At 74.1% G+C, this 57671-nt stretch carries 40 protein-coding genes and 1 pseudogene (2 of these 41 cut by a window edge); 28 read left to right on the top strand and 13 right to left on the bottom strand.

The genetic code is table 11. The features are described from left to right. Positions 1 to 458: the start of an MFS transporter gene (locus KKZ08_RS30645; protein WP_223777509.1), read on the bottom strand. It extends 829 nt beyond the left edge of the window; only the first 458 of its 1287 coding nucleotides appear in the window; its start codon is at positions 456 to 458; the stop codon falls past the left edge of the window. Between the two features lie 81 nt (positions 459 to 539). On the opposite strand from KKZ08_RS30645, the gene treY reads away from it, so the two are divergent. Both treY and KKZ08_RS30635 read left to right on the top strand, forming a co-directional pair. After that, positions 540 to 3011 (top strand): malto-oligosyltrehalose synthase, encoded by a 2472-nt coding sequence (treY, locus tag KKZ08_RS30640; RefSeq protein WP_223777508.1) that lies wholly within the window; start codon positions 540 to 542, stop codon positions 3009 to 3011. A gap of 139 nt (positions 3012 to 3150) precedes the next feature. Then, positions 3151 to 4419, top strand: a complete 1269-nt coding sequence (locus KKZ08_RS30635) for a M14 family zinc carboxypeptidase (RefSeq protein WP_223777507.1) — start codon at positions 3151 to 3153, stop codon at positions 4417 to 4419. A 12-nt stretch (positions 4420 to 4431) separates the two neighbouring features. Here the strand turns inward: KKZ08_RS30635 and KKZ08_RS30630 are convergent, their stop codons facing one another. Continuing rightward, positions 4432 to 4983, bottom strand: coding sequence for a DUF1707 and FHA domain-containing protein (locus tag KKZ08_RS30630; RefSeq protein WP_223777506.1), 552 nt, complete (start codon positions 4981 to 4983; stop codon positions 4432 to 4434). A gap of 152 nt (positions 4984 to 5135) precedes the next feature. On the opposite strand from KKZ08_RS30630, the gene treZ reads away from it, so the two are divergent. Both treZ and KKZ08_RS30620 read left to right on the top strand, forming a co-directional pair. Beyond that, a complete protein-coding gene (treZ, locus tag KKZ08_RS30625) occupies positions 5136 to 6836 on the top strand; it encodes a malto-oligosyltrehalose trehalohydrolase (RefSeq protein ID WP_223777505.1) in 1701 nt (566 codons plus the stop codon). Positions 6837 to 6920: 84 nt separating this feature from the next. Then, entirely contained in the window at positions 6921 to 7934 is a 1014-nt protein-coding gene (locus KKZ08_RS30620; protein ID WP_223777504.1) for an aldo/keto reductase, read from the top strand. 11 nt (positions 7935 to 7945) lie between these two features. On the opposite strand, the gene KKZ08_RS30615 is transcribed toward KKZ08_RS30620, so the two are convergent. From KKZ08_RS30615 to KKZ08_RS30605, 3 genes and pseudogenes are all read right to left on the bottom strand, one after another. Continuing rightward, positions 7946 to 9070, bottom strand: a complete 1125-nt coding sequence (locus KKZ08_RS30615) for an aminopeptidase P family protein (protein WP_223777503.1) — start codon at positions 9068 to 9070, stop codon at positions 7946 to 7948. Between the two features lie 98 nt (positions 9071 to 9168). Then, positions 9169 to 9858 (bottom strand): PDZ domain-containing protein, encoded by a 690-nt coding sequence (locus KKZ08_RS30610; protein WP_223777502.1) that lies wholly within the window; start codon positions 9856 to 9858, stop codon positions 9169 to 9171. Between the two features lie 49 nt (positions 9859 to 9907). Then, positions 9908 to 10775 (bottom strand): annotated as a pseudogene (locus KKZ08_RS30605) (LysR family transcriptional regulator). A gap of 93 nt (positions 10776 to 10868) precedes the next feature. Here KKZ08_RS30605 and KKZ08_RS30600 point away from each other — a divergent pair. Further along, on the top strand, positions 10869 to 11615 hold the full coding sequence (locus tag KKZ08_RS30600) for a hypothetical protein (RefSeq protein WP_223777501.1): 747 nt from the start codon (positions 10869 to 10871) through the stop codon (positions 11613 to 11615). On the opposite strand, the gene phsA is transcribed toward KKZ08_RS30600, so the two are convergent. Both phsA and cyc2 read right to left on the bottom strand, forming a co-directional pair. Further along, the gene (gene phsA, locus KKZ08_RS30595; protein WP_223779252.1) at positions 11589 to 13490 is read right to left on the bottom strand and encodes an O-aminophenol oxidase PhsA; all 1902 of its coding nucleotides are present in this window, start codon (positions 13488 to 13490) and stop codon (positions 11589 to 11591) included. The genes KKZ08_RS30600 and phsA overlap by 27 nt on opposite strands. A gap of 209 nt (positions 13491 to 13699) precedes the next feature. Beyond that, entirely contained in the window at positions 13700 to 15865 is a 2166-nt protein-coding gene (gene cyc2 / locus KKZ08_RS30590) for a germacradienol/geosmin synthase Cyc2 (RefSeq protein WP_223777500.1), read from the bottom strand. A gap of 213 nt (positions 15866 to 16078) precedes the next feature. On the opposite strand from cyc2, the gene KKZ08_RS30585 reads away from it, so the two are divergent. The 12 genes from KKZ08_RS30585 (at position 16079) to KKZ08_RS30530 (ending at position 32157) form a co-directional block, all read left to right on the top strand. Beyond that, positions 16079 to 16558, top strand: a complete 480-nt coding sequence (locus tag KKZ08_RS30585) for a hypothetical protein (RefSeq protein WP_223777499.1) — start codon at positions 16079 to 16081, stop codon at positions 16556 to 16558. Positions 16559 to 16930: 372 nt separating this feature from the next. Further along, positions 16931 to 17323, top strand: coding sequence for a hypothetical protein (locus KKZ08_RS30580; RefSeq protein WP_223777498.1), 393 nt, complete (start codon positions 16931 to 16933; stop codon positions 17321 to 17323). Further along, complete coding sequence (locus KKZ08_RS30575; protein ID WP_223777497.1) at positions 17268 to 18875, top strand: hypothetical protein; 1608 nt, start codon at positions 17268 to 17270, stop codon at positions 18873 to 18875. Before KKZ08_RS30580 ends, KKZ08_RS30575 begins: the two co-directional genes overlap by 56 nt. Continuing rightward, positions 18872 to 21496: a CHAT domain-containing protein gene (locus KKZ08_RS30570; protein ID WP_223777496.1), complete on the top strand. Its 2625-nt coding sequence runs from the start codon at positions 18872 to 18874 to the stop codon at positions 21494 to 21496. Before KKZ08_RS30575 ends, KKZ08_RS30570 begins: the two co-directional genes overlap by 4 nt. Positions 21497 to 24677: 3181 nt before the next feature. Next, the gene (locus KKZ08_RS30565) at positions 24678 to 25040 is read left to right on the top strand and encodes a hypothetical protein (RefSeq protein WP_223777495.1); all 363 of its coding nucleotides are present in this window, start codon (positions 24678 to 24680) and stop codon (positions 25038 to 25040) included. Continuing rightward, on the top strand, positions 25033 to 25479 hold the full coding sequence (gene grpE, locus KKZ08_RS30560) for a nucleotide exchange factor GrpE (protein ID WP_223777494.1): 447 nt from the start codon (positions 25033 to 25035) through the stop codon (positions 25477 to 25479). The genes KKZ08_RS30565 and grpE overlap by 8 nt, the downstream gene beginning before the upstream one ends. After that, positions 25476 to 27620, top strand: coding sequence for an Hsp70 family protein (locus KKZ08_RS30555; protein ID WP_223777493.1), 2145 nt, complete (start codon positions 25476 to 25478; stop codon positions 27618 to 27620). Before grpE ends, KKZ08_RS30555 begins: the two co-directional genes overlap by 4 nt. After that, positions 27617 to 29341 (top strand): Hsp70 family protein, encoded by a 1725-nt coding sequence (locus tag KKZ08_RS30550; protein WP_223777492.1) that lies wholly within the window; start codon positions 27617 to 27619, stop codon positions 29339 to 29341. Before KKZ08_RS30555 ends, KKZ08_RS30550 begins: the two co-directional genes overlap by 4 nt. Then, the gene (locus tag KKZ08_RS30545; protein WP_223777491.1) at positions 29338 to 29643 is read left to right on the top strand and encodes a hypothetical protein; all 306 of its coding nucleotides are present in this window, start codon (positions 29338 to 29340) and stop codon (positions 29641 to 29643) included. The genes KKZ08_RS30550 and KKZ08_RS30545 overlap by 4 nt, the downstream gene beginning before the upstream one ends. A gap of 76 nt (positions 29644 to 29719) precedes the next feature. After that, complete coding sequence (locus KKZ08_RS30540) at positions 29720 to 31000, top strand: hypothetical protein (RefSeq protein WP_223777490.1); 1281 nt, start codon at positions 29720 to 29722, stop codon at positions 30998 to 31000. After that, on the top strand, positions 30997 to 31482 hold the full coding sequence (locus KKZ08_RS30535; RefSeq protein WP_223777489.1) for a hypothetical protein: 486 nt from the start codon (positions 30997 to 30999) through the stop codon (positions 31480 to 31482). Before KKZ08_RS30540 ends, KKZ08_RS30535 begins: the two co-directional genes overlap by 4 nt. 3 nt (positions 31483 to 31485) lie before the next feature. Next, positions 31486 to 32157 carry a hypothetical protein gene (locus KKZ08_RS30530; protein WP_223777488.1) on the top strand — a complete coding sequence of 224 codons (672 nt, stop codon included), beginning with the start codon at positions 31486 to 31488 and terminating at the stop codon, positions 32155 to 32157. Positions 32158 to 33621: 1464 nt separating this feature from the next. On the opposite strand, the gene KKZ08_RS30525 is transcribed toward KKZ08_RS30530, so the two are convergent. The 4 genes from KKZ08_RS30525 to KKZ08_RS30510 all read right to left on the bottom strand — a co-directional run bounded on the left by KKZ08_RS30525 (position 33622) and on the right by KKZ08_RS30510 (position 39097). Beyond that, a complete protein-coding gene (locus KKZ08_RS30525) occupies positions 33622 to 34971 on the bottom strand; it encodes a serine/threonine-protein kinase (RefSeq protein WP_223777487.1) in 1350 nt (449 codons plus the stop codon). Between the two features lie 34 nt (positions 34972 to 35005). Next, positions 35006 to 35917, bottom strand: coding sequence for a protein phosphatase 2C domain-containing protein (locus KKZ08_RS30520; RefSeq protein WP_223777486.1), 912 nt, complete (start codon positions 35915 to 35917; stop codon positions 35006 to 35008). Further along, complete coding sequence (locus tag KKZ08_RS30515) at positions 35914 to 36573, bottom strand: tellurium resistance protein (RefSeq protein ID WP_223779251.1); 660 nt, start codon at positions 36571 to 36573, stop codon at positions 35914 to 35916. Before KKZ08_RS30515 ends, KKZ08_RS30520 begins: the two co-directional genes overlap by 4 nt. A 118-nt stretch (positions 36574 to 36691) precedes the next feature. Continuing rightward, complete coding sequence (locus tag KKZ08_RS30510) at positions 36692 to 39097, bottom strand: GTPase-associated protein 1-related protein (RefSeq protein WP_223777485.1); 2406 nt, start codon at positions 39095 to 39097, stop codon at positions 36692 to 36694. 168 nt (positions 39098 to 39265) lie between these two features. Between KKZ08_RS30510 and KKZ08_RS30505 the strand changes: the two genes are divergently transcribed. The 10 genes from KKZ08_RS30505 to KKZ08_RS30460 all read left to right on the top strand — a co-directional run bounded on the left by KKZ08_RS30505 (position 39266) and on the right by KKZ08_RS30460 (position 51840). Beyond that, positions 39266 to 40057 carry an alpha/beta hydrolase gene (locus KKZ08_RS30505; protein WP_223779250.1) on the top strand — a complete coding sequence of 264 codons (792 nt, stop codon included), beginning with the start codon at positions 39266 to 39268 and terminating at the stop codon, positions 40055 to 40057. Next, on the top strand, positions 40054 to 41406 hold the full coding sequence (locus tag KKZ08_RS30500) for a cytochrome P450 (RefSeq protein ID WP_223777484.1): 1353 nt from the start codon (positions 40054 to 40056) through the stop codon (positions 41404 to 41406). Before KKZ08_RS30505 ends, KKZ08_RS30500 begins: the two co-directional genes overlap by 4 nt. Before the next feature lie 69 nt (positions 41407 to 41475). Next, complete coding sequence (locus KKZ08_RS30495; protein ID WP_223777483.1) at positions 41476 to 42744, top strand: DUF1266 domain-containing protein; 1269 nt, start codon at positions 41476 to 41478, stop codon at positions 42742 to 42744. Between the two features lie 237 nt (positions 42745 to 42981). Further along, positions 42982 to 44043 (top strand): LacI family DNA-binding transcriptional regulator, encoded by a 1062-nt coding sequence (locus tag KKZ08_RS30490; RefSeq protein WP_223777482.1) that lies wholly within the window; start codon positions 42982 to 42984, stop codon positions 44041 to 44043. Beyond that, a complete protein-coding gene (locus tag KKZ08_RS30485) occupies positions 44036 to 45580 on the top strand; it encodes a sugar ABC transporter ATP-binding protein (protein ID WP_223777481.1) in 1545 nt (514 codons plus the stop codon). Before KKZ08_RS30490 ends, KKZ08_RS30485 begins: the two co-directional genes overlap by 8 nt. After that, complete coding sequence (locus KKZ08_RS30480) at positions 45570 to 47525, top strand: substrate-binding domain-containing protein (RefSeq protein ID WP_223777480.1); 1956 nt, start codon at positions 45570 to 45572, stop codon at positions 47523 to 47525. Before KKZ08_RS30485 ends, KKZ08_RS30480 begins: the two co-directional genes overlap by 11 nt. A 43-nt stretch (positions 47526 to 47568) precedes the next feature. Continuing rightward, entirely contained in the window at positions 47569 to 48525 is a 957-nt protein-coding gene (locus tag KKZ08_RS30475) for a ribokinase (RefSeq protein WP_223777479.1), read from the top strand. Next, entirely contained in the window at positions 48522 to 48911 is a 390-nt protein-coding gene (gene rbsD, locus KKZ08_RS30470; protein ID WP_223777478.1) for a D-ribose pyranase, read from the top strand. The genes KKZ08_RS30475 and rbsD overlap by 4 nt, the downstream gene beginning before the upstream one ends. 208 nt (positions 48912 to 49119) lie before the next feature. Then, complete coding sequence (locus KKZ08_RS30465; RefSeq protein ID WP_223777477.1) at positions 49120 to 50430, top strand: M28 family metallopeptidase; 1311 nt, start codon at positions 49120 to 49122, stop codon at positions 50428 to 50430. 135 nt (positions 50431 to 50565) lie between these two features. Then, positions 50566 to 51840 (top strand): hypothetical protein, encoded by a 1275-nt coding sequence (locus KKZ08_RS30460; protein WP_223777476.1) that lies wholly within the window; start codon positions 50566 to 50568, stop codon positions 51838 to 51840. Between the two features lie 414 nt (positions 51841 to 52254). On the opposite strand, the gene KKZ08_RS30455 is transcribed toward KKZ08_RS30460, so the two are convergent. Together KKZ08_RS30455 and KKZ08_RS30450 are read right to left on the bottom strand one after the other, a co-directional pair. Next, positions 52255 to 53637: a tetratricopeptide repeat protein gene (locus KKZ08_RS30455; protein ID WP_223777475.1), complete on the bottom strand. Its 1383-nt coding sequence runs from the start codon at positions 53635 to 53637 to the stop codon at positions 52255 to 52257. Beyond that, a complete protein-coding gene (locus KKZ08_RS30450; protein WP_223777474.1) occupies positions 53574 to 54770 on the bottom strand; it encodes an ATP-binding protein in 1197 nt (398 codons plus the stop codon). The genes KKZ08_RS30455 and KKZ08_RS30450 overlap by 64 nt, the downstream gene beginning before the upstream one ends. Before the next feature lie 203 nt (positions 54771 to 54973). Here KKZ08_RS30450 and KKZ08_RS30445 point away from each other — a divergent pair, with 203 nt between their 5' ends. Beyond that, positions 54974 to 57671, top strand: partial view of an AfsR/SARP family transcriptional regulator gene (locus KKZ08_RS30445; protein WP_223777473.1) — the 5' portion only. Its footprint extends 350 nt past the window's final position; only the first 2698 of its 3048 coding nucleotides appear in the window; its start codon is at positions 54974 to 54976; its stop codon lies beyond the right edge, outside the window.

The following is a 57671-nucleotide window of genomic DNA, read 5'->3' as shown; positions in this document are numbered from 1 at the left end:
AGCCGGTCGTCGCCGCCCTTGGCGCGGATCAGCGGGACGACGCGGGCCCTGGCGAGGGGGCCGATCCCGGGGATCGTCGCGCCGGCGAGCAGGCCCAGGGCGACGAGGGCCGGCGTGGGCAGGTCCGCGACGACGCCCGCGGTGTAGACGGCGATCGCCACGGCGTTGACGAGCGAGAAGGCGAGCACGACGGCGCGCTGTCCGTGCCGGTCGGCGAGGCGGCCGACGTACGGCCCGAGGGCGACCTGGCCGAGCGCCAGCGCGCAGGCGACGACGCCGCCGGTGGCCAGTGATCCGCTGGTCTCGGTGACCAGGAGCACGCTGCCGAACTGGATCATGGCCACGGGGAGCCTGCCGAAGAACGAGATGACGGGCAGCAGCGGCCCCGTCATGGCGATCACTGTGCGATACGCGTCCCGTGTGCTGTCCCGTGTCCTGTCCCGCGTGCTGTGAGCCATCGTCCGACGCTAACGACGCCGTCGCGTGGACATGCAGGAGCGGATGACACGAAAGCCCGTGGGGCGGGTACGTACTTTCGCATGACACCAGAGCACTCCAGGCCCGCGGTGCCGCCTTCGCCGACCGCCACCTACCGGCTCCAGCTCCAGCCGGACTTCCCCTTCGCCGCCGCGGAGGCGGCCGTCCCGTACCTCGCCTCGCTCGGCGTCTCGCACCTGCACCTGTCGCCGGTGCTCGAGGCGGTGCCGGGGTCGACGCACGGCTACGACGTGGTGGACCACGCGCGCGTGCGGGACGAGCTGGGCGGTGAGGACGGGCTGCGGTCCTTGGCGCGTGTCGCCCGGGAGGCGGGGCTCGGCCTGGTCGTGGACATCGTGCCGAACCACATGGCGGCGGTGCCCCGGTACAACCGTGCGCTGTGGGAGGTGTTGCGCGAGGGGCCCGCCTCGCCGTACGCGCGCTGGTTCGACATCGACTGGGAGGCGGGCGGGGGGCGCGTCCTGCTGCCGTTCCTCGGGGGCAGGCTCGGGGACGAGCTGACGGCGCTGCGGGTCGACGGCGATGTGCTGCGCTATCACGAACACGCGTTCCCGATCCGTGAGGGCACCGGGGAGCTGCCGCTGCCCGAGCTGTTGGACGCCCAGTGGTACCGCCTGTCCTGGTGGCGGCTGGCCCGTACGGAGTTGAACTACCGGCGGTTCTTCACCATTTCGGATCTGATCGGGGTGCGGGTCGAGGACCCGGAGGTCTTCGACGCGACACACGGGAAGATCCTTCAGCTGTTGCGCGAGGGGGTCGTCGAGGGGCTGCGGATCGATCACCCGGACGGGCTCGCGGATCCGGGGGCGTATCTGCGGAAGCTGCACGAGGCGACGGGTGGGCGCTGGACGGTCGTGGAGAAGATCCTCGCCGACGGGGAGCAGCTGCCCGCCGCCTGGCCGGTGGCCGGAACCACCGGTTATGACGCGCTGCGTCACATCGACGGCGTCTTCGTCGATCCGGCGGGCGCCGGTGAGCTGCTCGGCCAGTACCGCCGCTTCGCCGCACCGCCGGCGGACCGGGGCGGTGACTGGGACGCGACGGTGCGCCGCGCCGCGTACAAGGTGGTCACGCGGGAACTGGCGGCCGAGGTCGACCGGCTGACGCGCGAGGCGACGGCGATCTGCGCGGCGGACCCCGCGCTGCGCGACCACGCGCCGTGGGCGGTGCGCACGGCGTTGCGGGAGCTGCTGGTGCGGCTTGAGGTGTACCGGCCGTACGTGTCCGGGGGCGCCGCTCCGGAGACGGTCCTGACGGTGCGGGCCGCGGAGGAGGCGCGGGCTGCTTTCCGTGTGCCCGAGGAGGCCGGGACGGTCGGTGTGGTCCGGGATCTGGCGCTGGGCCGGGTCGGCATGGCGGAGGGCGACCTGGAGGGCGCCGTCGCGGGGTTTCGGGCGCGGTTCGCGCAGGTGGCGTCGGCGTTGCGGGCCAAGGCCGTCGAGGACACCGCGTTCTACCGGCACGCTCCGGTCCTGTCGGCCGCGGAGGTGGGGGGCGCGCCCGAGCGTCCGGCGGTCTCGGTGGAGGAGTTCCACGCGTACTGTGCGCGGGTGCAGCGTGACTGGCCTTATACGGGCACGGTCCTGACGACGCATGACACCAAGCGCAGTGCCGATGTGCGGGCGGGCATCTCCGTCCTGACGCAGTGTCCGGGGCGCTGGGCGGACCTCTTGGTGGAGCTGACCGAGCAGACGGCGCGCGCGGGCGGGGCGTGCGCGCCGGACCAGCAGGTGGCGTGGGCGGCGTGGCAGACGGCGGTCGGTTTCGGCTTCCCCTATGACACGCGGTTGCAGGACGCGCTGGTGAAGCATGTGCGGGAGGCTGGTCTGCACACCAGCTGGACCGAGCCGAACGAGGCGTACGAGGCGGCGGTGGGCGCCTTCGTGGAGGCGGGCCCGTGCGGGCCGCCGCTGTACGAGGTGGCGTCGTTCGCGCGGGAGGTGGCGCCCCATGTGCGGGCCAACGCCCTGGGGGCCGCGCTCGTGCATCTGACCATGCCGGGGGTGCCCGACCTCTATCAGGGGACGGAGGGCGAGTACCGCGCGCTGGTCGATCCGGACAACCGGCGTCCCGCGCGCTTCCAGCCGCAAGTCCTTGAGCGGCTCGACGCGCGGCGGGAGCCCTGCGATCTGTCGGAGGAGAAGCTGGCGCTCACGGCGGTGGCGCTGCGGTTGCGGAGGCGGCGCCCGGAGCTGTTCGGGGACGCGGGGGCGTACGAGCCGCTGGTGGCCGGGGGGCCGGGTGCCGCGCACTGTGTGGCGTTCGCGCGGGGCGGGGAGGTCGTGGTGGCGGTGACGCGGTTGTCGTCGCGTCTCGCGGAGGAGGGGGGCTGGCGGGAGACGGAGCTGCCGCTTCCGGCGGGGCGGTGGGCCGATCTGCTCGTTCCCGGCCGGGAGTTCGAGGGGCGGGTGCGGGTGGCGGAGCTGCTCGCCGAGTGGCCGGTGGCGGTGCTGGAGCGGGTCCGGGAAGGGGGCGGGGGGCGCGCGTCGGCGGCTTCCGAGGGGGTGGTCTGAGAGGCGGGGGCGGACGAGGGGCGGTGGTGCGCCGGGGGCGGACGAGAGGGCGTGTGGTGTGCGGCGGGGCGTGTGGTGGGCCCTGTCGCACGCGTCCTTGACACATGTCCGAGGGCGTGGCGTACTGCGGATTGCGTCAGTGGCGTACCAGACGGGGGTGAGTCAACTGGCGGTGCAGCGTTATCCCAGCGTCCCCGAACTCCTCCTCCGCGCACGGCAGTTGGCGGCTCTCCGTCCCGATCTGGGCGCCTTGCGTCAGATCGGCGTCTCGCGCGCCGGGCGGCCCCTGCATCTGCTGTCCGTGGGGCGGGCCCCGCGCGCGGTGCTGGTCGTCGCGGGGGCGCACGCCAATGAGCCGACCGGCGGCTCGACCCTCCTGCATCTCGCGGAGCGCACGCTGCGGGATCCGCGGCTGCGGGCCGACACCTCCTGGCACTTCCTGCTCTGCGCGGATCCGGACGGGGCGAGTCTGCACCGCACGCCCGCTCCGCGCACACTGCTCGACTACCACCGGAACTTCTTCCGGCCCGCGGGTCCGGAGCAGCCCGAGTGGTCGCCGTCGGTGCTGCCGCCGCACCGGCTGCCTCCCGAGACACGCGCGTTGACGGGGGTCATCGACGAGCTTCGGCCGTATTTGCAGGTCTCTCTGCACGGGACGGACCTGGGCGGCAGCTGGGTGCAGCTGACCGAGGACATCCCGGGGCTCGCCGAGCCGTTCGCCAAGTCGGCGGCGGAGTTGCACATCCCGGTGGAAACGGGCGCGTCGGACGCGGCGGGGTGGCCGGTCTCCGGCCCCGGCGTCCACGTGCTGCCCGGCCCGGAGGTGGGCGCGGCCTATCCGAGCCTGCCGGAGGACGCCCGGCTCACCACCTGGCACCACGCCCACCGGTACGGCGGGCGTACGGCGATCGTCGAGGTGCCGATGTGGGCGAGTGATCTCGTCGCCGATCCGGCGGCGCATCCGGCGCCGGGTCCCGCCATGCGGGCGCTCGCGCGGCGGCTGCGCAGGGACGGGCGGCTCGTCGACGAGATCCTGGGGGAGGCGCTGCCCCGGCTGGCCGGTGCCGACGGGCCGTTGCTGCGGGCGGCCCGCTGGGCGCTGGCGCTGGCGCCGGGCCTCGCCGACGACTGGGGGCGGCTGCCGCCCGCGGACACGACCATGGCGTACATCGGGAGCGTGGACGCCTTCGGACGGCGGGTGCCGTTGCGGGCGGCGGCGATGCTGCTGCGGGTCCTGGTCGAGGCGGACGACCGGGCGGCGCCGCGCCTCGACCGGCTCGTGACGCGGTGGAGCGAGGCGTTCGCGGAGCGGTTCAGGGCCCGGTGGGTGCCGTTGGAGCATCAGGTGGAGCACCAGTCGCGGACCACGGTCGCCGCCGCGTGTCACGCGCGCGTGGGGCTCGGCTGACGGCGAGGCGGCTCAGCTCACGGCGAGTCGGAAGGCCATCCGGCCGAAGCTCACGAGGTCGCCGTCCTGGACGAGGGCGGCGCCGGTCACCCTGCGGCCGTTCACGGTCGTGCCGTTGGTGGAGCCGAGGTCGCGCAGCACCCACATGCCGCCCTGCCTGCGCAGTTCGGCGTGTACGCGGGAGACCGTGTCGTGGCTGAGCCGCAGGCCGTTGGCGGGGTCGCGGCCTATCCGCAGCGAGTGGGGGCTGTCGGGCGAGGGCAGCAGCAGCTTCGGCAGCCGTTCGGCCTGCCAGGCCCTGCGCAGCTTCATCGTGAACCCGGAGACCGCTCCCACACCGCCGAGCACCATGCGTGACCAGCGTCCCTCGGTCCGCAGGTCGGCGGTGAGGGCGGACAGCTCGTCGGGCCTGCGCGCGGCGAGTACGAGTTCCATGCGCCGCAGGAAGGTGTCGTGCGAGAGCCGCCCGACGGCCGCGCCCTCCTTGAGTGCGTCCAGCGCCCGGTCGCGCTCGGTGTCCGTCACCCGCGCGGGGTACGTGGAGAACTCGAAAGAGGATGTCACGCATGGATTGTCGGGCAACCTCGGCCCGGGTGTCCAGAATGGGCGGGGGCGGGGGCCGATCGATCACTTCCGCCCACGGACCGAACACATCTGACGCACCATGGGACGCAGGTGCGACGAGACAGGCGGACAGCGGACGAGGGGGCACGTCGGTGAGGTTCGAAGTGTGGGCGCCGGAGGCCGAGCAGGTCACGCTGGAGTGCGCGGGCACCGCGCGGGCACTGGAGCGCGACGGTGGGCGCGCGGGCTGGTGGACCGGGGACGCGGCGGCGCAGGACGGCACGCGGTACGGGTTCTCGCTGGACGGCGGCCCTCTCCTGCCCGATCCGCGTGCGCGCCGCCAGCCGGACGGCCCCGACGGGCTCAGCGCGGTCGTCGACCACGAGCGGTACGTGTGGCGGGAGCCGTGGGCCGGACGCGGTGTGCGGGAGGCGGTGCTGTACGAACTGCATGTGGGGACGTACACCCGCGAGGGCACGCTCGACGCGGCGGCGGCCCGGCTCGGGCATCTCGCGGAGCTCGGCGTCACGCATGTGGAGCTGATGCCGCTGTGCCCCTTCCCGGGGCGGCACGGCTGGGGGTACGAGGGGGTGTCGCTGTGGGCGGTCCACGAGCCGTACGGCGGGCCCGAGGCGCTGAAGAGATTCGTCGACACGGCGCACGGCCACGGTCTCGGCGTGGTCCTCGACGTCGTCCACAACCACCTGGGCCCCTCGGGCAACTACCTCCCCGCGTTCGGCCCGTACTTCACGGAGAGGCACCAGACGCCGTGGGGCGCGGCCGTGAACCTGGACGCGCCGGGTTCGGACGAGGTGCGCGCGTACCTGATCGGCAGCGCGCTGGCCTGGCTGCGCGACTACCGCCTGGACGGGCTGCGGCTCGACGCGGTGCACGCGCTGAAGGACACGCGGGCGCTCCACTTCCTCGAGGAACTGGCCGCGTCCGTCGACTCGTTGGCGGAACAGCTGGGCAGGCCGCTGTTCCTGATCGGCGAGTCCGACCTGGGCGACCCCCGGATCGTCACCCCGCGCGCGAAGGGCGGCATCGGTCTGCACGCGCAGTGGAACGACGACTTCCACCACGCGCTGCACACCGCGCTCACCGGCGAGTCGCAGGGCTACTACGCGGATTTCGCGCGGGCTCCGCTGGCCGCGCTCGGCAAGACGATGACGCGCGGCTTCTTCCACGACGGGACGTACTCGTCGTTCCGCGGCCGCTGCCACGGCCGCCCGGTGGACCGCGCGCGAACGCCCGCCCACCGCTTCCTCGGCTATGCCCAGACCCACGACCAGATCGGCAACCGCGCGCAGGGCGACCGGCTCTCCGCGGCCCTCACCCCCGGGCTGCTCGCCTGCGCGGCCACGCTCACGCTCATGGGCCCCTTCACGCCGATGCTGTTCATGGGCGAGGAGTGGGGGGCCACGACGCCCTGGCAGTTCTTCACGGACCACACCGATCCCGAGCTCGCCGAGGCCGTGCGGCGGGGCAGGCGGCGGGAGTTCGCGGAGCACGGCTGGGCGGAGGAGGACATTCCGGACCCGCAGGACCCGGCCACCCGCGAGCGGTCCTGCCTGGACTGGTCACAGCCGGCGTCGGGCCACCACGCGCGCCTGCTCGCCTGGCACCGCGAGCTGATCTCCCTGCGCCGCGCCCGCGCCGACCTGATGGATCCCGACCTGGCGGCGGTGCGGGTCGCGTACGACGAGCAGGCGCGCTGGTTCGCGTTCCGGCGCGGGGACCTGAAGATCGCCGTGAACCTCGGCAAGGGGCCCGCGGCCGTCCCGCTGGGCCACAACCACGCGCGTATCCTCGCCGCCGCCGGACGCGGATGCCGTCGTGCGCGCGCCGCGTAGGGCGCGGCGGACCCGTCGAGAGGGCATCTCAGGCATCCGTCAAGGGTCGCCTCAAGGGATCCGCCAAGGGGAGGGACACGGACCATGAAGCAGCGATTTCTCGGCCGGACCGGGCTGCGCGTCAGCGAGCTGTGCTTCGGGGCGATGATGTTCGGCAGCGGCGCGGACGAGGCGACGTCGCACCGCATGCTGGACGCGTTCACGGAGGCGGGCGGCACGTTCATCGACACCGCCGACATGTACGGACGCGGGGTGTCGGAGGAGATCCTCGGCCGCTGGCTCAAGGGCCGCCGCAGGGACGGACTCGTCATCGCCACGAAGGTGTTCAGCACGATGGGCGAGGCACCGAACGCGGGCGGGCTGAGCCGCAAGCACATCCTGTCGGCGGTGGACGCGAGCCTGCGCCGCCTGGGCACCGAGTACATCGACCTCTACCAGACCCACGTATGGGACGCGACGACGCCGGTCGAGGAGACGCTGTCCACCCTGGACACCCTCGTGAAGGCGGGCAAGGTGCGCTATCTGGGGGCGAGCAACCACTCCCCCGCCCAGCTCCAGAAGGCCCTGGACGTGGCGCGGGCGCGCGACTGGGAGCCGTACTGCTGTCTGCAACCGCTGTACAACCTCCTGGCGCGCGAGAGCGAGTGGGAGCTGCTGCCGCTCAGCGCGGCGGAGGGCGTCGGCGTCATCCCGTACAGCCCGTTGCAGGGCGGCTGGCTGACGGGCAAGTTCCGGCGCGGCATGGCGGCGCCGCCGCAGGGGGCGCGGGGTTCGGGCGCCTGGCGGGAGCGGGACACCGAGGAGACCTGGCGGGTCATCGACGCGCTCCTCGCGGTCGCCGAGGAGGCGAGCCGGCCGCCGTCGCAGGTGGCGCTGCGGTGGCTGCTCCAGCGGCCGGGGGTGACCGCGCCGATCGTGGGGGCGCGGTCCGTGGAGCAGCTGGCCGACAATCTCGGCTGCGTGGACTGGGAGTTGACGCCCGAGCAGCAGGAGCGGCTGACGTCGGCGAGTGCGCGGCCGCTGCCGTATCCGTACGACGTCCTCGCGTACTACCCGGGCCGTGAGCCGCGCAGCGGGCCCCGCACGGACTTCGCGTAGCGGGGCCCGCCTCAGTCGACGATCGCCATCTCACGGGCGGTGGCGTTGAGGCGCCGTCCGCCGTCGTCGGTGACGGTCACGATGTCCTCGATGCGCACGCCGAAGCGGCCGGGCAGGTAGATGCCGGGCTCCACGGAGAAGCACATGCCCGGCACGAGCGGCTGCTCCTCGCCCTCGATCATGTAGGGCGGTTCGTGGGTGGTGACGCCGATGCCGTGGCCGGTGCGGTGGATGAAGTGCGCGCCGTAGCCCGCGTCGGTGATCACGGCGCGGGCGGCGCGGTCCACGTCCTGGCAGGCCGCGCCGGGCCGCACCGCGGCGCAGCCCGCGGCCTGGGCCTCGCGCACGACGTCGTGCACCCGTCGTTCCTCGTCGGTGGGCTCGCCGACGTGGACCGTACGGGAGGTGTCGGAGCCGTAGCCGTGCAGCAGGCCGCCGAAGTCGAGGACGACCATGTCGCCGTGCTCGATGACGCGCTCGCCCGCCTCGTGGTGGGGGTTGGCGCCGTTGGGTCCGGAGCCGACGACGGTGAAGTCGACCTGGGAGTGCCCGAAGCGGCGCAGCAGAGCCGCCAGATCGGCGGCGACGTCCGTCTCCTTGCGGCCCGCGAACGCCACCTTCTGGATCTCCTCGTACGCCGCGTCGGCCGCCGCGCCCGCCGCCGCGAGGCGTTCCAGCTCCGCTGCGTCCTTGACGGCTCGGAGCATGGGCAGTGCCTCGGTGAGGGAGACGTAGGAGGTACCGGGCAGCGCCTTCTGGAAGCCGAGGAGGTGCATCGCCCAGGCGTTGTCGCTCACCGCGAAGCGGCCGGACGCGTCCAGGAGCGGGGCGGTGACGGCGTACGGGTCCTTGCCGTCGGTCCAGTCGCGCAGCGTCAGCGCGGGGGCGCCCGCGGCGCGCTCCGCGTCCGGGGCCTCCAGGGTGGGCACGACGAGCACGGGGTCCTGTCCGGCGGCGAGCACGAGGACGGTCAGCCGCTCGGTGACCGCCGTCGGCCGGTAGCCGGTGAGCCAGACGAGGTCGGGCCCCGGGGCGACGATGACCCCCGCGAGCCCCGCACCGGCGGCCGTGGCGGCGGCACGCTCCATACGGGCCCGGTAGTCGTCGGCGGTGAAGGGCGCGGGCACGGTGCTCATGAGGACCTCCCTGTTGGCTACGCGAGCATTTTCCCTGTGGGGGGTGGGGGCTGCGAGTGGGGGGCCGGGGAGGGTTTGGGGGGCGCAGGGTGGCGGGCTCAGGTCACGATGCCCGGCCTGGCGGAGAGGGACTGGCGGCTGCCGTCCTTGTGGCGGACCGTCACGGTGACCTGCCTGCCGGGGCGGGCCGCGGCGACCGCCGACGCCAGGGCGGCCGCCGATGTGACACGGGTCCCGCCGAACGTCAGCAGGGTGTCGCCGCGCACCAGGCCCGCCGTATGGCCGGGGCCGGGCGTGTGCACGCCGACGATCAGGGCGCCCGCGCCCGGGTCGCCGGGCGCGTCAACGGCCTCGATGCCGAGGGTGGCGGCCCCGGTGGGCTTCGCGGGGCCGGACTTCGGCTGCGCGGGCTGCGGAGCCGCGGGGTCCACGACGCCGGGCTTCGGAGCGCCGGGCTTCGGAGCCTCGGGCTGCCGTACCGGGTTGCCGTCACCCGCGGGCGGCCGCGGCGCGGACGCTCCCTGCCCCATCTCCGCGAGCGCGCTCATCCCTATGACCGTGGCGCCCACGGTGCCGATGCCGACCCCGGAGAGCAGCAGGAGCACCGCCAGCAGGACGCCGGACAGCACGGCCGCCAGCCGCCTGCCGCGGCGTCTCGCGGTGTACGGTCGGCCGTTCCTGCCGGGGTGGTCCTCCGGGTCCCGGCACGGGCTCTGGCCGGGGCTGTCACCGCCACGGCCGGTGTTCCGGCCTGGCATCGGCTTGGGACGCAACGTGGTCTGTTCCATGGCTCGCCTCCGGCCACAGCCCTACCCGGCGCGGCCCGGCGGCGATGCCTCACGAACGGGTGACGTCCAGCTGTGCGGCGAGCGCGGCGGCGGGCCCGCGCAGGGCGCCCGCGTGGAGCAGCTCCGTGCGGTGGACGACGCGGGGCGCGGTCAGCGGCACGGCGACCGTGCCCGGCACGTCGCCGGCGACCGAACGCGGCAGCAGCGTCAGGCCGTGGCCCGCCGCGGTCAGCGTGGCGAGGGTCCGCAGGTCCGTGCCGTCGTAACGCAGCGCGGGCCGGAACCCCGGCGTGCCGTTGGCGGAGCGGAGCTGGGCCAGCGGCACGCCGGTCCCGGGGGCGTCGAGCCAGCGCGCGTCGACGAGATCGCCGAGGCGGAGCCCGGAGCGGCGGGCCAGCGGGTGGCCTGCGGGGAGCAGGACCACGACGGGTTCCTGGCTGACGCCCCGCGCGGTGAGGGGCGCCACGTCGGGCAGGCGCAGGGGGTCGTTCGGCGCGGCGAGGCCGTCGACGAGGCCGAGATCGGCGGCGCCGGTCGCGACGGCGGCGGGGACCTCGTCGCGGGGCAGCACGGTGAGGGTGACGCCCGCCGGGGCAGCGCCTCGGCGGTGCCCCGCGTCAGCGCGGTAAGCGCGGCGGCCAGGGCCAGGCCCTGCTCGGGGCGGCGGCCATGCGTACGACCTCGGCGCGGGCCGCGTCGAGGCGCAGCAGCAGGGGGCCCGCGTGTTCCAGGAGGCGCGTGCCCGCCGGGGTGGGGGTCACGGGGCGGCGGGTCAACAGGGCGGCGCCGAGGTCCTGTTCCAGCGCGGCGATGTGCTGGGAGACGGCGGACTGGGTGTAGCCGAGCTCGCGCGCGGCCTCGGAGAAGGAAGCGAGGCGGGCCACCGTCACGTACGTACGCAGGAGGTGCGGATCCATGCCGACAAGGATCTCACCGCATCAGGAACGCTTATGAGGGGTGCAGATTTCATCGTTGGACGTGAACCATGGGGCCCGCACAGGATGATCGTCATGACGACGCACACACAGACGCCCGCCCGAGCAGCCCGAGTCGCTCTGATCGGCGACCGTTCGCCGAGCGTGACCTCCCACAGCCGCGTCCCGCTCCTCCTGGACGCCCTCGCCGCCCATGACCGGCTGGTCCTCGACGCGTACTGGATCGGGACCGAGGACGCCGAGGAGCCGGACGCCGTACGCGGCTTCGACGCGGTGTGGGTGCTGCCCGGCAGTCCGTACCGCAGCGAGGCGGGAGCGCTGGCCGCCATCCGCACGGCGCGCGAGGAGCACATCCCCTTCCTCGGCACCTGCGGCGGCTTCCAGCACACCCTGCTCGAATTCGCGCGCCACGTGTGCGGCCTGACCGGTGTGGCGCACGCCGAGAACGACCCCGACGCGAAGGACCTGCTCATCGCGCCGCTCGCCTGCTCCCTGGTGGGCCATGAGGGCACGGTGACGCTGACCCCCGGCTCGCTCGCCGAGTCGGTGCTCGGCACCGACCGGTCCATCGAGCGCTACCACTGCTCCTACGGCCCCGACCGCTACCTCGACACCCTGCGCGCGCACGGTCTGCGCTTCACGGGTGAGGACGAGACGGGCCAGGTACGGGTCGCCGAACTGCCCGGCCATCCCTTCTTCCTGGCGACCCTCTTCCAGCCCGAGCTGTTCGGCGACGGCTCGCGCCCGCACCCGGTGGTGCGGGCGCTGGCGCGGGCCGCCGTGCGGCACGCGGAACTAGCGGGAGTGCCCGCCGGGGCCTGACGCGGCAGGGCGGTCATGACCGCCGTGGCCCGCTCCGTGGCCGCCGTGGCCCGCTCCGTGGTCGAATTTCAGGGCCTCCTTCGGCATCACCACGAAGGGCCGCATCATGCCCATGTCCTCGTGCTCCAACAGGTGGCAGTGGTACATGAAGCGGCCGTACGCTCCGTCGAACCTGCCCATGACTCGCAGCATTTGGCCTCCCGGCACCCGGAAGACGTCCTTCCAGCCGCGCTCGTTCGGAGCCAGGGGGATGTCGGTCTGCGGGTCCAAGGCGATCGGGGCGCGGGTGCCGCCGAGGGTGACGTCGAAGCCCGAGACGTCGTACGCGTCCCGGCCGAGTAGCTGGAAGTCCGCCAGGTGGATGTGCATCGGGTGGAGCACCGGCGGGTTCACCGCGAGGTTGAGGAAGCTCCACTGCTCGTGGCTGCCCTCGGCGATGGTGAAGCCCAGGCCGTCGTTGAAGGTGCGGGCGATCCGGCGGTAGGTCTTGACCTTTCCGTCCTCGCCGCGCACCTGGATGATCCCCTCGGTCGGGACGCGGAAGTCGCCCGGCTCCTCGACCTCGGCCATCTCCCAGATCTCCGGATGGCCGCCGCCTCCCTTGGTGGCGGGCGGGGTCAGCACGATCAGCCGGTGGCCGTGCTCGATGTCGTGGGTCAGCGGGCGGAACGAACCGGAGAGGGCCTCCGGCAGTTCGAAGGTGTCGGGCTCGGCGCACTCCCCCACGCGGAACTCCATGACCTGCGGATACCGCACGTCGTTGGCCACGTCCGGCACGCCCGGCGGCCGGCCGCGCCCCTTGTTGACGAGGCGCAGCCGCTGACCCGCGAGTCCACGGAAGTCGACGAGGAGGTCCATGCGCTCCGCGGGAGCGATGGTGAGGGTGGGCAGCGCTCCCTCGAAGTCGACCGGCACGGGGCGCGGCAGGAGGCCGCCGTCGCTGCCGATCTGGTGCAGGACGCCCTGGACGGGGTGGTCGTCCTCGTCGATCAGCACCAGGTCGTAGGTGCGCGCGTTCGACGCGTTGACCAGGCGGAGGCGGTGCCAGGCCGGGGCCACGTCCGCGTACGGCCAGATGCGGCCGTTGACCGTGGTGTAGGGGCCCGTGAAGGGCAGGGAGACCGGCTTGCCCGTCTCGGCGTTCTTCGGGTCGACGATGACGGTCTTGTGCAGGAGGCGGCCGTTGAGCCGGCCGTCGTCGTCCGTGTCGAGGTTGCGGTCGGCGAGCAGCAGCGGTATCTCCCGGTCTCCGGCGGGGAGTTGCAGCGCGTCCTCTTCGTCGTCCCTGACGAGATAGGTGCCGTACAGGCCCGCGAAGACGTTCCACCGCGTGATGTTCATGGCGTGGTCGTGGTACCACCACTGGACCGCCTGGTGGTCGTTCGGGTACTCGGAGAGCTGGGCGTCGCCGAAGCCCACGGCGTTGTCCGCCCAGCCGTCGTTGCCACCGCCGGTCTGCGCGCCGTGCAGGTGGGTCACCGACCAGGCGGGCAGTGCCGCCACGTCCTTGTTCGGCGGGATGCCCGCGCGGCCGGGCTCGGTGCCGGGCGGCGGGTCCTTGCGCGGGTCGCCGCGCGGGACCTCGACGGCCGTGACGGGATACTCGCCGCCGTCCGGTATGCGGTTGGTCCAGGCGATGCGGACGCGCTGTCCGCGCCGCACCTCGATGGTGGGGCCCGGCACCGAGCCGTCGTACCCCCACATCAGGGTCGGCGGCAGCTGCGGGTGCAGGCGCACCCAGGTCGGCCGCAGCGCGATCTCCGTCTCCTCGCGCACGTCGGCGGAGTCGGGACGCAGGACGGGCGGGACGGTCAACGGCGCCACGAACGGCTCCAGTTCGGCGGCCGCGGTGGCGGCCCCCGCGGGGACCGCCACCGCTTCGTCCGTCCCGCTGTCCGTCAGCCGGTCCGTGACACGCTCGATGATGTCGGTCAAGATCGAACACCCCCGTGTTCTTCCCCCCATGTCGCGGCCTGTCGAAGGCCGCCTTCACTCAAGAGGACTCCCGACACATCCCGAGGGTTCCACGAATCCTGCATTCCGGATAAATCACCCGAACGACGCCGTCCGCCCGCCGGAACGCGTCAGCGCAGCCCGGCGATCGAGGGAACGCTCGGCGCCCGGTCCGGCACGAAGCCGTGCGCCCGCCTCGCCAGGTCCCCGGCGCCGTACCGCCGACATCCGTGGTGCCAGTTCAGGATGCCCGCCATCCAGTTCCGCAGCTCCTCGACGTAACCCTCCATGACCGCGCGCCCCTCGGCCGTCAGCCCGAAGTCCTCGTACAGCACGGGGAATTCGTGCTCGGCCACGTGCTGGAACTGCCGCATGCGCTGGGTCATCAGGTCGTGGATGATGCCGAGCCCGGTCGGGTAGTCGCAGCCGAAGAAGTTCTGCACGACCAGGATGCCGTTGTGGACCTCGCCCTCGTACTCGATCTCCTTCTGGTACGAGAAGACGTCGTTCAGGAGCATGCCGTAGTCCATCGCGGCGTTCTCCAGGGAGCGGACCGGGCCGCTGCGGTAGATCTCCGGGGGCACGGCGGGGCCGTGGCCCATGCGGCACAGGCTCATGGTGAGTTCGGAGCCGAAGGTGGCGCGGCGCATCTCCAGGTAGTCGACCGGGTCGGGGATGCGGTTCTGGAACTGGTTGGCGAGTTCCCACAGCCAGCTCTCGGTCATGACCACCACGGTGTCCCGTACGGTCCGCCGCTGCTCCGCGGTCATGCCGGCGGTCGTACGCGCCCACAGGTCGGCGAGGCCGCGCTCCATGGCGTTCACGGGCACGGTGGCCGGCGCGCCCTCGATCGGCATGCAGCCGGCGAGGCGTTCCGTGCAGATCTTCGCGGCGGCGAAGTCACGGCGGTGGCCGAAGACCAGGGGGTAGTAGTCGTCACCGTAGGTGCCCCAGGCCAGCCACTGCGAGCTGAGGTCGAGGGCGTCGGGGGTGCTGTCGGGGCCGATGCCGGCGGCGCACAGCGGAAGGTCGTACGCGTCGAGTTTGTCCTCGTCCCAGACGCCCTCCTGAAGGATGCCCATCGCGTGGCACCAGCGGGTGACCTCGTGGCGCGCGGCGTCCAGGTGTGGGCTGAGCCGCAGCGGGAACGGCATGAGGAAGTCGGGCAGGATCGAGGGGCCCACCTTCTGGAAGGGCACGTACGTGAAGGCGCGCAGCCGCTCCGCCCCGGCGGCCGCGAGCAGCGCGCCCACGTCGGCGGCGGAGGTGCCGAGGCCGGTGGGCCCGGCGAGCGGTGAGGTGGCGAGCGCGCCCTCGTTCATGTACCGGCTGGAGCGCAGGTGCCATTCGTGGCCGCCCGACTGCCAGTCCTGGAGCCCCCGGGTGTACGCGGCGACCGCGGCGACCTCGGACGGGCCGAGCCCCTTCTCCAGGGCGAGGGCGGGCACTTCGGTGACCGCCGTGTGTTCGAACTGGTGCAGGCGCGAGGTCAGGATGTCGTTGACGGTGTCGGCGGCCCGCTGGGTCGTGCAGCCGAAGAAGGTCTCCAGGACGAGCACGCCGTTGCTCAGCTCGCCCTCGTCCTGGACCTCGCGCTGGTACGAGAAGAGGTCGTTGCGCAGATGGACGCCGTCGGAGAACGTCTCCATGAGCACGCGCAGCGGCCGCGTGCCGGCGACGGCGGCCGGCACTTCGGCGGTCGCGTACTCGACGAGCCCGGCCGACCACGGGGCGCCGCCGACCTTGCGGCGCATCTCGATGTACTCGACGGGGTTGGCGATCCGCCCTTCGTTGATGTTGGACAGCTCCCACAGGGATTCGTTGAGGAGGTGCTCGGTGGACTCCGCGAAGCGGCGGCGCCAGTCGACGGACATCGCGGGCACCGTGCGCGCCCACAGGTCGGCGAGGCCCGCCTCGACCGGGTTGCGCGGCTCGGGGACGGGCGTCGCGAGGTCCATGGGCATGAAGAGGGGGAGCCGGTCCAGGTGGGCCTTGCCGGCCGCGCGGTCCTGGGTGCGCTTGTACATGTCCAGGAAGTGGTCGTCGAAGAAGAAGACCCACACGTACCAGTCGGTGATCAGCGACAGCGCCGGGCCGTCGCAGTCGGGGTGGGTGTACGCGCACAACAGGCCGTAGTCGTGCGCGTCGAGGTCGCTCTGCTCCCAGATGCCGGAGCCCTCCAGCATGCCCATGTCGCGGGCCCACCGTGAGGAGTGCGCGCGGGCCTCCTCCAGGTGGGGGTTGAGCCGCGCCGGATACGGCATGTAGAAGTGCGGCAGTTCGAACGGCTGCGTCATGGCCCCCGCCCTACCCGCGCCCCTCCCCCGCCATCCGGAGGGCGGCAGATGATCGCACCATCGCGTGAATCGGGGGCGCACCGGGGGCGCGAGGGGGGTGCACAAAGGTAAGGGCGGCGGTCCTGACGTGCCTCACCGAATCACCGGTTTCCCGACGTGCGTACGGCTCACGCCTCTAGGCTGCGGTCCACCTCCCCGGAAGGAAGCACCTCCATGACCGATGCGCTCGATGCGCCGCCGCGAGCGGAGCTACTCCTGGACCACGAGGTCCCCGAGGACCTCGGCCGGGAGCTGGTCGCCGCGCTCGACGGGCTCGGCGCCCCGCCGGTCCGCGTCCGCCGCGCGCTCGCCCATCGCGGGGCGGCCGACATCCCCTGGATCGTCCTGGCGTCCCTGCCCCTTCAGGCGTTCCTGAGCGGGCTCGGCGCGGAGGCGGTCAAGGACGCGTACACCGCGTTCAAAGGTGTCGTACGGAGAACGGCGCGCCCGGGGTCTCCCACCGGCGGCGGTGCCCGGCCCCTGGTGCTCCAGGACCCGGTGGGCGGGGTGAGCGTCGTGCTGGAGCCCGACCTCCCCGCCGAGGCGTACGAACTGCTCGTCGGCCTCGACCTGACGGAGTTCACGGTGGGGCCGCTGCACTACGACCGCGCGCGGGGCCGCTGGCGCTCGGTCCTTGACGAGGCCGCCGGCTGACGCGCCGGCAGGAGGACGCGGCGGGATGTCCGCCGCGGATCGGGGGCTGACTGTGACTGCGCAGACCGCGGACGCCGCGGAGACGGAGCTTGACCGCGCCGAACGGGCCTGTGTCGATGGGGAGTCGGCGCTGACGCGGGGGGAAGGTGGGGCGGCGGAGGGGTGTTTTCGGGAGGCCCTGGGGTTGTTGGTGTCGGGCGGGGCCTTGGGGGTGGGGGCGGCTTCCGGGAGGACTGTGCCGGTGATGGGGGCGGTGACTCCCCTGGCGCCGGGGGTGAAGGTCCCGGCGGCGGTGAGGGCTCCGGACGGGGCGGCGAACCTGAGGCCGACGAAGAAGCCGCGCGGCGGATCGCGGCGCGTGCCCGTACCGGTGTGGGGCGTGTGCGGCTCGCCGCCGGGGACTTCGACGAGGCGGTGGCGGAGTTCGAGCGGGCGCGGCGGCTGCGGCCCACCGCCGCCGGGCCGCTGCACTGGCTGGGCTGCGCGGCCGCGCACCGCGGGGACCTCGCCGCCGCGCGGAGCCATCTCACCGCGGCCCTCGCCTGCGCCGTTCCGCACCGCCGCAGCCTGGTCCAACGTGCCTACGTCCACGCCCGCGCGGGCGATCAGGAGGCCGCCCTCGGTGACCTGCGCGCCGCGTCACGCATCGCCCGCTGGACGACGAGGCCCGCTGGGTCCTCGCGGCGCTGTCGGGCCGCCCGCGCGCGAGGTGGCGCTGCGGCTGCGCAAGGCCGCGGTCACGGAGCTGACGGGCGCCTGCCGTGAGCAGCGCGGCGGCGGCGCGGGCGGCGGCTCGGAGGCTCAGGAGGACGCCGGGTGGGTGCGGGCCGGGGCGTTGATCGACGCGGCTCGGCGGCTCGACGGCGAGCCGGGCCCCTGCGCCCCGCTGACCGCCGTCGCCCTCATCCGCGGCGGTCGGCGCGAGGCCGCCGTGGAGCTCCTCGGGGAGGCCGTCCGGCAAAATCCCGCCGACCACCGGGTCACCCACACCCTGGCACTCGCCCTGCTCAACTCACCACACAGGGACACGGGTTCGGCGTGGGAGCGGTGCGTCGCCGCGTGGGCCGCCCTGCTGTACGACGCGGGGTTCTGGGAGCGGGTCCGGGCGAGCGCCGCCCGGCGGTACGGCGTGGCCGTGGAGGCCTCGCTCGTCCCCGTCCTGCGGGCGGGCCTGCGCGAGGTGCTGGAGCGGCGCATGCCCGATGAAGGTGCCGGTACGCGCGTCGCTCCGGGGCCGCTGCTCCAGCGTGAGGCCGACGCCGCGAAGCTGCTCGCGGCCGTCGGCGGCTTTCCCTCGGCCGAAGGCGGCGGGGCGCCCCTGTACTGCGGGCCGCTGCGCATCGCGGAGCTGGGCACGTCGGCGGAGTTCGGGGCGTTCGCCGCAGCCCACGAGGCCCGCACGCTCCAGGCCACCGCCACTGCCACCGCCACCGACGCCGACGCCTCTGCCGCCACCGGCACCTCATCGGCGTACACCTCCCTCACGTACGCCTTCTCCGAACTCGGCTTCGCCCAGCTGCTGCTGGGCCTGGACAAGCCCGCCGACGCCCTCGCCGCGCTCTGTGAGCTGCGCTGCTCCGAGTGCCGGGCCCGTGGCGGCCCGGGGGCGGCGGCCGTGTGCGAACCGGAGTGTGCGCGCTTCGACGAGCTGAACCCCGGGTACGCCGGGCTCCCTGACAAGCACCGCAGGCTGTCGCTCGACGCGCGCGGCCTGGCCCTGGAGGCACGGCTCAGCATGGGCCGAACCGAACTGACGGGCGTACGGCCGGACTTCGCGGCGGCGGCCGCGTACTGGCGGCGCGCCCTGGTCCACAGCAGGGAGCTTGAGCGGTACCGCGAGACGCAGACCGCCATCGTCGACATGGCCCTCGGCGCGGCCCGCGCGGCACACCGCGAGGGGCGGCTCAGCCTCGCGGTGTCCACCCTGGAGGCGACGCGTTCGGTGATCGGCGCCAACGAACGCGGCCGACTTGAGGGCCAGTTGGCCCGCGTACTCGCGGACCGCGGCATCTCGGTGGCCAACGACGAGGAGGCGCTGCTCGACGAGCCCGCAGCCGATCTGCGCCGCTCGGTCGCGCTCAACCCGCACCTGCTGCGGGCGCAGGTCAGCCTCGGTGTCGTACTGCGCGGGCTCGCCGCCGCGCGCTGGAGCTCGGGCAGCCTGTCCGGCGCGCGGGACACCCTGCGCGAGGCCATCGACCAGCTCTCCGCGGCCCTCGTGCACTTCCCCGACGATCCCGACCTGGAGGAACAGCGGGAGGCCGCCGTCGCCGATCTCGACCACGTCATGTGGCAGCCCGACGAGAGCGAGCAGTGACGGCCGTGCTCGCCTACGAGGAACTGCGCATCCGGGTCCGCCGCGTCGGCGCCGCCCGCTATCTCGTGACGGCCAACGGCCCGGCGAGCGCCGCCGAGATCATCGCGGTCGGCGGGGAACCGGCGGCGTTCCGTGAGCAGTGGGACCGGCTGATCGCGGCGGAACTCGCGCTGGCGCCGATGGGTGAGCAGCACACCGTGCGGCAGCTGCGGGAGCTCGGCCGCGGGGTGTTCCGGCTGCTGTTCGACGGCGAGGGAAAGGCTCCGGACCCCGTGGCGGGCGGAGCGAGCGGGAGCGGCGCCGGGGCAGGTGAGGGGATCGGGCCCCGCGTCGGTGCCTGCGTCGACGCCGCGCTCGACCGCGCCCAGCGGATGCGGCCGCCGCGCGGGCTGCGCCTCCGCTTCGACCTGCCGCCCGAGCTGCGCGATCTGCCGCTGGAGGCGCTGTGCGCGCCGCCCGGCAGCCCGCAGCAGTCACTCGCCCTCAACCACGGCTACTCGCTGGCACGTTCACTGCCGGGCGGGCCGCTGGGGCAGCGGCTGCCCGATCCCGCGGACGAGCCGAGCCTGATCCGGCTCCTGGTGGCGTGCGCCTCGCCCGCCGGTCTGACACGGCTGCGGGCCGCGACGGAGGTGGCGGCCCTCCGCCACGACCTGCCCGAAGTGGCCGTGCAGACCACGGTGGTGGAGCGGGCCACGCGCACCGGCCTGGAGTCGGCGCTCGCCGAGCACCCCGAACTCCCTACGGCCGTCGTACTGATCGCGCACGGGACGTACGACCACGAGCTCGGCAAGGGCGTGGTGGCCCTGGAGACCCAGAGCGGCGGCGTCGACCGGGTGCCCGCGGATCTGCTCAGCGGGATCCTCCTGAAGGCGCAGCGGCTGCGGCTCGTCGCCCTCAACCTCTGCTTCGGGGCGGACAGTTCGCACCTCGAACCGTTCTCCGGGCTCGCGCAGGCGCTGATCGGCGGCGGTGTGCCCGCGGTGGTGGCGATGCGGGGGCTGGTCAGTGACGCGTCGGCGGGGGCCTTCAGCCCCGAACTCCTGAAGGGCATCGCGGCGAACAGGACCGTCGACGAGTCCATGGCCGCCGCGCGGCTGCACATCTCCCACCAGCCGGACCACACGGCGGTGGAGTGGGCGACGCCCACGCTGTTCCTGCACGAGGAGTGCCGGCAGGGCTGGCTGTTCAAGGCGCGCGAGGTGCGGGACGACGAGTTCGGCCCCGGGGCGGTGGCGGACCCGCTGCGCGAGGGCGCGGACGCGCTGCGGACGTTCCAGAGCCCCGTCGGCCACGTCGGCTCGGCAGTGCTGATCGGCGCGGCGCGCTTCCAGCGGGACCTCGGGCACTGGTCGCAGGTGCTGCGGATTCTGCGGACGCCGACCCGGAGTTACGCCGATGAGCAGCGGCGGATGCGCGCCGAGGCCGCCTTCGAGCTGGCCTGGCCCGAGATGGAGAAGCTGTGCGAGCTGCTCGCCGGGGAGCGGGACGCGGCGGGCGCGGCGGCGCAACTCGCGGTGCTGGCGGGTAAGTTGCCGGGCCCTGTCCCGGACTGTCTCACGGCGGAGGTGGCCGGGCTGGAGCGGCTGACCGCGCTCGTCAGGCAGGCGCGGGCCGCGGAGGCGTCGGCGGACTGGGCCACCGCGATCGGCCGCTACGAGGAAGTCCTCGCCGCGCGGCCCGCCGGGTTGCGGGACGTGCCGGAGCGGCTGGCGGCCGCCCGGAACGAGCTTCACGTGGCCCGGACCTGCGAGGCGGCGGAGCGGGCGCGGGGGGCGGGTGACTGGGCCGCGGCCGCCCGCGCCTACGGAACCGTCCTCGCGCTGCGTCCGGGGCACGTGACGGCCACGGCGTGGGTTTCGTACGCGGAGGGGCGCGCCGCCGAGTCGACCGAGGACTGGCGGGCGGCCGAGTCCGCGTACGAGGCGTGCGGGGCCTGGAGGACGCGGCGGGCGGGCGGCCTACGCGCGCGGCCGGGCGGCGGCGCGGGACGGGGACTGGGCCGCCGCGCGGAGGCGTTCGCGCGGGCCGGGTCCGAGCAGGGCGCGTGGTGCGCGTACGCGGCGGGCGGGCGGCGGAGGCGGGCGGTGCGTGGGACGCGGCGGTGGAGTCCTACACGGCGGCGGACGGCTTCCTCGACAGCGGGGTGCGGCTCCTTTACGCGCGCGGGCGCGGCGCGGCGGCCGCCGGTCACGTCGTCGAGGCGCTCACCGCTCTGTCGGCGGCGGCCGCGCGTGGCTGGGACACGGAGCCGTGGCTCGGGGAGCTGCGGCGCCGCGTGTACGAGGCGGCGCTGTGCGCGACGGAGTCCGCCGACTGGCCCGCGGCGCTCGCCCATCTGTCGCCCTTGCCGCCCGGCCACCGCGCCGCGGGGGCGCTCCTGCGGTACGTGCGGGGGCGCTTGGCGGTGGGCGCGGGTGACTGGGCGACGGCGGCGGAGGCGTTCGGGGAGGCCGCCGAGGGGTTCGGGGCGGCCGGTCCGGAACCGGTCGACGCGCCCCGGGACCGCCTGCCCCGCGACGCGCTCGACCTCCGCACGTACGCCCGGGGCCGCCTCTGCCAGGAGCAGGGCCGCTGGAACGAGGCGCTCACGCACTTCGAGGGGTTGCCCTCGGACTTGACGGACGTACCGGCCCGGGTGCTGTACTCCCGCGGGCGGGCCGCCGACGAGCGGGGCGAGTGGACGGGCGTCATCGACGGTTTCGGCCGGCTGCCCGACACCTACGCGGATGGCGAGGTGGGCGTCCGCCGCCTCTACGCACGCGCGCGCGTCGCCGCCGACCTGCGCGCCGACTGGTCGGCGGTCCTCAGCCTGCTCACCGGCGTCCCGGACACGGCCCGAGAGGGAGCCGTGGCCGCCCTGCGCCGCAAGGCGGAGGGCCGCCGGGCGGAGGAGGCGGGGGACTGGACGATGGCCTGCGAGATCTACGCCCGCGCTTTCCCGGCCGACAGGCCGGGCCTGCCGGCCGCGGGGCGGGAACCGGCGTCGGGTGGCTTCCCGGGCGTGGTGGGCCCGGGCGCGGTGAGGGACCCAGCCCCCGAGAAGGACCACAGCGGGGACACCACGCCCGGCACCGGCCCCGGCGGGGGCCCGGACGAAGCCGTCCACCTCTACCGCTACGCCCTCGCCCGCACCCACGAACTCGCCGGCCGCTGGCAGGACGCACTGGCGCTCCATGAAGCGATGGACGAGCGGTGGGCCGACGTCGGGGCGCGGCGGCGTTACGTGCGGGCCCGGATCGACGAGGGCACCGCCGAAGGACGTGACGCGTGGCGGCGGGTTGTCGCGGCGTATGAGGAGTTGGAGCGGGCGGAAGCCCAGGGGGTCGACGCCGGCACCCGGGGGCGGTACGCGCGCGTGCGGCTCGCCGAGGCCGAAGGGGACTGGGCCCGCGTCGTCGCCGAGGCCGACACGCTCGGCGCGCACCGGGACGCGTCCGCCGTCGCCGCCTACGCGCGCGGCCGCCTCGCCGACGCGCACCAGGAGTGGCAGCGGGCCGCCGACGCCTTCCGGCAGTGCCCGGGGTACCGGGACGCCGACGCGCATCTGGCCTACGTTCAGGGGCGGCTGGCGGAGTCCGGCGGCAAGTGGAGCGCCGCCGTCGCCTCGTACGAGCGGGCCCGCGGCGCACTCGACCGCGCCGACGTGCGGTGCCGCAGGCTGCGGCGGCTCGTGGGGCTGCTTCCGTGGGCGGACGGGCTCACCGGCGCGCCCCTGGTCGCCGACCCCTTCGCCGTACGGGACCAGGCCTTTCCGTATCTGGCGCTGCGCGACGCGGGCGTCGACCCCGGCGCCTCCATGGACGTGGTGAAGAACGCCTCGTACGCGCTGCTGGAGCGCGGGTCCATGTCCTGGCACGAGCGCGTCGCCCTGGAGGGGCTGCGGCTGCCGGGCCGGCGGCTGCGGCTCGACGCCCTGCTCTACCGCTGGCACTCCCCCGAAGCCCTGCGCGACGCCCTCGCCGAGCTCTCCCCGGACGAGGGGCCCGGCCTGCTGGACGCCCTGTGCGAACGCTTCCCCCGCGACGCCCCGCTGCTGCTGCTCCTCGCGCGGGACCGCGAGGCCGCCGCGGCCGAGTGGGAGCGGCGCCTGAAGGAGGCGCCCGGTGACATGGCCGTGGTGCACGGCCTGGCCGCGGCCCGGTTCTGGCAGGCGCAGGAGCTGGAGCAGACCGGGGCGTGGGAGCACGCGGTGAGCGCCTGGGAGGCGGCGCTCGCGTACTGGGCGACGCTGCTGAGCGACGACGAGTACTGGGACGGCTGGCGCGCCGAACGCGCCGCCTGCTACGAACGGGACCTCACCCCCGAGGACATGGCGTCGCTGCGGTGGGAGCTGAGCCAGCACCTCTTCGGCCAGCTGTCGGCCTACGAGCAGCGGCACACCGAACAGGACCGGCCCCAACAGGCCGCCTCCTACCAGGCGTTGGCGGGGCTCCTGGAATCGGAGCTGGGCGGCGCCCGCGTACTGAAGGACGTGGGCGGCCTGCCGTCCGTGCCGGGTGCGGGCGCCACGCTGGCCTGCGGCCCGCGCTATCTGCGGCTGCTGGGCCTCCAGGCGCCCCTCGGTGATCTCGTCGCGGATCTCGACGCGGCCGCGCAGCAGGGCAAGGACCCCGGTGAGTACGCGGTGCGCGAGCTGCGGTGGGCCTTCTCGGAGCTGGCGCGGAGCTTCGCCCTGTCGGAGGTGCGCAAGTTCGGGCACGCCCTGCGCGCCCTGCCCGCGCTGCGCACCCTGAGCACCCTGCCCGAGGACTGCACGGGCCCCTCTGCCGCCGGGCACGCCGACGGCTGCGCGCACTGCCAGGACTTCCTGCGGCGCAACCCCGCCTACGTGCGGCTGCCGCGCCGCCACGCCCGCCTGCTCCAGGACGGCGTCGAACTGGCCGTGCACGTCCGGCTCGCGCTGGCGAAGGCCGCCCTGACCCGCGGCGGCGGCGGGCTCGACGAGGCCCTCGACCACTGGCGGGAGCTGGTGCGGGTCTCCGGCGACGCGGGGATGCAGGCCCGCTCGAAGAAGGCCGTGATCCGCACGGTCCTCGGCCGGGTGGAGGCGCTCACCGGGGAGGACGGCGTCCAGCTCGGCCCCTGCCTGGACGAGGCCGTCACGCTCGTGGAGTCGGCCACGGCCGTACTGCACCCCCTCGACCGCGAACTGCTCGGCCAACTGCACGCGAGACTCTCGGCGTTGCTGTCCATGCGGGGCGTCTGGCGAGGCTACACCCGCACCAAGCACGGCATGCGCTCCGACGTGTACGGCGCGGAGGCCGACCTGCGCCGCGCGCTCGCCCTCAACCCGGAGTCGAGCCACGCCCGCGACAACCTCGCGCGGGCCCTCGTGTTCACCCTGGACGAGCGGACGTACGAGGTGCCCGAACGCCTGGAGCTGCTCCACGAGGCGCTGGGCCTCCTGGACGTCGGCCTCGGGCAGGCCCTGACGCACCGCTACCGCGAGACGCTCGGCGAGGCCCTCGACGAGATGGAGAAGCTGCTCACCCGGCACCTCGGCGTCGGAGGCATGGGCGATCTGATCCGCAGCGACGGCCAGGAGACCCCGCCGGACGACAACGATCTGCCGTCCTGGGCGGCGGAGTTGACCGACAAGGCGGAGCGGGCGCTGCACCGCGGAGAGATCCTGTGGGCGCTGCACCATCTGATCCGCGCCACCCGCGCGGAGCCCACCGACAGCCGGATCAGGCGGGCCCTTCTCGACGCGGTGCACCGCTGGCTCGCCGAGCTGAGACCCGGACGGACGAGAAGCACGACCCCCCGGGCGACCCCGAACGAAGCAGGAGGCAGTGTCGCGTGATCAAGGACCCCGACGCGAGCTGGGAGGGCCCCTTTCCCTACGACGCGCTCGCCCCGGCCGGTGTGACCCCCTGGACGACGCACGCCGAGATGCGGGACGTCTCCTTCGAGCTCCTCGCCCGGCACCTGATGACGCCGGTCACCCAGCAGGCCTGGGACGAGCTGCGCGGCGTACGCCGCAGGCTCCTCGTCGACCTGCTCCTCTACGACGTGGATGTGACCGAGGAACTGCCGGTGGCCGCCGCGGAGTTGGACCGGCAACTGGCCGCCGAGAGCGCGTCCCCGCCCGACGCGCCGCCCGGCCCGCTGCCGGAGGCGACCACGCGTCTCCTGGCCGACCTGATCCGCTTCGATGTCTGATCCGACGGCACGGCTCGCCTATGAGCACGCCCGCGCCCTGGCCGCCCGCGACGCGGCCCACCGGGCGCTCACCGAACGGATGTTGCTGCGTTTCGCCGACGTCCTCGACTCCTTCGACCGGCTCCTCGCGGACGGCGCGGCGAGCGACGTGGAGACGTACCGCAGGAGCCTCGCGCTGATCGCCGGGCAGTTGGAGGCGGCGCTGACCGAGGAGGGGATGGAAGGGGTCGGGCGGGTCGGGGAGCGGGCGGAGCCGGCGACGCACCACGTGGCCGAGGTGCGGCCCGCGCCGCCCGGCGCCGGTGACGACGAGGTCCTTGAGATTCTTCGGCGCGGGTATCGATACCGGGGGCACGTGCTGCGCGCCGCCCGGGTGGTCGTCGCCGTGGACGGCGACACGGTGAAACATGGCACGCAGCAAGGGACGGAGCGGGAATGAAGGCCATCGGCATCGACCTCGGCACCACCAACAGTGCGGTGGCCGCCCACGATCCGCACCGCGCGGACATCGCGGTGCTCACCAACAGCAAGGGCGAGCGGCTCACCCCGTCGGTCGTCGGCATCGCGCACCGTGACGGCAAGGACCAGCCGCTGGTCGGCGAGGACGCGCTGAACTGGGCGATCAGGCAGCCCAAGGAGACCATCGCCTCCGTGAAGCGCCTGATGGGGCGGGACTTCGCCGACGCCTCCGTGGCGCAGGCACGCGACCGGATGAGTTACGAGATCGTCGCGGGCCCCGAGACGGATCCCCGGGCACATGTGATGCTCGGCGGCCGGGCCCGCACTCCCGCCGAGATCTCCAGCGTGATCCTGGACAAGCTGGTCAGAGACGCCTCGCGCACCCTCGGCGAGCCGGTGACGCACGCCGTGATCACCGTGCCCGCCTACTTCCGTGACGCGCAGCGCGCCGCCACGCGCGAGGCCGCCGAGAAGGCGGGCCTGGTGGTGAAGAAGATCGTGGACGAGCCGACGGCCGCCGCGGTCGCCTTCGGCCTGCACAAGCCGGGCGGGGCGCGCAGCCGGGTCCTCGTCTATGACCTCGGTGGCGGCACGTTCGACATCTCGGTCCTGAACGCGGTCAAGGACCAGGAGGGCCGCAGCCAGTTCCAGGTGCTGCGCTCGGCCGGTGACATCTGGCTGGGCGGGGACGACTTCGACCTCGCGATCGTGGAGCACATCATCGCGTGGATGCGCGAGCGGCACCATGTGGACCCGGCCGGCGACAAGGCGTTCCTCTTCCACGCGAAGAAGGCCGCCGAGCGCGCCAAGCGGGAGCTGAACGACATGGAGGAGACGTACATCGTGGTCCCGGCCGCGTACCGGGGCGCGGACGGTGTCATCGACGTCGAGATGAAGCTGACGCGCGCTCAGTTCAGCGCGATGATCGCGCCGCTGGTGAGCCGGACCATGGCGCTCGTACAGGAGACCCTCGGACGGTACGAACTGTCGACGGACGACATCTCGGACGTGCTCCTGGTGGGCGGCGGCACGCTCACCCGGCCCGTGTACGAGGCGGTCGAGGCGTTCTTCGGGGCGGACAAGGTCCGCAGGAACATCAACCCCATGGAGTGCGTCGCCTTCGGCGCGGGTGTCCTCGCCGAGACGCTGCGCGGCGTGGAGTGCTCGGACCCGGGGTGCGCGAAGGTCAACGAGTACGGGGCGAGCGCCTGCGCGGCGTGCGGCCGCAGCCTCGCCGACGGACGGTCCAAGGGCGACACGGGCCTGTACGAGTCGACGCCCATGGCGATGGGCATCGCGGCGATCAAGGGCAGCCAGCGCGACGTGTTCGTCGAGATCATCGAGGCGGGGTCGCCGTACCCGCTCTCCGAGCCGCGCCAGCGCACGTTCCACGCGACGGACAGCCGCCGCATCCGGGTGCCGGTATACGAGGGCGACAGCAAGGTGGCGAGCGAGAACCACGAGCAGGGCGTGGTGGAGTTCGAGCTGCCGCAGGAGATCGAGGTCAACCGCCAGGTGGACGTCTCCTTCAACTACTCGGCGGACCGCATCATCACGGTGAAGATCAGCGTGCGCGGCACCGACATGGTCCTGGAGGCCACGCCCAACCGGGAGAAGCCGCGCACCCCGCCGCCCGAGCCGGTGGAGGAGCTGGTGGACAGCGCGGTCCTGCGCGAGCAGCTGGCCTTCGCCGAGCGGGAGGCCGACCACTTCCTGAAGCGGTACGGGCCCTACATCGAGCCGGTGCAGGCGATGAAGGTGCGCCGCGACATCGAGCAGGCGCAGCGGGCGGTCGCGATGGGCGACAGCGGCGAGTACAAGCGCCTCACCGAGCTGCTGCTCGACGACATGTACCGCCAGTGCGGTCTGGCGAGCCAGTTCCGCCAGGCCGAGCTGGCCTCTGAAGGCGCGCCGCCGGAGACGGTCCGGCAGATCAACGAGGCGGTCGAGTACGTCAAGCAGGCCCACCGGCAGGGCAATCGCGTGCAGACCGCCCAGCAGGCGCGCAACCTCGTGAACCTGGTGGCGGTCGCCCAGTCGGAGCGCGCCGTGCCGAGGCTCCCCGACAAGCCGGACTACGAGGGCATCCTGCGGTTCGCGGAAGAGACGGCGGGCGGATGACGCGGGAGCGGCAGGAGGACGGCGACGATCGCCCCGCCCCGGGGGCGGCACCGTCGGCACCGGCATCGGTGCCCGTCAGTCTCGGCATCGACTTCGGCGCCACGGGGCTGCGGGCGCTCTTCGCGCTGCCGGACCGGCCGGGGCGACGCCTGGACGCCGGCGCCGAGGACGGTCCGTGGCTCCTGTGCGAGCCCGCCGAGACGGGCGAGCTGCCGGTGACCTTTCCCAGCCTCAAGAGCCGGCTGGGCAGCGGGCGCCCGGTGCGGGCGGGCGGCACGGCGGTCGAGGCGGACGAGATCGTGGTGCGTCTGCTGCGGTCCCTGCGGGAGCGGGTGGAGGCGGCGGCGCCGGGGCGGGTGGCGCAGACCGTGATCAGCGTGCCCGCGCGGTTCGGCTCGGCGCAGCGGGCGGCGCTGCGGGACGCGGCGCGTGCGGCGGGGCTCGATCCGGCGCGCCTCGTCAGCGACTCCATGGCCGCAGTGATCGGCCACATGACGGAGCGGGACAGCGGTACGTGCCTGGTCTACGGCATGGGCTACGAGGGGTTCGAGCTCGGCCTGATCCGCAGCGTGCGCGGCCACTTCCGCTCGCTGGGGTACGAGGGAGGGGCGACGTCGGGAGGCCGCGCGTTCGACGCGGAGCTGCTGTCGTCGGCGGTCCGGCTGCTGCGCAGGCAGCGCGGTCCGGGCTCGGTCAAGGGGCTCGACGCGGCCATGTGGCAGGGGCTTCGCGCGCGCGGGCAGGAGGCGCGGGAGGCGCTCGGGTCGCCGGGCGGCCCGGGGGCGGCGGTCCTCGACCTGGAGTTCGGCGCGGGGCCGCCGCTGTGGGTGCGGATCGCGCGGCCCGACCTGGACGCGTACCTGGACCGGCATGTGCGGCGCACGCTCGACCGGGCACGGGCCCTGCTCGACCAGGCCGGGATGCGGCCGCAGGACATCGACACGGTGCTGCTGGTGGGCGGCAACACGCGTATGGAGCAGGTGCGTTCGCGGGTCGAGGGGCTTGGCGGGCGGAGCGTCGTCGCGCCGCCCGAGCTGCTGGCGCTCGGCGCGCTGAAGCACGCGGTGCGGCTCGCGGGCGGCGCGGCGTCCTCGGGCCCCTCGGCCCTGGAGGAGGGCCCGCTGGAACCGGCCGCCCCCTCCCAGGACACCCTCTCGGACGCGCCACCGCTCACCGCGACGCTGGTGGGCGCCGAAGGGGTACGGGAGCCCGGTGACGTGCGGGATGGGGGTGCCGTACGAGATGCGGGCCCCGCGCCGGATGCGGGCGCCGCCGCGCGTGGTGACGGGAGTGGCCGGGCCGGGCGTGCGGCGCGTGACCCCGCGAGGCCGTGGCGCCGCCCGAAGCGCGCGCCGAGCAGGAGACCCCGGTGGCGGCCGCGACGTGGAGCAGGCGCGGCTGCTCGTCCGCCGGGGCGCCGGGAGGAGGCCGCCGCGCTGCTCCGCGAGATCATCACCGAGGCGCGGGAACTGCTCGACGTCCTGGACCGCCCGGACCGGCAGGGTAAGCCCGCGCCCCGCCCGCCCCCACGGAGCCGCCGGGGTCGGCCGCCCCGGAGCCCGCGCCCGCCCCGGTCCTCGACTACACCTCGCGGCGCCAACTGGCGCGCGCGCAGGCGCTGTTGTCCCTCGGCCGGTACGACCACGCGGTGCAGGCCGCGCACATCGCCTGGCAGGACGCGGCGACCAGACCGGCCGGCGCCGACATGCTGGACGCGATGATCGACGTGCACTGCGCGGCCGCGATGGCCGACATGTCCCCCGAGCACTTCGCCGACGCCGAGCGGTGGCTCAACTGCGCGTACAACCACGATCCGACGAATGTGCGGGTGCGCGGCCTGCTCGCCGAGCGCACCTACCGGCACGCCGTGGAGCTGGACCGGCGCGGTGAGCGGGATGAGGCCATTGAGGCCCTGGGGAAGTGCCTCACGTGGGATCCTGAACACGCCGACGCCGAGGCGCTGTTGCGGCGACTGAACCGTGACGGCAGGAACCGGCGAGGCAGGGGTGACGTCCTCGGATAGAGCCGCCCCGCGGCCACCCCGCAAGCCACCTCGCAGCCACCCGCACAAGCCACCCTCAAGCCAGGGAGGAACCCGCTTGACGCCCGCACAACTGCTCGACAAAGCCTTGATCATCAAGGAGTTGCGGCGGCTTGCGGCCCTGCCGGCCCTGGAGCCGCGCGGCGCCGAACTGACCGCCCTGCACCGGGACCTGGGCTCGATGACCCGGCTCGACAGCTGGGCGGAGCTCGACCTCGTACAGACATACGTACGACCGGAGAGTGTGCGGACACCGCCCGAACAGACCTCGGGGCGCCGCGACCGCCTCCTGGAGGCGGCCCTCGGGATCCTCGTCTTCGTCCCGCTCCTGATCACCTGGTTCGGCCTGCGGGAGGCCGTGCGGGCGTACGGCGAGCTGGCCGAGGAGGACCGCAAGCAGGCGACGCGCCCCTTCCTCCAGCTGTGGCAGTCGGGCTTCGGCGGGCACCTGTCGTCGTTCGGCCGGTTCGAGAACGTGGCCCTGATGGCCGTCGTGCTCATCGCCCTGCTCGTGGGCCTGTCGGTGTGGCACGCGCGCGTGCGGGCCCACGCGGAGCACGACGACGCGGCGCGGGAGGCCGAGAAGGAGCGGCTGCTCGCCGAGCTGGCGTCGGTGCTCACCCGTACGCAGATGCTGCTCGCGCCGCACCGCAGCGCCTCCCCGCAGCAGTTCACGACCGAGCTGACGAAGGCCGCCAAGGAGATGGGCGACCTGGCGGCGAAGGCCGAGCGGAGCCACAAGGCGCTCAGCGGCGCGACGGCGTCCGTGGGGCAGGCCACGGACGCGCTGAAGAACGCGGCCCTGTCCCTCACCAAGGAAGTGCCGAAGCTCGGCGCCGTCGCGGACCGCATCGACACCGCCCTGCGCGACGGTACGGCGGCGACCGCCAAGGCGGGCCGGGCCAACGCGCTCGCGGCCCGCGGGATCGCCGACCACGTCAAGGCGGCGGGCGACACGGTCGAGGCCTCCCTGAAGGCCCTGGTCGCCGCCCAGCAGTCACTCGTCGCGAAGTCGGAGTCGGTGGCGAAGGCGACGGAAGCGGCCTCGCAGGCCCTGGTGTCGAGCACCGGCCGCACGGGCGACGCGGTGGACGGCATGCGCGAGGCCACGGAGCGGTGGGACGCGGCGGCCGCCCACTGGCAGGACGCGGCGGCCCGCCTCGACGCCCGCATGGACACGCTCGCCGGAGCGCTGCCCGCGCTCGCGCTCACCCCGGCCCCGGTCGCAGCCCAGGCCCACGCAATTCCGTACGCCGGGAACGGCCGCCCCAACGGCACGCCCGCCGAGGGCGCTCCCGTCTCCCCGCCGCCCGCCCCCCGGGACGGAGGCTCCGCGTGACCCGAGCGCGGCCGGGGCGCGGGCGGGGCAAGCGGCTCGGCGTGGTCGCCCTCGCGGGGTGGCTCTTCGCCGACCTGCTGCTCGTCCTCGCGCTGGTGTCGATGGCCGACCGCCCGGACCCGTGGATGGGCAACCGCCCCGAACCCTCACCGTCCAAGGACCCCTCCCCCACCCCGACGGGGCCCCGCTCCGTGGACCGCCACCCCGAGGAGTTCAAGGTGTCGGGCAGGGACAAGGGCGACCTCGTCTCGCAGATCGCGAAGGGCACCCGCAAGTGGTCGGGCCGCACGGCGGCGCTCGTGCTGACCTTCGGCGGCGGCCCGAACGGCACGGTCTACGCCCACCGCGTCAACGGCCTGCTCGGCAAGGGCCGGCCGGACATGTTCACCGAGAAGACGGCGACGGACGACTTCCACAACCTCGGCAAGCGGCCGGAGACCGCCGTGGTCCGGGTGTACTTCTACACGGCGCCGGGCGGCTGAGCCATGGCCGTCCTGCGCCCCGGCGAACACCCGAAGGCGAGCGGCGCCCGCCCGCCCCTGCACACCCTGCCGCGCACGCCCGGGATGCGGGGATACCTCGCGCTGCGCGAGGCCCTGCGCGAGGCGGGCTTCCGGCACGCGGCCGACGCCCTGCGGGCCCCGGCGGCCGCGCCCGCGACGGACGCCCTCTTCGGCAGGCTCCCGCGGGCCGACCCGGACGACGGCTTCCGGGTCCTGGACGGCCTGTGGTTCCCCGGCCGCGGCGGCATCTGGCAGCGCGTCGACCCGCGTTACGTCCACGAGGCGGGCGCACGGTGGCGGGCCTCGCCGGAGCCGCGCGGCCCCCGGGCCGCGGCGCTGACGGACGTCCTGGCGACGGTCCTCGCGCAGGACGCGATGGGCCTGCGCCGCATCGTCCTGTGGGAGGTGTGCTGCCTCCTCACCGAAGGCGGCTCCCGAGGTGGCGCGGCCCCGGGGCCGCCGAGGCCGCGGCGCTCGGCGTGCACCGCAGCGAGGCGGCGCAGCTCGCCGCCGCGGTGGCCGCGGGTTTCCCGGTCGGGGCCCGCCCGGCACGCCGCCGAGCCTCGCCGACGTCTGGCCGGGGGTCCGGCTGCGCGAGGCGGAGCGGACCGTGGCGCGGCTGCCGCGCGGCTCGGTCTACCCGGACGGGCCTGAGGACCACCGGCTGGCCGCGCTCGTCGGCTCCGTGCGCGCGCGGGCCGCGGAAGTGGACCGGTTCACCGCCGAGGCCGCGGAGTCGGAGGCCACCGGCGCACTGCGCGCGTCCGCCCGCTCCTGGCTCGACGCGCTCCGCCTGGCCAGGGACGACGCCGACGCCCAGACGGGTCTGCTGCGGGTGGCGGCGCTCCTCGCCGACGACGCCTTCGCCCCGGCGGAGGCCGAGGTGGGCGCCGTGGCCGACGACCGGGACGTACGGCTCTCCTGGCGCCCGCCCCCGCGCCGGGCCGACGGTGTCACGTACCGCGTCCTGCGCTTCCCCGACGGCGCCCCGCACCTGGCGGTCGAGACGGCGGCGGTCGAGAGCGGCCCGGCCTCCGTCGACACCGGCGCGCCGGTGGGCCGCCCGCTGCGGTACGCCGTCTTCCCGCTGCGCCGCGAACGGCTCGCCGGGGTGCCGCGGGTCACCCGCCCGGTGCTGCTCACCCCCGTCGTGACGGAGCTGCGGGCCGCCGTGGTGCCGGGCGGCGTACGACTACGGTGGCGGCCCGACCCGGCGGCGGCCGAGGTGCGGGTGACGCGTTCGGGCGCCGCCGACGACGCCCCGGGCTGGGGCGGGCAGTCGCTGGTGCGGGTGGACTGCGAGCACGACGGGCTGCTCGACGCGCCCCTCGCCCCGGGCGCGTACACGTACGAGGTCCGCTGCGGCTACCGCGATCCGAACGGCGACCTCGTGTGGTCCCGTGGCGTCACGGTCGGCGCGCGCGCCGAGCGGTGGCCCTCGCCGGTGGAGGAGCTGATGGTGCGGCGGCACGCGGACGGCGGGCGGGTGACCATCGCCTGGCGGCCGCCCGCGGTCGGTGACGGGCTGCTGCTGCCCTGGACGGCGGGCCCGGTGCCGCCGGGCACGGACGTGTCGGACCTCGTGGGGGCGGCGGACCGCATCCCCGTGGCCTCGGTCGGCGCGGAGTCGTGCGTGGAGCTGGTCCCGCCGCCCGAGCGGCGCGTCCGCGTGACGGCGGTGAGCGTGCTGGGTGAGCGGGCCGTGTCCGGGCCGAGCGTCGTCATCGAACACCCGGCGCCGATCGAGGAGTTGGCGGTGCGGCGGCTGAGCGCCGACCGGGCCGAGCTGCGCTTCGAGTGGCCCGAGCCGGCGGTCCTGGTGCGCGTGGCGTGGAGCGACGGGACGCGGGGCGGGGAGCGCCGGGTGCCGCGCAGCGCGCTGCTCGCCGGGCGGGTGGAGATCCCCGTGTCCGCCGAGGAGTGCGCGCTCACCGCGGTGCCGCTGCCGCGCCCCGACGCCGTGGCCATCGACACGGCACCGGCCCGCGCGGTGCTGCCGCGGCGCCCCGCCCCACCCCGCCACCTGTGCTGCCGCCCGCGCCGCCTTGGTGGCGGGGGTGGTGGGGGCGTTGGCTGCGCGGGCGGCCGTGAGGCGGCGGGGGCGCGGGGCACCCGGGGTCACTCCTTGACCACGGCCTCCGTGCCGCTGCCGAACTCGATGAGCAGCCCCGACCGCAGAGCGATCGTCTTGCCCGGCTCCACGTCCCGTACGGTCCCGTCCTCCTTGCGGGCCGTCCACACGGACTTCGTACGGTTGGTGAGGCCGAACCGGCCGCGCTGCCGCGGGTGTTCGGTGACCTCGCCGACCACGGCGGAGAAGTCGTGCCGGTCGGGGTCGTCCCGCAGGTGGTGGGCGTAGACGCGGGCGCTCGGGGCGAGCCTGATGCCGCGGCGGCTGCGCAGCGTACCGGTGCCGGTGACCAGTTCGAGGCGGGGCGGCAGGGTGAGCGTGGTGCGGCACTTCCAGCAGGCGGGGGGCGCGCCGTCCGGCTGCGTGAGGTTCTGCTTGCCGCAGACGCCGCACTGCGTGATGGCGTCGAGGACCTGGCTGAGCGCGTCGCGCCACACCGTCTCGCGCACCCGCACCGCCGGGTTGCGCAGTCCCTTCGTGAACGTGTCGATGAACAGGTCGCGCAGGATCTTCGGCAGCGCGGCCCACGTCGCCTCGACGGTCGGCTGCTCGCCGGGCACGGGGCGGTTGCGGGTGTCGGACGGGTCGTAGACGAAGACGGGGTCGGTGCCGTACAGCCGGCGCTTGGCCGCCTCGTCCATGCAGCGGATGTTCAGCGCGAGGGCGCCGTTGAACGGGTGGTCGTTCATCAGGAGCAGGAAGAGCAGCACGGCCAGGGAGTGCAGGTCGCTCTGGGTGCCGGGCTGTTTGCCCTTCTCGCCGCGGACCAGCTCGGGCGCCATGAAGTCCATCGTGCCCGCGACGCCGGCCTCGGCGCCCTCCACGACGGCGTTGTCGTTGTCGCAGATCAGGACGTCGCCGGTGCGCGGGTCGAAGAAGATGTTGCCCCAGTTGATGTCGCGGTAGGCGATGCCCCGGGAGTGCAGCGCGCGGTAGGCCTCGACGGTGTGCAGCGCCACGGTGACCAGGGTGCGCATGGTCGCCGCGGACACCGAGGGGTCGCGGCGGAAGAGCGCGGGCAGGTCGCAGAAGCGTGCGGGCCGTACGTCCATGAGGTAACCGAAGCCGGGCAGCTTGCCCTCGGGGTCCATGACCATGGAGCGGGGCCACAGGAAGCGGGGGTCGTCCCACCCCTTGGCGATGAGCCCTTCGAGGATCTCCCGCTGGCGGGCGTCGGCCAGCTGGGGGTAGTACCACTTCACCGCCTGGTCACCGGTGGGTGTCGTGACGCGGTAGACCTCGCCCTGGCCGCCGGAGCCGAAGAGCTCGGCGACCTTCAGCTTCTCCCCCGACTCGGCCACCAGGGTCTTTCCGGCGGCGAGCATGCCGTTCACCATGCTGTTCCTCTCTGCCCGCGAGGCCTGCGCGGCCTCACGTCTCGTCGCTGCGCTGCGGGGGCGCCGCGATGGCGCCCATGAGGGTCGTGTCGTCCCCGGAGTACGTGGCGGCCCGCGCCAGCCAGTCCGGGAGCTGGGTCTGGACCGCCGCCGCGCCGTGCCGGGCGGCGCGGTCGCTGACGCCGGTGGCGAAGTCCAGGAACCCCTGGTGGTCGGCGAAGCTCTTGGAGAGCCCGTCGGTGGAGAGCAGCACGCACGGCGGGACGCCGCCCGTGAACGGCTGCCAGTGCGAGCGCATCTTGCGCCAGGGCTCGGGCTCGCAGAGCGAGTCGGTCTCGTCGCCCATGTCGGGGCCGGTGAAGAGCGGGGTGTGCGGGGCGCCCGCGTCGTCGACGAGCACGATGTCCCCGTCGCCCAGCTGCCAGCAGAACACCATGCCCTCGGTGAGGACCGCGCCGATGAGGGTGCTTCCGTAGGCGGCGAGGTCCGGTGGTTCCTTGCGGTCGCGCTCCGTGGCCCCGCGCCCGGCCGGCAGCGAACGGGCGCCGTGCGCGGGCGAGTTGCGGTCGTACAGCAGGGCACGCTCGTGCCAGCGGTGGCCGACCTGCTGGGGCAGGCGGCGCGCCTCCTCGCGCAGCGCGGTCCAGCCGGCGGCGTCACCGCCGACGCGGACCACCTCGCGTGCGAAGGCCCGCGCGCACGCGGTGAACTCCTCGACGGCCCAGAGCGCCCCGAGGTCGCTGCGGAAATGGGCGGCGCTGCCGTGCCCGTCGGCGACCGCGAGGACGACCGCGCGGCCCCCGGCGACGGCCAGGGCGACGCCGCGGTCCTGGCTGTACTTCTTCGCCACTCCCTTGACCGCGCCGCTGAGCAGCGCCCAGGGCGCGGCCGGCGTCTGGGCGCCGGACACCGGATCCGGTCCGGTCGCCGTCTGCGGTCCGGTCACCAGATGTCGTCTTCGCCCTTGGTCATCGACGGTACGTCGAGCGGCGTCGCGGGCTTCGCGCCGTCGTCGACCTTCGGGGTGGACGCGTCCTTGACGACCGCGGTGGACATCCAGCGGATGGCGGCGGCGAGCTGGCGGGGGTTCTTCGCCTGGAGCGGCTCCAGTTCGGGGTTGCCGAGGAACTCCTTGAGCATGCTCTTGTCCGCGTCGTCGCCGATGGCCACGGCGACGCGCACGGCCCGCTTGCCCCACGGGGTGGCGTCGATGGCGCGCAGCCCGGCGCGCCAGTCGTCGGTGGGCTGGCCGTCGGAGGCCAGGGCGAGCACGGGCGGCAGGGCGCGCTGCGGCATGGGCGGGGTCTGGAGCGCGCCCGCCGCCAGTTTGAACGCGGCGCCCATGTCGGTGCCGCCGTAGATGTGCACGTCCTCCCAGGAGAACCGGTCGACGGGGGTGGGTTCGCTGACGTGCCAGCTCGCCCCGCTGGCGAAGGTGATGGCCCGTACGAGGAGCGAGGCGGCGGGGTTGGACTGGGCGGCCTGCTGCATTTCGGGGATGGCCTCGCGGATGGCGAAGTTCAGCTCGCCGATCTTGCCGTTCACGCCCATGGAGCCCGAGCAGTCGAGCATCCAGATGAAGTGCACGGGGCGGCTGGCCATGCTGCCGCCGGGGAAGTTGTCGACGACGACGGTCTCGCTGGTGTCGCTCACGCTGGTCCTTTCCTGTGGAGCGTGAAGGGTGATGTGTGCGTGGCCCCGGCCGCCCTTGCCGGACGGGTCACGCGTACCGCTGCTTGATCTGGTGGCGCCATGCCGTCCATTCCTGTACGTCCTGGTTCTCGCGCTGGAGGACGGTGGCCACGCGGCCGAGGTGGTGCTCGTCCACGTGTACGAGGACGGGGGCGAGGACCTCGTCGAGCAGTTCCGCGGCGGTCCTGCGCCAGTCCTCGCTGACGCCGTGCCGCCGCCGGGGCCGCCAGACATGGAAGTATGCGGCCAACTCGGCTGCTCGGTGCGGCAGTTCGCGCAGGAGGCGGTCCCTGGTGCGCTCATCGAGGAAGTACGCGCGGTAGGTCCCGAGCAGTTCGGGTCCGGCGGTGAACAGCAGCCGCAGTCCGTGCTCGCACACGTCGAGGGGGTTCGCCCCGGCGAGGGCGCGGCCCACCCGCTCGCCGATGCCCTGCCGCAGGATCGGGCTCTTCGGCGAGACCTTGCGGAACAGCTCCTCGAGGCGCTCGAGCGAGGACCGGGTGACGCCGAGGCGGCCGTCGGCCAGGTCCTGGGCGGTCACGAGCAGGTCGGCGGTGTGGCGGTCGGTGGCGCCGAGCAGGCCGTCGTCGCGCATGTCGCGGGCGAAGCCGACCAGTTCGGGGTCGCAGCGGTCCGGGTCGCCGAGCCAGCCGATGATGCGGCGGCCGAGGTCCGCCTCGACGATCAGGCGGGGCGTGCAGGTGCGGGCGATCCAGGGCTGCTCGGCGCGGTCCGGCGGGGTGTTGCCCCACACGATGTGCCACAGCAGCCGCAGCGTCGTGACATCCGTGACCCGCTGTCCGGGCAGGAGTTCGGTGAGCCGCCGGAAGAGTTCGGCTCCGCGCAGGTGGTCCGGCGGCCCGGTCCAGCGGGCGGCGGCCTCGGCGAGGCGGACGGTGAGCGGGGCCTCGTCGATGTGCCGCCGCAGCCAGTCGCCCTGCGGGGAACGGGCCAGTTCTCGCAGGCGGTCGAGCTTGCGGTCGGTGAAGTCCACGATGAGCAGGCGCAGCACCCGGTGGGTGAAGGGGAGGTGGTCGACCTCTTCGAGGACCCGCACGGCGTGCGCGCAGTCGCGCCGGTCGGGGCGGAGCAGGCTGCTCGCGAGCCGGTCCATGGCCTCGGCGAGTCCGGGGCCGCCGTCGGCGCCCACGGCGAGGGCGAGCCGCAGCGGCTCCGCCCAGGTGGGGACGGGGCCGCGCAGACTGCGGCGCAGGGCGTCGTCGGCACGGTCGCCGTACTCCTCGCGCAGCTGCCGCCAGGCCTCCTGGCCGAGCGGCAGCCCTTCGAAGAGGGTCAGGTCGGGCAGGGCGTCGTGGGCGCGGGGGGCGTCGAGATGGTGCTTGACCAGGGCGAGTGCCAGCGACCGGGCGGCGAGGGTTTGTTCGCCCTCCAGGCCTCGGCAGAGGCGTTCGAGCGCGTCCAGGGTGCGGGCGTCGGCCTCGCCCCGCACCACGGACCGGGTGAGGGCGTCGAAGACCTTGCGCAGGCGGTCACCGCCGAGTCCCGCGAGACCGGTGCCCGAGAGGGCACCCGCCGCGCCCTCGCCACCGGCCCCGGCCTCGGTCCCTTTTCCGGTCCCGGTACCCGTCCCGATCCCGCCGGAGATGAGCGGGAGCAGCGCGAAGGCGTCACCGGCGCGTACCGCAGCGCCGGGCGCGGGGCGCGGCGGGTTCCCGGAGATCCACCGCTCGGCGGCCAGCTCGGCCCAGGCGTCGAACTCGGCGGGCGGGCTCTGGGGGCCGCCGGTGCCGTCGTGCACGCGGTACAGGTACGTGACCGTCGCCTCGTCGGCGCGGTCGAACCCGGCGGCCGGGCCGATCCCGATGATCTGCTGCGGGGCGCCGTGCGGGTCGGTGGTCCCGGTGGTGAACGTCAGCGCGGGGACGTAGGCCTCGGGCAGCGAGGCGCAGGCGAGGGCGACCCAGTGGGCCACGGTCTCGGGGTCCTCCTCGATCAGGACGATCTGGCGGCCCGCGGGGTCGTCGAAGAGGCGGCGCACGTCGGTGAGGAAGGGCGCGACGCGGTCCGCGTGCGCCCGGGCGAAGTCCACGAGGCGAGCGCGGTCGAAATGCGCCTCGGGCACGGGAAGTTCGGACTCGACGAACCCCGCGGCGAGCGTCTCCGCGGCGCCCGGGTCCCAGGCGGCGGAGCGCCAGGTGTCGATCGGCCAGACGGGCCCGGGCCCCGGGGTGTCGGCGCCGAGGTGCAGCGCCTCCACGCGCCGGCCGGGCAGCGCCGCGCACAGGAGGCGGCCGCCGTCCGGAAGCAGGCTGTAGCTCAGCCCGGAGCCCGCTCCGATGATCCGCTCGACGGCGGCGCCGAACTCCCGTATCTCTCCCTGTTGCTGGTGTTCCCCCGGCTCGGCGGGGATCGGACGGACGGCTCCGGTGTCCGGCTCCTGAACGAGCCGGTAGCTGAGGCGGCGGATGGCCATGCCACATTCTGACCAACCGCGGCACCGCGCCGCAGGCCGTCCGGCAAGTTCACCCCCGGTGCGCCCGGCACGGCCGCGCGCCCTTGCGCGGTGGTGGAGTTGCGGTCACGGTGGTCGCGGGCCGGCGCCGACCGGCGTCGACCGGACGTGCCGGCGATCGGAGTCGATGTGGCCTCCTTCCTGCTCCCCCACACCCTGCTCGGCGAAGGGCCGCACAAGGTGATCGCGGTCCATGGCTGGTTCGCCGACCGGTCGGCGTACGAACCGGTCCTCGCGGATCTCGACACGGAGTCGTTCCAGTACGCGGTGGTGGACCTGCGCGGCTACGGCGAGGCCAAGGACGCGGTCGGCGCGTACGCGACGGCGGAGGGCGCGGCCGATGTCCTCGACCTCGCCGACCGGCTCGGCTGGGAGTGGTTCTCCCTGGTCGGCCACTCGATGGGCGGCAGCGTCGCCCAGCGCGTCGTGGCCGCCGCCCCGCACCGGGTGCGCCGTCTCGTGGGGGTTTCGCCCGTGCCCGCCTCGGGGCTGCCGCTGCCGCCCGAGCAGAAGGAGTTGTTCGCCTCCGCCGCGCACACGCCCGAGAACCGGCGCGCGATCATCGACTTCACCACGGGTGGTGTGCGCCCCCGCGCCTGGTTGGACCGCATGGTGGACCGCTCGCTCGCGGTCAGTGACGCCAAGGCGTTCCGCGCCTGGCTGGACTCCTGGGCGGGCGAGGACTTCCACGCCGAGGTCGAGGGGTCCCCCGTGCCCGCGCTCGCCGTCACCGGCGCGCTCGACCCGGCGCTCTCGGCGGACCTGATGCGGAGTACGTGGCTGCGCGCGTACCCGCGAGGGGAGCTTGCGGAGCTGCCCGGCGCGGGGCACTACGCGATGGACGAGGTGCCCCTCGAACTGATCCGCACGGTGGAGGACTTCCTGCGCGCCGACACCGGCCGGGAAGGCTCCGGGGCATGACTGCGCGCGGTGCGACGACGCCGCCCGTACCCGACGTCTTCGACCCCCGTCTGTACGCGGCGGGGGTCCCCCACGAGCGCTACCGCGTACTGCGCGACCACCACCCGGTGGCCTGGCAGGAGGAGCCCGGCGTACTGGGCTGGCCCGCGGGTCCGGGGTTCTGGGCGGTCACCCGGCACGCCGACGTCGTCCGGGTCCTCAAGGACGCGGCCACCTTCTCCTCGTATCTGGGCGCGACCCAGATCCGTGATCCCGACCCCGGCGACCTGCCGTTCCTTCGCCGCATGATGCTCAATCAGGACCCGCCCGCGCACGGCCGGTTGCGCAAGCTCGTCAGCCGGGCGTTCACGCCGAAGCGGGTCGCGCGCTTCGAGGAACGGGCGCGCGGGCGGGCGCGCGCCCTGCTGGCCGCGGGTCTGGAGGAGGCACGCGCGGGGGACGGCACCTTCGACGTCGTCACCGCCGTCACCGACGACTACGCCTTGCTCAACCTCGCCGATCTGCTCGGCGTCCCGCCGGCCGACCGCGGCCTCCTGCTGCACTGGACGCGGCGCGTCATCGGCTACCAGGACCCGGATGAGGCGGCCGAGACGGCTGGGGCAGCCGAGACAGGCGGGGCGGCCGAAGCGGCCCCGACGAGCTACCGCCCCAGCGGCGCTCCCGCCACCCACGTCACCCCCGCCACCCCCGCAACCCCCGTCGACCCACGCTCGCCCGCGATGCTGCGCGACATGTTCGACTACGCGCGGGCGCTGGCCGCGTACAAGCGCGACCACCCCGCCGACGACATCCTGACGACGCTCGCCACGGACGCCGGACTCGCCACCGCCGAGCTGGAGATGTTCTTCTTCCTGCTCACCGTCGCGGGCAACGACACCGTGCGCTCCGCGGCGCCGGGCGGGCTGCTCGCGCTCGCCGAGCACCCGGGCGCGTACGAACAACTGCGCCACGGCACGGTCGGCACCGCCACGGCCGTGGACGAACTGCTGCGCGTACACCCGCCGGTGCTCAGTTTCCGGCGCACCGCGGCCCGCGACACGGAGCTGGCGGGGGTGCGGTTGGCGGCCGGGGACAAGGTCGTCGTCTTCCATGCCGCCGCCCACCACGACGAGCGCGTCTTCGCCGACCCGCACCGCCTCGACCTGGCCCGTTCACCCAACCCCCATGTGGCGTTCGGCGAGGGCCCGCACGTCTGCCTGGGCGCGCACTTCGCCCGGCTCCAACTGCGGGTGTTCCACGAGGAAGTGACCCGCGCCCTGCCCGCGCTGCGGCTCGCGGCGCCGCCCCGGCGGTTGGTCTCGCACTTCATCAACGGCCTGAAATCGCTGCGGCTGGAGGACCCCGCGTAAGGTGCAAGATCCATTCGGATGCGCCGGGACGCGCACCCGGCACGCGGACCCGAGACCGGAGTAACGACGATGCACGCGGCAGCCGAGGCCGAGGACGAGTTCCACGACGAGATCTTCCCCTTCGTCCCCGCGCCGGAGGACGGCAGCCGCTGGCAGGCGCCCGCCGACCTCGAAGAGCATCTGTACGAGCTCTGCGAGGCCGACGACGCGTACACGTACCTGCGGGCCGTCGCCGTGGAGGGCCTGTACCGGCCGGTGGCGCTGCACGAGAAGGACCCCGGCGCGGGCGCGAGCCCGCTGCTCACCATCGACCTGCCGGACGGCCGGAAGGCGGCGCAGGTGTACACCGCCGGGCTGCTGCCGCGCCCGCACCCCGCCGTCGTCTATGAGTTCGTCACGCTCGGCGGGCTCGCCGAGGGCTGCCCCGACGACGTCGACATCCTGGTGATCAACGCGGCGACGCCGTGCGAGCAGTACTACCTGACGACCGACGAGGAACGGGGGGTCTGGGCCGACCTGCACGAGCGCCACCACCGGGACGACGGCCTCGGCGACCGCATCGAGACCCGCCGCACCGGGGCGCCCGAACCCGGCCCGCTGCTGCACGGCCTGGCCTGCGGCGCGCACCTGTGCTTCGCCAACGGCGCCCCCTGGAACACCCTCGACTGGCACGGCGCGGGCCACCACAACGAGGTGGGCCGCCTGGCGGAGTCCTGGGGCGTGCACGGCCGCGAGGACTGGCTCGCCGTCCAGGAGCGGCTGCTGACGCGTGAAGTCTCCCCCTGGTACTGGGACTTCGTCCTCGGCGCCCGGCTCGCGGTGATCGCCGAGGTCGGCCCCCGGCTGGACCCGGAGCGCTGGCGGGAGTGCGTCGAGGTCACCTTGCGCAACCGCGTCGTGGAGACCGGCGGCCCCGACACCCCGCACCGGCCGGGCGAGGACCCGGAACTGGACGACTTCGTGACGGCCATGCGCGGCCTGGTCGGGAAGATCCTCCGCTACGAGGCCCGCTTCCGCGCCGACGAGCTCCTGCCGCCCGACGGCTTCGTGCGCACCATCGCGGCCTGGGACATCGGCCGCGCCTCCAAGATGGCCCGCTGGGGCCGGGGCGCGCGGTACGCGACCGAGGCGGAGCTGCGCGCCGCCATCGAGCGGACGTCGCGGGCCGCGCGGTCGGCGTACGGCTCCTGGGAGGAGTTCTCGGCGGGGTACGTCCTGGGCCGCTGCCTCCACTTCGACGAGGAGTCGTTCGGCTCCTGGTACACGGACGTCCTGCACGCCCACCGGGCCCTGACCACGGACCCGGACAGCCCTTGGCTGACAGTGCCCTTCAACTGAGCGGGGGGGGCACCCGGGCCGCCCTCCCCCCACGCTCCCCCGGCACGCGCCCGGGGCCCCCGGCACGCCCTCAGCAGCCCGGGCCCGCCCCCGACCGCTCATCTGAGCCCGCGCTCCCCCGCATGCATCACGATCCGGTCTCACTCGCCCCCCAGCGCCCCTCTCCCTCTTGCCAGCGGCCCGTGTAATCGATTCCAATCCTCCGTGTAATCGATTCCACAAGGAGGTGGACCGACGATGGCCTCTACTTCGGTGAGCATCAAGGACGTCGCGGCCGAGGCCGGCGTGTCCGTCGCCACCGTGTCGCGGGTACTGAACAGCCACCCCTCGGTCAGCCCCGCGTCCCGCGCCCGCGTGGTCGCCGCCGTCGAGGCGCTCGGGTACCGCCCCAACGCCGTCGCCCGCTCCCTGCGCACCGACCAGACCCGCACCCTCGGCCTGGTCATCAGCGACGTGCTCAACCCGTACTTCACCGAGCTGGCCCGTTCCGTCGAGGAGGCGGCCCGCGCGCTCGGCTACAGCGTGATCATCGGCAACGCGGACGAGCGGCCCGAGCTCCAGGACCACCACGTACGGACCCTCCTGGACCGGCGGATCGACGGACTGCTGGTCTCCCCCACCGACGGCGGCTCCCCGCTGATGCTGGACGCGGTGCGCGCCGGCACCCCGATGGTCTTCGTGGACCGGTGGATCCCGGGTGTGGACGTCCCCGTCGTCCGCTCCGACGGGCGCCAGGCCGTCCGTGACCTCGTCGCCCACCTGCACGGACTCGGCCACCGCAGGCTCGCCATCATCGCGGGCCCGGCCGCCACGACGACCGGCAGCGAGCGCGTCGAGGCCTTCCGCGACGCCCTGCGCGAGCACGGCATCGCCCTGCCCGACGCCTACATCGGCCAGGGCGACTTCCAGGCCGACAGCGGGCGCCGCGCCACCGAGCGCTTCCTCGCCCTGCCCGAGCCGCCCGACGTCGTCTTCGCCGCCGACAACCTCATGGCGCTCGGCGCGCTCGACGCGATCCGCGCGCGCGGCCTGCGGGTCCCGCGCGACATCGGGCTCGCGGCCTTCGACGACATCCCGTGGTTCGTGCACACCGACCCGCCCGTCACCGCGATCGCCCAGCCGACCGGTGACCTCGGCAGGGCCGCCGTGCACGCGCTGATCGACCGGATCGAGGGCAGGAGCCCGCGGTCCGTGACCCTGCCCGCCCGCCTCGTCGTCCGGCGTTCCTGCGGCGAGGCCACCGGTGAGAGCGCCGGCGAGGACACCTCCGTACGATCCGAAGGAGCGACCCGTGAGTGACCAGAGCGAGCTGCTCCGCATCGAAGGCATCCGCAAGACGTTCCCCGGTGTCGTCGCGCTCGACTCCGTCGACTTCGATCTGCGCCGCGGTGAGGTGCACGTCCTGCTGGGTGAGAACGGCGCGGGCAAGAGCACCCTCATCAAGATGCTCTCCGGTGCCTACCGCCCCGACAGCGGTCGCATCGTCGTGGACGGTGAGGACGTACGCATCCATGGCGCGCAGGACGCGGAGCGGCTCGGTATCGCCACGATCTACCAGGAGTTCAACCTCGTACCGGATCTGACGGTCGCCGAGAACATCTTCCTGGGCCGGCAGCCGCGCCGCTTCGGGATGATCGACCGCAGGAAGATGGAGGCCGACGCCGAGGCCCTGCTCCGGCGGGTCGGCGTCCAGGTGTCGCCGCGCGCCAAGGTGCGCGAACTGGGCATCGCCCGGCTCCAGATGGTCGAGATCGCCAAGGCGCTGAGCCTGGACGCGCGCGTGCTCATCATGGACGAGCCGACCGCCGTGCTCACCTCCGAGGAGGTCGACAAGCTCTTCGCCATCGTGCGCGCGCTGCGCGAGGACGGCGTCGGCATCGTCTTCATCACCCACCACCTGGAGGAGATCGCCGCGCTCGGCGACCGCGTCACCGTCCTGCGGGACGGCCGCAGCGTCGACCAGGTGCCCGCCTCCACCCCGGAGGAGGAACTCGTCCGCCTCATGGTGGGGCGCAGCATCGAGCAGCAATATCCGCGCCAACGCCCGGACGTGGGGCCGCCGTTGCTGTCCGTCGAGGGGCTCACCCGTGACGGCGTCTTCCACGACGTCAGCTTCGAGGTGCGGGCCGGTGAGGTCGTCGGACTCGCGGGGCTCGTCGGCGCGGGCCGCACGGAGGTGGCGCGCGCGGTCTTCGGCGCGGATCCGTACGACGCGGGCAGCGTCGGCGTACGCGGCGAGCGCCTGCCCCGGCACGACGTGAACGCCGCGATGGGCGCGGGCATCGGCCTCGTACCGGAGGACCGCAAGGGCCAGGGCCTGGTCCTGGACGCGTCCGTGCGGGAGAACCTGGGCCTGGTCACGCTGCGTTCGGCGACCCGGGCCGGGCTCGTGGACCTCAAGGGCCAGGCGAGGGACGCCGCCCGGATCGCCGAGCAGCTGAAGGTGCGCATGGCCGGGCTCGGCCAGCACGTGCGCACGCTCTCCGGCGGCAACCAGCAGAAGGTCGTCATCGGCAAGTGGCTGCTGGCGGACGTCAAGGTGCTGATCCTCGACGAGCCGACGCGCGGCATCGACGTGGGCGCGAAGGTCGAGATCTACCAGCTGATCAACGAACTGACGGCGTCCGGACACGCCGTCCTGATGATCTCCAGCGACCTGCCCGAGGTGCTCGGCATGAGCGACCGGGTGCTCGTCATGGCGCAGGGCCGGATCGCCGGTGAGCTGAGCGCGGACGAGGCGACGCAGGACGCGGTGATGGCGCTGGCCGTCGGCACGGCGGCCCCGTCGGACATACGGAACGAAGAAGAAGAAGCGGAGGGCTCCCGTGGCCACTGAAACCGTGAAGCGTGACGCGGGCGGCGCGGGTGGTGCGGCGACGCTCCGCCGCGTCCTGCTCGACAACGGCGCGCTGAGTGCCCTGATCGTCCTGGTCGTGGCGATGTCGCTGCTCTCCGGCGACTTCCTCACCACGCAGAACCTGCTCAACGTGGGCGTGCAGGCCGCCGTGACGGCGATCCTCGCGTTCGGCGTGACGTTCGTGATCGTCTCGGCGGGCATCGACCTGTCGGTCGGTTCGGTGGCCGCGCTCTCGGCCACCGTCCTCGCCTGGTCGGCGACTTCGGAGGGGCTGCCGGTCTGGCTCGCGGTCGTCCTCGCCGTCGGCACGGGCGTGGCGTGCGGGTTCGTCAACGGCCTGCTCGTCTCGTACGGCAAGCTGCCGCCGTTCATCGCGACGCTCGCGATGCTGTCGGTGGCCCGCGGCCTCTCCCTGGTGATCTCGCAGGGCAGCCCGATCCCGTTCCCCGACGCGGTCTCGCACCTCGGTGACACGGTGGGCGGCTGGCTGCCGGTCCCCGTGGTCGTGATGGTCGTGATGGGGCTGGTGACGGCCCTGGTGCTCGGCCGGACGTTCATCGGGCGCTCCATGTACGCGATCGGCGGCAACGAAGAGGCGGCCCGCCTGTCCGGCCTGCGCGTCAAGCGGCAGAAGCTCGTCATCTACGCGCTCTCCGGTCTCTTCGCGGCCGTCGCGGGCATCGTGCTCGCCTCCCGTCTGGTCTCCGCGCAGCCGCAGGCCGCGCAGGGGTACGAACTCGACGCCATCGCCGCGGTCGTCATCGGCGGCGCGAGCCTCGCGGGCGGCGTCGGCAAGGCGTCCGGCACGCTCATCGGCGCGCTGATCCTCGCGGTGCTGCGCAACGGCCTCAACCTCCTTTCGGTCTCCGCCTTCTGGCAGCAGGTCGTGATCGGTGTGGTCATCGCGCTCGCGGTCCTGCTGGATACGTTGCGACGGCGGGCCGGGGCGACCCCCGGGGCCTCCTCGGGCACGTCCGGGGGCGTGCGGGGCAATGGGCCGCAGGCGGCGAAGTACGCGGTGGCCGCCGTGGTCGTCGCGGCGGTGATCGGCGCGGTCTCCTTCTTCAACTCGGGCTCTTCGGGCACCTCGACGAAGGTCGGCATGTCGCTCTCCACCCTCAACAACCCCTTCTTCGTCCAGATGAAGGAGGGCGCGCAGGCCGAGGCGGAGAAGGCGGGCGTCGACCTGACCGTCACCGACGCGCAGAACGACGCCTCCCAGCAGACCAACCAGCTCCAGAACTTCACCGGCGAGGGCGTGAAGTCGATCATCGTCAACCCGGTGGACTCCGACGCGGCGGGCCCGGCCGTGCGCGGCGCCAACAAGCAGGACATCCCGGTGGTCGCCGCCGACCGCGGCGTGAACAAGGCGAAGACGGCCACGCTCGTCGCCTCCGACAACGTGGCGGGCGGCAGGCTGGCGGCGAAGACGCTCGCCGAGAAGCTGGGCGGCGAGGGCAAGGTCGTCGTGCTCCAGGGCACGCCGGGCACCTCCGCGAGCCGCGAGCGCGGGCAGGGCTTCGCCGAGGGCATCAAGGCGTACCCCGGCATCGACGTCGTCGCCAAGCAGCCCGCGGACTTCGACCGCACCAAGGGCCTGGACGTCATGACGAACCTCCTCCAGTCCCACAAGGGCGTGAACGGCGTCTTCGCCGAGAACGACGAGATGGCGCTCGGCGCGGTCAAGGCGCTCGGCGCCAAGGCGGGCACGTCCGTGCCGGTGGTCGGCTTCGACGGCACCCCCGACGGACTGAAGGCGGTCGAGGCGGGCACGCTGTACGCGTCCGTGGCGCAGCAGCCGAAGGAGCTGGGCCGGATCGCCGTGCGCAACGCGGTGCGGGCGGCGCAGGGCAAGCAGGTGCGGGAGCTGGTGAAGGTACCGGTGAAGGTCGTGACGTCGAAGAACGTGCAGGATTTCTCCTGACCGCCGCCCCGCGGCAGCACCGTACGAAAGCAGGAAACAGCACATGAACGACAACCACGCCGGCAGCACCGGCGACGCGGATTACGAGCTGCTCGTCGTGGGCTCCGCCAACGCCGACCTGGTGGTCGGCGTGGAGCGGCGCCCCGCGGCGGGCGAGACGGTCCTCGGCTCCGACCTGGCCGTCCACCCCGGCGGCAAGGGCGGCAACCAGGCGGTCGCCGCCGCCCGGCTCGGCGCCCGCACGGCGCTGCTCGCCCGGGTCGGCGACGACGCCCACGGCACGCTGCTGCTTGACGCGCAGCGCGCGGCCGGCGTGGACACCGCCGGTGTCCTGGTGGGCGGCGCGCCCACCGGCGTCGCGCTGATCACGGTCGATCCGTCGGGCGACAACAGCATCGTGGTCTCGCCCGGCGCCAACGCCCGCCTCACTCCCGAGGACATCCGCGCGGCGGGCCCTGTGCTCGCGGCGGCGCGGGTGGTCTCCAGCCAGCTGGAGATCCCGCTGGAGACGGTCGCCGAGGTGGTCCGCGCGCTGCGGCCCGGCGCCCGCTTCGTCCTGAACCCCTCGCCGCCGGCGCCGCTGCCCGCCGAGGTCCTCGCCGCCTGCGACCCATTGGTGGTCAACGAGCACGAGGCGCGCGTGATCCTCGGCGAGGACGCGGGCGGGGCTCCGGAGGAGTGGGCGCGGGGGCTGCTCGCGCTCGGGCCCCGGTCGGTGGTGATCACGCTGGGCGCCGAGGGGGCGCTCACCGCGGACGGCTCGGCCGAGTCTCCCGTACGGGTGCCGAGTCCGAAGGTCGACGCGGTGGACACGACCGGCGCGGGCGACGCCTTCACCGCGGCCCTCGGCTGGCGTCTCGGCCTCGGCGAGGATCTGCCGACGGCGGCCGCGTACGCGGTTCGGGTGGGGGCGGCGGCGGTCACCCGCAAGGGAGCGCAGGCCTCCTACCCGACGGCCTCGGAACTTCCGGCGGCCGCCCCGGAGGTCCCGGCCCCGTGAAGAAGTCGGGCATACTGAACCGCCATCTCGCGGGCGCGCTCGCGGAGTTGGGGCACGGCGACACGGTCCTGGTCTGCGACGCGGGCATGCCGATCCCGGCGGGCCCGCGCGTGGTGGACCTGGCGTTCCGGGCCGGGGTCCCCGCCTTCGCGGAGGTCCTCGACGGCCTGCTCGCCGAGCTGGTGGTGGAGGGCGGGACGGCGGCGCGCGAGATCCGGGGGGCGAACCCGGAGGCGGCGCTGCTGCTGCGCGAGAGCCTGCCGGCGCTGGAGCTGGTCGCCCACGAGGAGCTGAAGGGCCTCTCCGCGGGCGCCCGCCTCGTGGTCCGCACCGGCGAGGCCCGCCCGTACGCGAATGTGCTGTTGAGGTGCGGGGTCTTCTTCTGACGCCGTCCCGCGCCGAGCGGCGGCCGCCGGGCTGTCCGCTATACGGACGCAACTGACCGTATTCTGACCGGTTTCCTCTCTTGACGGGAGATCGTCGCGCCCTCAACATCAGGCAACGCACAGCTCCAAAGGCGCCCCGCGGCACCCGCGTCGCGGGGCGTTTCGCACGTTCCGTCCCCCTCGTTGTTCGGAATACGGAGCCCCACACATGAATCTCTTCAGACGTGCGGCCGTCGGTGCCGCCACCGTGGCCATCGGCGGCCTGCTCGCCACCGCCGCTCCCGCCATCGCCGCGCCCGCCGCCCCGTCACCCGCGCTCGCGGCACCCGACCTCCCGCTCGCCAACGTCAAGGCGCACCTCTCGCAGCTCCAGTCCATAGCCTCGGCCAACGGCGGCAACCGCGCGCACGGCCGTCCCGGCTACAAGGCCTCCATCGACTACGTGAAGGGCAAGCTGGACGCGGCCGGATTCACCACGTCCGTCCAGCAGTTCACGTCCGGCGGCGCCACGGGCTACAACCTCGTCGCGGACTGGCCGGGCGGCGACCCGAACAAGGTCCTGATGGCGGGCGCGCACCTCGACAGCGTCTCCTCCGGGCCCGGCATCAACGACAACGGCTCGGGCTCGGCGGGTGTCCTGGAGACGGCGCTCGCGGTATCCCGCGCGCAGCTCAAACCGACGAAGCACCTGCGGTTCGCCTGGTGGGGCGCCGAGGAGCTGGGCATGGTCGGCTCCCGCTACTACGTGAACAACCTCCCCACGGCGGAGCGTTCCAAGGTCAGCGGCTATCTGAACTTCGACATGATCGGCTCGCCGAACGCCGGCTACTTCGTCTACGACGACGACCCGGTCATCGAGAAGACGTTCAAGGACTACTACGCCGGCCTCAACGTCCCGACGGAGATCGAGACCGAGGGCGACGGCCGCTCCGACCACGCCCCGTTCAAGAACGTCGGCATCCCCGTCGGCGGCCTGTTCAGCGGCGCCGAGCGCGCCAAGTCCAGCGCGCAGGCGCAGAAGTGGGGCGGCACGGCGGGCCAGGCCTTCGACCGCTGCTACCACTCGTCGTGCGACACCACGACGAACGTCAACGACACCGCCCTGGACCGCAACAGCGACGCCATCGCGCACGCCGTCTGGACCCTCGGCACGGACACCCCGGTCCCGCCCGGTGACGCGTACGAGAACACCACGGACGTCACCATCCCGGACAACGGCGCCGCGGTGACCTCGACGGTGAACGTGACCGGCCGCACGGGCAACGCCCCGGCCGCCCTCAAGGTGGACGTCGACATCCGCCACACCTGGCGGGGCGACGTGGTGATCGACCTCCTCGCCCCGGACGGCACCGCGTACCGCCTGAAGGGTTCCAGCGGCAACGACTCGGCGGACAACGTCATCGCGACGTACACGGTCGACGCGTCGAGCGAGAGCGCGAACGGCGCGTGGAAGCTGCGGGTGCAGGATGTCGCGGCGCAGGACACCGGCTACATCAACAGCTGGAAGCTGACGTTCTAGCCGACGTTCGCCCGCCCCACGGATCCGCACTGCAAGGATTCCGCAAGCACCGCGCAAGCCTTCCGCCCGGACTTCGGGGCACCCCCCGGCCGAAGCCCGAACACCCAACGGGAGCCCATACCACCGGGGGACACCATGGCGGTTGAGCACAGCACCACCTCCACGGAGCCGTTACCCGGGTCCGGAGCCCTCTCCGGACCCGGGCACGACGCGCAGTGGCTGACCCTGACCCACTGCAAGCGCGTCCTCGTCGTCGTCCACACCGAGGTCTACGGCAGCCGACTGCGGGACCTGCTCCCGCTGCTGGAGTCGGACCTGCGGATCCAGACCCACTTCACCATCGCTCCGCACGCCTTCAACGCGGGAGCGGAGCGCATCCTTCGCGCACTGAACAGCACGGTGCTGCCCTGGGAAGAGGCGGTGCGCCGGGAGTTCGACCTGGTGCTCGCGGCCGGTTCCCAGGGCATCGACCGGCTGCGCGGCCCCTTGCTGCGGATGCCGCACGGGGCGGGCCACATCAAGCTGTCCCGTACGACGGACGACCGCGACCCGGGGGCGCCGCGCACCGTCGGGGAGCTGGGGCGGCAGTATCTGACCCGTGACGGCAAGGTGGTGCCGAAGGCGCTGGCCCTCGCGCACCGCGAGGATCTGGCCACCCTGGCCCGCACCTGCCCCGAGGCGCTGCCCGTCAGCGAGGTGGTGGGCGACGCCTGTCACGACCGGATCGTGGCGAGCCTGCCGCTGCGCCGGCGCTACCGTACGGCCCTCGGCCTGCGCCGGGGACAGCGGCTGGTCCTCGTCTCCTCCACCTGGGGGCTCGGCTCGTCGTTCAACCGCCTGGACGCCCTCCTGCCCCGGCTGCTGACGGAGCTCGACCCCGCGCGGCACCGCATCGCGGTCCTGGTGCACCCCAACGTCTGGTCCGGGCACGGCGACTGGCAGGTCCGGTCCTGGCTGGCCGGTGCCGAACGGCGGGGCATCACCGTGCTGCCGCCCGAAACGGACTGGCGCATTCCGCTCATCGCCGCCGACTGGGTGCTCGGTGACCACGGCTCGGTGACGCTGTACGCCACGCTGACCCGCGCGGTCATCCTGCTGGCCCGCTACCCCGGCGCCGACGTCAACCCCGACTCCCCCGCGGCGGAACTGGCCACGACCGCGCCCGCCCTGTCCCCGGCGCACCCGCTGCCGGAGCAACTCGCCTACGCGCGCGCCGAGTACCCCGCCGAGGAGTACGCGCGGATCGGGCGGCGCATCTCCTCGGAGCCGGGCCGGTTCGCCCGCAACACACGCAGGCTGATGTACCGGATCCTCGGGATCGGGCAGCCCGCCTACGAGGCGTCGCTGCCGGTGCTGCCGGTCCCGGCCGCGCGGATGGACACGGGAGCCCCCGACGGGATCCCGGCATGAGAACACCCGCCGTGTCCGTCGTACCGTCCTTTTCGACAGCCCCGGCACACCTGGCAGATCCTTTCGATCCGTTGATCGTCTGCCTCGACTGCCCCCGGCCGTGCCACGTCACGGGCCGTCCCGGAGGCGAACAGTGGCGGCAGTGCGCCGACGTGCTCTACGCGGGCCGCCCGCGCCCCTGTCCGGAAACGGCACCGCTGGCCCTGCGCGCCCTGGAGCGCTATCCCGGCTGCCTGCTGGTGGTGGTCCGCCGGGCGGGCGGCACCCAGGTGACGCACGCCCGCCGCGGCTCCCGGCGGGCCGGGCCGTCGGTGGAGACGAGGGGCCTGGCGGGTCGGGATGTCGTATCCCTGTTGCGCGCGTGGTACGCGGACGTGCTGCTGAAGCGACCCGCGGCCCCGAGGGCCCAAGCCCTCAGTCCAGACCCCCCAGGCCCAGCCCACTCAGACGGTCTTCGAGCCGCCGCACATCAGGAGCGCTGACACTCCGGTAGCGGGCCAGGGCGCGGCCGTACCAGGCCCTGGCCCGCTCCGTCTCGCCCCGCTCCTCGGCCGCCTCGCCGAGCATCTCCAGGACGCGGCCCTGCCAGTGCACGGAGCCGGTGGCCTCGAACTCGCCGAGGGCTTCCGTCAGTTGCCCCTTCGCCGCCTCCACCGCGGTCGCGTCGTCGCCCGCGCACCTCAGCGCGGCCCGGCCGAGGAAGGCCAGGGCGCGGGCGGCGTCGTAGGGGTCGTCCTCGGACAGCAGGGCGGCCCTGGCTGCGGCCAGTTCGGGCAGCGCCTCCTCGGGGCGTCCGGCGGCCAGCGCCACGTCGCCGAGGCAGATCCGGGTCAGGGCCGCCCCGCGCGTGTACCCGATCGCCTCGCGCAGCGGCAGCGCCAGTCGGAAGCAGCGGAGGGCCTCGGTCAGCCGGCCGGCCAGGCGGTGGGACTGCCCCAGGCCGTGCAGCGCCTGCGCCTCGGCCCGGTGGGCGGCCGTCAGGACGTCCGGGCCACCCGGGCCGGGGGGCTGCTCCCGCGCCGCGGCCACTCTCTCCCGCGCCACCTCCAGCGCCTGCCCGAACCAGCCGACCGCCTCGTCGGGCCGACCCGCGTTGCGCAGCCCGGCGCCGCCGGAGGTGAGCATCTGGCTCTCGGCCTCCCTGTCCCCCGCCCGGCGGGCCGCGGCGAGCCCGACCTCATGGGCCTCGACCCACAACTCGTACGGGCGAAGGCGGAGGAAGAGCGGCCACATGGCGTCGGCGAGCATCCACGCCGTGTCGTGCCAGCCGTGCTCGGCGGCGGTACGCAACGCCGCCATCAGATGGGCCCGTTCGGTGTCGAGCCAGTCGAGCGCGCCGCGCGCGTCGGCGAAGGGCGGGGGCGGAGCCGGGCGGCGGTCGTAGCGGCGCGGCAGGATCCGGTGGCTGGGTGTGAGGAGTGCCTCCGCCTCGGTCGCGGCGTACAGGTAGAAGTCCACGACGCGCCGCACCGCCGCCCCGCTGCCGGCGGGCCCCTCGTGTGTGGCGGCGAGCTGCCCCGCGTGCGCCCTGACGAGGTCGTGGAAGCGGTAGCGGCCGCTCCCCGTGCGGGGGTCGGGGCCGAGGTCTTCCAGGAGGTTCACCTCGGCCAGCTCGTCCAGCAGCTGGTCCGCCTCCCGGGTGCGCAGCGCGCAGGCCGCGGCGGCGGCCTCGACGCCGATCAGCGGCACGGGGGCCAGGCCCAACCGCCGGTAGCCACGCGCGAGTTCGGGGCTTAGCAGGCGGTACGAGGCGTCGAGGGCGCCCCGCACGGCGTACTCCCCCTCGACGCGCAGCACGTCCAGCGCGCCGCCCGCACCGCCCCCAGCGCGCCCGCCATCGCCGCCAGCGGCTGGCGCGGGCGCGACGCCACCCGCGCCGCCGCGACGCACACGGCGAGCGGCAGGCCCGCGCAGGCCTCGGCCACCGCCAGGGCGGCCTCGGGCTCCCGGGTGACGCGGTCGGCGCCGATCCGGCGGCGGAGCAGCTCCACCGCGTCGCCGGTGCCGAGCACGTCCAGCGGGTGGAACGTCGCGCCGTCCATGCCGAGGCCGCTCAGCCGCCCCCGGCTCGTCACCGCCGTCAGCGCCCGGGCACCACCGGGCAGCAGCGGGCGGACCTGCGCGGCGCTGAGCGCGTTGTCCAGGAGCACGGCGATGCGGCTGCCGGCGGTCGCCGAGCGCCACAGAGCGGCCTGCTCCCCCAGGTCGGCGGGGACGCGCTCCTGCCCGAGGGCGCGCAGGAACTGCCCGAGCAGTTCCCCCGGCCGGGCGGGTCCGCCCTCGGAGTGGCCGCGCAGATCGGCGTAGAGCTGGCCGTCGGGGAAGGCGTCGGCGAGGCCGAGCAGCCAGCGCCTGGCCAGCGTGGTCTTGCCGACCCCGGCCGGGCCGCTGATGACCGCGATGACCGGCGCCCCCGGTGAGTCCGCCGCCCGCTGGTCCAGGTCGGCCAGTTCGCGCACCCGATTGGTGAAGTGGTCCGGTACGGGCAGCAGTTGGCGCGGGACGTCGAAGCCGCGGGGCGCGGCGGGGGCGGCCGGGGCGGGGTGGATGTGCACGTCGCCGTGGATGCCGTGGGCCTGGATGGCGGTGCCCTGGATACGGGCCGACCTGTCGATGGAGTTGCCGGCCTGCGCGGGGGCGGGGCTGAGGGTGGCGGTGATCCAGTGCCGTAACTCCCGTGCCAGCTCCGGGCGGTGCGCGGCCTGCTGCGCCAGGGCGGCGCTCAGCGTCCGTGCGGTCTCGCCGGGGTCCTCGGCCGGCTCCGCCGGCTCCCACGCGCGGAGCAGATCGGCGGTGGCGGGGTCCGCCGATGCGCTCACCGCGTCGAGCAGCGCGCGCCGCGCCCTGGGCCGGGCGGCCGCCAGTATCAGGGCGGCCGTCAATTCCAGGGCCGTCACCTGGTCCATCGCGCCGCCTCCCCCGAGATCCACGGCTCACACCGTTTCAGCGTCCTACCCGCAGGGCGCTCGCGTCAGACCGAACGCCCCTACCGAACACCTCACCAAGAAGAGTGACCAAGCCAAAACAAGCCAATGAAGTGAACGAATGACCGTCACTATTTGAACGATATCGACCTCATGCGATTCTTTGACGCTCATTCATAGCGCAGGCCGACCGGCGGACGGGGGCACTCGTGAAGCTCGGCATTCGCGTCCTGGGAACCGTCGCCCTGGAATACGACGGGCGAATCGATCTCCTCGGCTCCGCGAAAGAGCGCGTCGTCCTGGCGGCGCTGGCCCTGGACGCGGGCCGCCCCGTCTCCCTGGACACCCTGATCCACCGCCTGTGGGACGACTCGCCGCCCGCCAAGGCGCGCGCGGGACTGCACACCTACGCGGCCCGGATCCGCCGGCGGCTGCGCGAGAGCACCGGCGACGACCTGCTCGTCCAGCGGGCCCACACCTATCTGCTCGACGTCCGCCCCGAGCAGGTCGACTGCCACCGGTTCGAGCAGATCGCCGCCCGGGCCCGCGCCCTGGCCGACGGCGCGGACGACACCGCGGCCCTCGACCTGCTGCGGGAGGCGGCGGGCCTGTGGCGCGGAGAGCCGCTGGCCGGGCTCGGCGGCCTGTGGGCCGAGAGCATCCGCGCGAGCCTGTCCCAGAAGCGGCTCGCCGCCCAGCTGACCCGGATCGAGGCCGAACTGCGCCGGGGCCACTACGCCGAGCTCGTCCCCGACATCGCCGCGCTCCTCGAGCGGCATCCCGGCGACGAGACCCTCGCCGCCCTGCTCATGACCGCGACCTACGGCTGCGGCAGACAGGCCGAAGCCCTGCACGTGTACGACACCGTCCGCCGCCGGTTGCGCGAGCGCCTCGGCACCGACCCGGGCGAGGCGCTCACGCGACTGCACCGCCTCGTGCTGAACGGCGCCCCGGCGCGGCAGCTGCTCCCCCGCCAGGAGCCGGCCACCACCGCCCCGCGCACCCTGCCGCGCCACGCCGAACTGGTGGGCCGCGAGGAGGAGTTGGCGGCCATCGTCCACGCGGCACAGCGGGGCGACGGCGGCGTGATCGCGTTGCAGGCCATCTCAGGCATGGCGGGGATCGGCAAGACACTGCTCGCGCTGCACGCGGCCCGGCGCCTGGAACCCCTGTTCCCCGACGGCCAGCTCCACCTCGACCTGCGCGCCCACTCCCCGGGCCGCACCCCCCTCTGCGCCACGTCCGCCCTCGGGGCGCTGCTGCGCATGCTCGGGGTTCCCGCGTCGGACCTGCCGGGCCGGCTCGACGAACTCGTCAGCCTCTGGCGTACGTTGCTCAGCCACCGCCGCGCCGTCATCGTCCTGGACGACGTGGCCGACCCCGAGCACGTGAAACCCCTGCTCCCCGGCCCCTCCCCCTCGCTGATGATCGTCACCAGCCGCCGCAGGCTCTCCGGGCTGCCCGGAGTCCGGCCGGTCCTGCTCGACGTACTCCCCGAGGAGGACGCCGTCGCCCTGTTCCGGGAGCTGGCCGGTGAGGGCCGCACGCCGCGCGTCCGCGAGGTCGCCGCCATCGTCCGGCTCTGCGGACGGCTTCCGCTGGCCACCGAGATCGCCGCGAGACGCCTGGCCTCCCGCCCCTCCTGGACGACCGGCCACCTGCTGCACCGGCTCACCCACGGGCACGGCAGACTGCGCGAGATCCGCGACGGCAACCAGGAGATGGCCCGCGCCTTCGAGGTCTCCTACTCCACGCTCCACCCCGAGGAAAGATCCGTTTTCCGACTTCTCGGCCTGCAACTCGGCACGGATTACGACGCGTTCAGCACGGCCGCGCTCACCGATCTCGCATTCGACCACGCGGAGCGCACCCTCGAAGGCCTCCTCGACGCCCATCTCATTCAGGAACCGGCACCCGACCGATACACCACTCATGATCTTCTCGGGGAATACTCGCGCATGCTGGCGGCATCCGAACTGGGGCCCGCCGAACGGGAAAGCGCCCTGCGCCGATTGATCGATTTCTACGTACAGGCATCCGACGCGGCGGACCGGCTCATCGCCCCGCGCCGCCCGCGTCCGCACCTTCCCCGCCGCCTTTGCGCCTACCGGATACCCGCGTGGAGCGGCGCCGCCGACGCCCGGCGCTGGCTGACCTCGGAGTGCTCCGCGCTGATCGCGGCGGAACGCCACTGCCGGGCGCACGGCCGGCCGCACGAGGCGGCGCTGCTCGCCGGATCCCTCGCGGGCTTCCTGCTGGAGGAGCGGCACTCGGCCGACACCCAGGGCATGCACCGGGCGGCCGCGGAGCACTGGCGGACCGTCGCCCACCCGGAGGCCGAGGTGTACGCCCTGGTCGACCAGGGCACGGCGCTGTCACGGAGCGGACAGTACGCCCAGGCCCTGACCGTCCTCGGGCGAGCGTTGCGCACGGCGCGGACCATCGGCGACACGGCGGTGGCGGAGGTGCTCCACGCGCGGGGCGTACTGCTGTGGAACCTCGGCCACCTGCCGGAGGCGCTCGCCGACCAGGAGGAGACCCTCGCGCTGCGGACACGTGCGGATGATCCGTGGCAGATCGCGCGATCGCGCAACAACCTCGGCATCACGCACCTGTACCTGGGTGATTTCACGGCCGCCCGTGATCATTTCCATTCGGCGCTCGACATGTTCCGCACGGCGGGCGACGCGCATGAAGAGGCCCATGTGCTCAATAATCTGTCGGATCTCAAGCTGCACATCGGCGAAAGGGAATCCGCGCGGAAATACCTCCAGGAGGCGCGGAAACTACTCGCGGTTTCCGGCACCGCCGCGGAGCATGCCATGGCGCAGGTCAATCTCGCCAATACCATGGATTCCCCGCGGGAACTCCCTGCCATGCTCGACCTGTACCAGGATTCCCTCAGCG

This window comes from Streptomyces sp. 135, from assembly GCF_020026305.1.
Classification (GTDB): Bacteria; Actinomycetota; Actinomycetes; order Streptomycetales; family Streptomycetaceae; genus Streptomyces.
The sequence above is the reverse complement of the archived record's forward strand: the minus strand, read 5'-3'. Positions and strand labels throughout refer to the sequence as shown.

Bases quoted from the DNA above. Each gene is read 5' to 3' on its own strand.
- treY (WP_223777508.1), top strand. From the start codon at position 540: ATGACACCAGAGCACTCCAGGCCCGCGGTGCCGCCTTCGCCGACCGCC.
- KKZ08_RS30620 (WP_223777504.1), top strand. From the start codon at position 6,921: ATGAAGCAGCGATTTCTCGGCCGGACCGGGCTGCGCGTCAGCGAGCTG.
- KKZ08_RS30615 (WP_223777503.1), bottom strand. From the start codon at position 9,070: ATGAGCACCGTGCCCGCGCCCTTCACCGCCGACGACTACCGGGCCCGT.
- KKZ08_RS30610 (WP_223777502.1), bottom strand. From the start codon at position 9,858: ATGGAACAGACCACGTTGCGTCCCAAGCCGATGCCAGGCCGGAACACC.
- KKZ08_RS30600 (WP_223777501.1), top strand. From the start codon at position 10,869: ATGACGACGCACACACAGACGCCCGCCCGAGCAGCCCGAGTCGCTCTG.
- cyc2 (WP_223777500.1), bottom strand. From the start codon at position 15,865: ATGACGCAGCCGTTCGAACTGCCGCACTTCTACATGCCGTATCCGGCG.
- KKZ08_RS30585 (WP_223777499.1), top strand. From the start codon at position 16,079: ATGACCGATGCGCTCGATGCGCCGCCGCGAGCGGAGCTACTCCTGGAC.
- grpE (WP_223777494.1), top strand. From the start codon at position 25,033: ATGTCTGATCCGACGGCACGGCTCGCCTATGAGCACGCCCGCGCCCTG.
- KKZ08_RS30555 (WP_223777493.1), top strand. From the start codon at position 25,476: ATGAAGGCCATCGGCATCGACCTCGGCACCACCAACAGTGCGGTGGCC.
- KKZ08_RS30550 (WP_223777492.1), top strand. From the start codon at position 27,617: ATGACGCGGGAGCGGCAGGAGGACGGCGACGATCGCCCCGCCCCGGGG.
- KKZ08_RS30545 (WP_223777491.1), top strand. From the start codon at position 29,338: ATGATCGACGTGCACTGCGCGGCCGCGATGGCCGACATGTCCCCCGAG.
- KKZ08_RS30530 (WP_223777488.1), top strand. From the start codon at position 31,486: ATGGCCGTCCTGCGCCCCGGCGAACACCCGAAGGCGAGCGGCGCCCGC.
- KKZ08_RS30525 (WP_223777487.1), bottom strand. From the start codon at position 34,971: ATGGTGAACGGCATGCTCGCCGCCGGAAAGACCCTGGTGGCCGAGTCG.
- KKZ08_RS30515 (WP_223779251.1), bottom strand. From the start codon at position 36,573: ATGGCCAGCCGCCCCGTGCACTTCATCTGGATGCTCGACTGCTCGGGC.
- KKZ08_RS30510 (WP_223777485.1), bottom strand. From the start codon at position 39,097: ATGGCCATCCGCCGCCTCAGCTACCGGCTCGTTCAGGAGCCGGACACC.
- KKZ08_RS30500 (WP_223777484.1), top strand. From the start codon at position 40,054: ATGACTGCGCGCGGTGCGACGACGCCGCCCGTACCCGACGTCTTCGAC.
- KKZ08_RS30495 (WP_223777483.1), top strand. From the start codon at position 41,476: ATGCACGCGGCAGCCGAGGCCGAGGACGAGTTCCACGACGAGATCTTC.
- KKZ08_RS30490 (WP_223777482.1), top strand. From the start codon at position 42,982: ATGGCCTCTACTTCGGTGAGCATCAAGGACGTCGCGGCCGAGGCCGGC.
- KKZ08_RS30475 (WP_223777479.1), top strand. From the start codon at position 47,569: ATGAACGACAACCACGCCGGCAGCACCGGCGACGCGGATTACGAGCTG.
- KKZ08_RS30465 (WP_223777477.1), top strand. From the start codon at position 49,120: ATGAATCTCTTCAGACGTGCGGCCGTCGGTGCCGCCACCGTGGCCATC.
- KKZ08_RS30460 (WP_223777476.1), top strand. From the start codon at position 50,566: ATGGCGGTTGAGCACAGCACCACCTCCACGGAGCCGTTACCCGGGTCC.